This window comes from Streptomyces sp. NPDC045778 (assembly GCF_056431945.1).
Genome location: NZ_JBWKJZ010000002.1, coordinates 113,333 through 170,396, shown reverse-complemented (window position 1 = coordinate 170,396; position 57,064 = coordinate 113,333). Strand labels below are relative to the sequence as shown.

At 72.4% G+C, this 57,064-nt stretch carries 50 protein-coding genes and 1 tRNA gene (2 of these 51 cut by a window edge); 25 read left to right on the top strand and 26 right to left on the bottom strand.

The genetic code is table 11. From position 1 onward, the window contains the following. From AC07GB_RS03495 to AC07GB_RS03475, 5 genes are all read left to right on the top strand, one after another. Positions 1-116, top strand: the final stretch of a protein-coding gene (locus AC07GB_RS03495) for a cytochrome ubiquinol oxidase subunit I (protein WP_478841541.1). The gene continues 1,426 nt to the left of window position 1, outside the view; 116 of the gene's 1,542 nt are visible here — the last part of the coding sequence; its start codon lies beyond the left edge, outside the window; its stop codon occupies positions 114-116. A gap of 14 nt (positions 117-130) precedes the next feature. Beyond that, positions 131-1,150 (top strand): cytochrome d ubiquinol oxidase subunit II, encoded by a 1,020-nt coding sequence (gene cydB, locus AC07GB_RS03490; RefSeq protein ID WP_478841540.1) that lies wholly within the window; start codon positions 131-133, stop codon positions 1,148-1,150. Between the two features lie 56 nt (positions 1,151-1,206). Further along, positions 1,207-4,788 (top strand): thiol reductant ABC exporter subunit CydD, encoded by a 3,582-nt coding sequence (gene cydD / locus AC07GB_RS03485; protein ID WP_478841539.1) that lies wholly within the window; start codon positions 1,207-1,209, stop codon positions 4,786-4,788. Positions 4,789-5,121: 333 nt separating this feature from the next. Then, on the top strand, positions 5,122-6,774 hold the full coding sequence (locus AC07GB_RS03480) for a sensor histidine kinase (RefSeq protein ID WP_478841538.1): 1,653 nt from the start codon (positions 5,122-5,124) through the stop codon (positions 6,772-6,774). A gap of 380 nt (positions 6,775-7,154) precedes the next feature. Beyond that, positions 7,155-8,195, top strand: coding sequence for a M23 family metallopeptidase (locus AC07GB_RS03475; RefSeq protein WP_478841537.1), 1,041 nt, complete (start codon positions 7,155-7,157; stop codon positions 8,193-8,195). Positions 8,196-8,256: 61 nt separating this feature from the next. Here AC07GB_RS03475 and AC07GB_RS03470 read toward each other — a convergent pair whose 3' ends face one another. The 7 genes from AC07GB_RS03470 to AC07GB_RS03440 all read right to left on the bottom strand — a co-directional run bounded on the left by AC07GB_RS03470 (position 8,257) and on the right by AC07GB_RS03440 (position 16,004). Next, positions 8,257-9,135 (bottom strand): Cof-type HAD-IIB family hydrolase, encoded by an 879-nt coding sequence (locus tag AC07GB_RS03470; protein WP_478841536.1) that lies wholly within the window; start codon positions 9,133-9,135, stop codon positions 8,257-8,259. A gap of 123 nt (positions 9,136-9,258) precedes the next feature. Continuing rightward, positions 9,259-10,161 (bottom strand): LLM class flavin-dependent oxidoreductase, encoded by a 903-nt coding sequence (locus AC07GB_RS03465; protein ID WP_478841535.1) that lies wholly within the window; start codon positions 10,159-10,161, stop codon positions 9,259-9,261. Positions 10,162-10,265: 104 nt separating this feature from the next. Next, positions 10,266-10,712, bottom strand: a complete 447-nt coding sequence (locus tag AC07GB_RS03460) for a hypothetical protein (RefSeq protein ID WP_478841763.1) — start codon at positions 10,710-10,712, stop codon at positions 10,266-10,268. A 497-nt stretch (positions 10,713-11,209) separates the two neighbouring features. Then, positions 11,210-12,166, bottom strand: coding sequence for a MerR family transcriptional regulator (locus AC07GB_RS03455; RefSeq protein ID WP_478841762.1), 957 nt, complete (start codon positions 12,164-12,166; stop codon positions 11,210-11,212). A 159-nt stretch (positions 12,167-12,325) separates the two neighbouring features. After that, a complete protein-coding gene (locus AC07GB_RS03450) occupies positions 12,326-13,258 on the bottom strand; it encodes a metal-dependent hydrolase (RefSeq protein WP_478841534.1) in 933 nt (310 codons plus the stop codon). After that, positions 13,255-15,030 carry an SDR family oxidoreductase gene (locus AC07GB_RS03445; RefSeq protein WP_478841533.1) on the bottom strand — a complete coding sequence of 592 codons (1,776 nt, stop codon included), beginning with the start codon at positions 15,028-15,030 and terminating at the stop codon, positions 13,255-13,257. The genes AC07GB_RS03450 and AC07GB_RS03445 overlap by 4 nt, the downstream gene beginning before the upstream one ends. Continuing rightward, on the bottom strand, positions 15,027-16,004 hold the full coding sequence (locus AC07GB_RS03440; RefSeq protein ID WP_478841532.1) for a M24 family metallopeptidase: 978 nt from the start codon (positions 16,002-16,004) through the stop codon (positions 15,027-15,029). The genes AC07GB_RS03445 and AC07GB_RS03440 overlap by 4 nt, the downstream gene beginning before the upstream one ends. Before the next feature lie 333 nt (positions 16,005-16,337). On the opposite strand from AC07GB_RS03440, the gene AC07GB_RS03435 reads away from it, so the two are divergent. The 5 genes from AC07GB_RS03435 (at position 16,338) to AC07GB_RS03415 (ending at position 20,232) form a co-directional block, all read left to right on the top strand. Next, the gene (locus AC07GB_RS03435; protein WP_478841761.1) at positions 16,338-17,357 is read left to right on the top strand and encodes an ABC transporter ATP-binding protein; all 1,020 of its coding nucleotides are present in this window, start codon (positions 16,338-16,340) and stop codon (positions 17,355-17,357) included. Further along, positions 17,354-18,262: an ABC transporter permease subunit gene (locus AC07GB_RS03430; protein WP_478841531.1), complete on the top strand. Its 909-nt coding sequence runs from the start codon at positions 17,354-17,356 to the stop codon at positions 18,260-18,262. Before AC07GB_RS03435 ends, AC07GB_RS03430 begins: the two co-directional genes overlap by 4 nt. Beyond that, positions 18,259-19,170: an ABC transporter ATP-binding protein gene (locus tag AC07GB_RS03425; protein ID WP_478841530.1), complete on the top strand. Its 912-nt coding sequence runs from the start codon at positions 18,259-18,261 to the stop codon at positions 19,168-19,170. Before AC07GB_RS03430 ends, AC07GB_RS03425 begins: the two co-directional genes overlap by 4 nt. An 11-nt stretch (positions 19,171-19,181) precedes the next feature. Beyond that, positions 19,182-19,904 (top strand): ABC transporter permease subunit, encoded by a 723-nt coding sequence (locus AC07GB_RS03420; protein ID WP_478841529.1) that lies wholly within the window; start codon positions 19,182-19,184, stop codon positions 19,902-19,904. A gap of 88 nt (positions 19,905-19,992) precedes the next feature. Next, the gene (locus AC07GB_RS03415) at positions 19,993-20,232 is read left to right on the top strand and encodes an SGM_3592 family protein (protein ID WP_478841528.1); all 240 of its coding nucleotides are present in this window, start codon (positions 19,993-19,995) and stop codon (positions 20,230-20,232) included. Positions 20,233-20,634: 402 nt separating this feature from the next. Here the strand turns inward: AC07GB_RS03415 and AC07GB_RS03410 are convergent, their stop codons facing one another. The 9 genes from AC07GB_RS03410 to AC07GB_RS03370 all read right to left on the bottom strand — a co-directional run bounded on the left by AC07GB_RS03410 (position 20,635) and on the right by AC07GB_RS03370 (position 31,268). Further along, entirely contained in the window at positions 20,635-21,450 is an 816-nt protein-coding gene (locus tag AC07GB_RS03410; RefSeq protein WP_478841527.1) for an HAD family hydrolase, read from the bottom strand. Further along, positions 21,447-22,736 (bottom strand): serine--tRNA ligase, encoded by a 1,290-nt coding sequence (serS, locus tag AC07GB_RS03405; RefSeq protein WP_478841526.1) that lies wholly within the window; start codon positions 22,734-22,736, stop codon positions 21,447-21,449. Before serS ends, AC07GB_RS03410 begins: the two co-directional genes overlap by 4 nt. 663 nt (positions 22,737-23,399) lie before the next feature. Beyond that, on the bottom strand, positions 23,400-24,335 hold the full coding sequence (gene pheA, locus AC07GB_RS03400; protein WP_478841525.1) for a prephenate dehydratase: 936 nt from the start codon (positions 24,333-24,335) through the stop codon (positions 23,400-23,402). A gap of 64 nt (positions 24,336-24,399) precedes the next feature. After that, positions 24,400-25,653: an iron uptake transporter deferrochelatase/peroxidase subunit gene (efeB, locus tag AC07GB_RS03395; RefSeq protein WP_478841524.1), complete on the bottom strand. Its 1,254-nt coding sequence runs from the start codon at positions 25,651-25,653 to the stop codon at positions 24,400-24,402. 5 nt (positions 25,654-25,658) lie between these two features. After that, positions 25,659-27,869 carry a copper resistance CopC/CopD family protein gene (locus tag AC07GB_RS03390; RefSeq protein ID WP_478841523.1) on the bottom strand — a complete coding sequence of 737 codons (2,211 nt, stop codon included), beginning with the start codon at positions 27,867-27,869 and terminating at the stop codon, positions 25,659-25,661. Positions 27,870-27,885: 16 nt separating this feature from the next. Then, the gene (locus AC07GB_RS03385) at positions 27,886-28,581 is read right to left on the bottom strand and encodes a copper chaperone PCu(A)C (protein ID WP_478841522.1); all 696 of its coding nucleotides are present in this window, start codon (positions 28,579-28,581) and stop codon (positions 27,886-27,888) included. Next, on the bottom strand, positions 28,578-29,312 hold the full coding sequence (locus AC07GB_RS03380) for an SCO family protein (protein ID WP_478841521.1): 735 nt from the start codon (positions 29,310-29,312) through the stop codon (positions 28,578-28,580). The genes AC07GB_RS03385 and AC07GB_RS03380 overlap by 4 nt, the downstream gene beginning before the upstream one ends. Before the next feature lie 92 nt (positions 29,313-29,404). Then, positions 29,405-30,160, bottom strand: coding sequence for a YcnI family copper-binding membrane protein (locus tag AC07GB_RS03375; protein WP_478841520.1), 756 nt, complete (start codon positions 30,158-30,160; stop codon positions 29,405-29,407). Between the two features lie 274 nt (positions 30,161-30,434). Next, the gene (locus tag AC07GB_RS03370) at positions 30,435-31,268 is read right to left on the bottom strand and encodes a hypothetical protein (protein ID WP_478841519.1); all 834 of its coding nucleotides are present in this window, start codon (positions 31,266-31,268) and stop codon (positions 30,435-30,437) included. Between the two features lie 319 nt (positions 31,269-31,587). On the opposite strand from AC07GB_RS03370, the gene AC07GB_RS03365 reads away from it, so the two are divergent. Then, positions 31,588-32,169 (top strand): ATP-binding protein, encoded by a 582-nt coding sequence (locus AC07GB_RS03365; protein ID WP_478841518.1) that lies wholly within the window; start codon positions 31,588-31,590, stop codon positions 32,167-32,169. Between the two features lie 31 nt (positions 32,170-32,200). On the opposite strand, the gene AC07GB_RS03360 is transcribed toward AC07GB_RS03365, so the two are convergent. Continuing rightward, positions 32,201-33,025 (bottom strand): NAD(P)H-binding protein, encoded by an 825-nt coding sequence (locus tag AC07GB_RS03360; protein ID WP_478841517.1) that lies wholly within the window; start codon positions 33,023-33,025, stop codon positions 32,201-32,203. 118 nt (positions 33,026-33,143) lie between these two features. Here AC07GB_RS03360 and AC07GB_RS03355 point away from each other — a divergent pair, with 118 nt between their 5' ends. Together AC07GB_RS03355 and AC07GB_RS03350 are read left to right on the top strand one after the other, a co-directional pair. Continuing rightward, the gene (locus tag AC07GB_RS03355) at positions 33,144-33,629 is read left to right on the top strand and encodes a winged helix-turn-helix transcriptional regulator (RefSeq protein WP_478841516.1); all 486 of its coding nucleotides are present in this window, start codon (positions 33,144-33,146) and stop codon (positions 33,627-33,629) included. 218 nt (positions 33,630-33,847) lie between these two features. After that, the gene (locus AC07GB_RS03350) at positions 33,848-34,258 is read left to right on the top strand and encodes a cupin domain-containing protein (RefSeq protein ID WP_478841760.1); all 411 of its coding nucleotides are present in this window, start codon (positions 33,848-33,850) and stop codon (positions 34,256-34,258) included. On the opposite strand, the gene pdxR is transcribed toward AC07GB_RS03350, so the two are convergent. After that, positions 34,232-35,704 (bottom strand): MocR-like pyridoxine biosynthesis transcription factor PdxR, encoded by a 1,473-nt coding sequence (gene pdxR / locus AC07GB_RS03345; RefSeq protein WP_478841515.1) that lies wholly within the window; start codon positions 35,702-35,704, stop codon positions 34,232-34,234. The genes AC07GB_RS03350 and pdxR overlap by 27 nt on opposite strands. 41 nt (positions 35,705-35,745) lie before the next feature. On the opposite strand from pdxR, the gene AC07GB_RS03340 reads away from it, so the two are divergent. Next, entirely contained in the window at positions 35,746-36,330 is a 585-nt protein-coding gene (locus AC07GB_RS03340) for a carboxymuconolactone decarboxylase family protein (RefSeq protein ID WP_478841514.1), read from the top strand. 6 nt (positions 36,331-36,336) lie between these two features. On the opposite strand, the gene AC07GB_RS03335 is transcribed toward AC07GB_RS03340, so the two are convergent. From AC07GB_RS03335 to AC07GB_RS03325, 3 genes are all read right to left on the bottom strand, one after another. Beyond that, a complete protein-coding gene (locus AC07GB_RS03335; protein ID WP_478841513.1) occupies positions 36,337-37,611 on the bottom strand; it encodes an MFS transporter in 1,275 nt (424 codons plus the stop codon). 255 nt (positions 37,612-37,866) lie between these two features. Continuing rightward, positions 37,867-39,363, bottom strand: coding sequence for an aminopeptidase P family protein (locus AC07GB_RS03330; protein ID WP_478841512.1), 1,497 nt, complete (start codon positions 39,361-39,363; stop codon positions 37,867-37,869). A 113-nt stretch (positions 39,364-39,476) separates the two neighbouring features. Next, positions 39,477-40,895 (bottom strand): PP2C family protein-serine/threonine phosphatase, encoded by a 1,419-nt coding sequence (locus tag AC07GB_RS03325; protein WP_478841511.1) that lies wholly within the window; start codon positions 40,893-40,895, stop codon positions 39,477-39,479. Positions 40,896-41,519: 624 nt separating this feature from the next. Between AC07GB_RS03325 and AC07GB_RS03320 the strand changes: the two genes are divergently transcribed. Beyond that, a complete protein-coding gene (locus AC07GB_RS03320; protein WP_478841510.1) occupies positions 41,520-42,440 on the top strand; it encodes a bifunctional DNA primase/polymerase in 921 nt (306 codons plus the stop codon). A 54-nt stretch (positions 42,441-42,494) separates the two neighbouring features. Then, positions 42,495-43,109: a hypothetical protein gene (locus AC07GB_RS03315; protein WP_478841509.1), complete on the top strand. Its 615-nt coding sequence runs from the start codon at positions 42,495-42,497 to the stop codon at positions 43,107-43,109. 479 nt (positions 43,110-43,588) lie between these two features. Here the strand turns inward: AC07GB_RS03315 and AC07GB_RS03310 are convergent, their stop codons facing one another. From AC07GB_RS03310 to AC07GB_RS03300, 3 genes are all read right to left on the bottom strand, one after another. Continuing rightward, positions 43,589-44,554, bottom strand: coding sequence for a DUF5926 family protein (locus AC07GB_RS03310; protein WP_478841508.1), 966 nt, complete (start codon positions 44,552-44,554; stop codon positions 43,589-43,591). Between the two features lie 183 nt (positions 44,555-44,737). Then, the gene (locus AC07GB_RS03305; RefSeq protein ID WP_478841507.1) at positions 44,738-45,382 is read right to left on the bottom strand and encodes an ATP-binding protein; all 645 of its coding nucleotides are present in this window, start codon (positions 45,380-45,382) and stop codon (positions 44,738-44,740) included. A gap of 53 nt (positions 45,383-45,435) precedes the next feature. Continuing rightward, positions 45,436-46,269, bottom strand: coding sequence for a glycerophosphodiester phosphodiesterase (locus AC07GB_RS03300; RefSeq protein WP_478841506.1), 834 nt, complete (start codon positions 46,267-46,269; stop codon positions 45,436-45,438). Between the two features lie 461 nt (positions 46,270-46,730). Here AC07GB_RS03300 and AC07GB_RS03295 point away from each other — a divergent pair, with 461 nt between their 5' ends. Continuing rightward, positions 46,731-48,299, top strand: coding sequence for a S1C family serine protease (locus AC07GB_RS03295; protein WP_478841505.1), 1,569 nt, complete (start codon positions 46,731-46,733; stop codon positions 48,297-48,299). 53 nt (positions 48,300-48,352) lie between these two features. Further along, positions 48,353-48,437: transfer RNA gene (locus tag AC07GB_RS03290), tRNA-Ser, on the top strand. A 136-nt stretch (positions 48,438-48,573) separates the two neighbouring features. Here the strand turns inward: AC07GB_RS03290 and AC07GB_RS03285 are convergent. After that, positions 48,574-49,542 (bottom strand): bifunctional DNA primase/polymerase, encoded by a 969-nt coding sequence (locus tag AC07GB_RS03285; RefSeq protein ID WP_478841504.1) that lies wholly within the window; start codon positions 49,540-49,542, stop codon positions 48,574-48,576. A gap of 368 nt (positions 49,543-49,910) precedes the next feature. Between AC07GB_RS03285 and AC07GB_RS03280 the strand changes: the two genes are divergently transcribed. The 7 genes from AC07GB_RS03280 to AC07GB_RS03250 all read left to right on the top strand — a co-directional run bounded on the left by AC07GB_RS03280 (position 49,911) and on the right by AC07GB_RS03250 (position 56,889). Further along, positions 49,911-50,222 (top strand): hypothetical protein, encoded by a 312-nt coding sequence (locus AC07GB_RS03280; RefSeq protein WP_138960620.1) that lies wholly within the window; start codon positions 49,911-49,913, stop codon positions 50,220-50,222. A 313-nt stretch (positions 50,223-50,535) separates the two neighbouring features. Then, a complete protein-coding gene (locus tag AC07GB_RS03275; RefSeq protein WP_478841503.1) occupies positions 50,536-51,600 on the top strand; it encodes a bifunctional MaoC family dehydratase N-terminal/OB-fold nucleic acid binding domain-containing protein in 1,065 nt (354 codons plus the stop codon). Then, complete coding sequence (locus tag AC07GB_RS03270) at positions 51,600-52,217, top strand: MaoC/PaaZ C-terminal domain-containing protein (protein ID WP_478841502.1); 618 nt, start codon at positions 51,600-51,602, stop codon at positions 52,215-52,217. The genes AC07GB_RS03275 and AC07GB_RS03270 overlap by 1 nt, the downstream gene beginning before the upstream one ends. Next, entirely contained in the window at positions 52,214-53,380 is a 1,167-nt protein-coding gene (locus AC07GB_RS03265) for a lipid-transfer protein (protein WP_478841501.1), read from the top strand. The genes AC07GB_RS03270 and AC07GB_RS03265 overlap by 4 nt, the downstream gene beginning before the upstream one ends. Before the next feature lie 51 nt (positions 53,381-53,431). After that, positions 53,432-54,310, top strand: a complete 879-nt coding sequence (locus tag AC07GB_RS03260) for a DUF1906 domain-containing protein (RefSeq protein WP_478841500.1) — start codon at positions 53,432-53,434, stop codon at positions 54,308-54,310. A gap of 183 nt (positions 54,311-54,493) precedes the next feature. Beyond that, positions 54,494-55,057, top strand: a complete 564-nt coding sequence (locus AC07GB_RS03255; RefSeq protein WP_374120657.1) for a SigE family RNA polymerase sigma factor — start codon at positions 54,494-54,496, stop codon at positions 55,055-55,057. A 182-nt stretch (positions 55,058-55,239) separates the two neighbouring features. Then, the gene (locus AC07GB_RS03250) at positions 55,240-56,889 is read left to right on the top strand and encodes a long-chain fatty acid--CoA ligase (RefSeq protein WP_478841499.1); all 1,650 of its coding nucleotides are present in this window, start codon (positions 55,240-55,242) and stop codon (positions 56,887-56,889) included. 40 nt (positions 56,890-56,929) lie between these two features. Here the strand turns inward: AC07GB_RS03250 and AC07GB_RS03245 are convergent, their stop codons facing one another. After that, positions 56,930-57,064, bottom strand: partial view of a PAS domain-containing protein gene (locus tag AC07GB_RS03245; RefSeq protein ID WP_478841498.1) — the end only. Its footprint extends 4,215 nt past the window's final position; the window shows 135 of its 4,350 coding nt (coding positions 4,216-4,350); its start codon lies beyond the right edge, outside the window; the stop codon is at positions 56,930-56,932.

The window sequence follows — 57,064 nt, the reverse complement described above, 5'->3', positions numbered from 1 at the left end:
CCGAGCTGACCGAGGCCGACCTCAACCCGCCCACCAAGATCGGCGGCCCGCCCGGTGGCGGCACCGGCACGGATGCCGACGCCGACGCCGACCGGCCCATGGCCTTCTCGTACTAAGGAGCTGGGCGCACATGGAACTGCACGACGTCTGGTTCGTCCTGATCGCCGTCCTGTGGATCGGCTACTTCTTCCTCGAAGGCTTCGACTTCGGGGTCGGGGTCCTCACCAAGCTGCTCGCCCGTGACCGGACCGAGAAGCGGGTGCTCATCAACACCATCGGTCCCGTCTGGGACGGCAACGAGGTGTGGCTGCTCTCGGCGGGCGGCGCCACCTTCGCCGCCTTCCCCGAGTGGTACGCGACGCTCTTCTCCGGCTTCTATCTGCCGCTGCTGCTCATCCTGCTCTGCCTGATCGTGCGCGGTGTCGCCTTCGAGTACCGGGCGAAGCGCCCCGAGGAGCGCTGGCAGACCAACTGGGAGCACGCGATCTTCTGGACCTCGCTGCTCCCGGCGTTCCTGTGGGGTGTGGCCTTCGGCAACATCGTGCGCGGCGTGAAGATCGACGCGCAGAAGGAATACGTGGGCAACGTCTGGGACCTGCTCAACCCGTACGCGATCCTCGGCGGCCTGGTCACGCTGACGCTCTTCACCTTCCACGGCACGGTGTTCACGGCGCTCAAGACGGTGGGCGACATCCGGATGCGGGCCCGCAAGCTCGCGGTCGCGCTCGGGCTCGTCACGGCGGCGCTGGCGCTCGGCTTCCTCATCTGGACGCAGCTCGACAACGGTGACGGCAAGAGCCTGGGCGCGATGATCGGCGCGGTCGTGGCCCTCGCGGCCGCCATCGGAGCGATCAAGCTCGGGCGTGAGGGCTGGTCATTCGCCTTGTCCGGCGTCACGATCGTCGCCGCCGTCGCGATGCTCTTCCTGACGCTCTTCCCGAACGTCATGCCGTCGTCGCTGAACGAGGACTGGAGCCTCACGGTCACCAACGCCTCGTCGACGCCCTACACCTTGAAGATCATGACCTGGTGTGCGGGCATCGCGACGCCCGTGGTGCTGCTCTACCAGTCGTGGACGTACTGGGTGTTCCGCAAGCGCATCGGTACGCAGCACATCGCTCCCGACCTGCCGGTCGGCGGCGCCCACTAGTCCATGACCGCGTCCGCCGGGACAACTGGCCCTGCTTCCCCGGTCCCTGGGAGGGTGTGTTTCACGTGAAACCGATCGACCCGCGCCTGCTCCGGTACGCCCGTGCCACCCGCTTCTTCCTGGCCGCGGTGGTCGTCCTCGGTCTCGCCGGGGCGGGGCTCGTCGTGGCCCAGGCGATGCTCATTGCCGAGATCGTGGTGGGCTCCTTCCAGCGCGGGCTCTCGGTCGGCGCGTTGAGCACCCCGATCCTGCTGCTCACGGCGGTCGCCACGGGCCGGGGGATCGTGGCCTGGCTGACCGAACTCGCCGCGCACCGGGCCAGCGCGGCGGTCAAGTCGGAGCTGCGCGGCCGGCTCGTCGAGCGGGCCGGGGCCCTGGGGCCCGGGTGGCTGACCGGCCAGCGGACGGGCTCGCTGATCAACCTGGCCACCCGGGGTGTGGACGCGCTCGACGACTACTTCTCGCGCTATCTGCCGCAGCTGGGGCTCGCGGTGGTGGTCCCGGTGGCGGTGCTCGCCCGCGTGGTCACCGAGGACTGGGTGTCGGCGGCGATCATCATCGGCACGCTCCCGCTGATCCCGGTCTTCATGGTCCTGATCGGCTGGGCGACCCAGGCCCGGATGGACCGCCAGTGGCGGCTCCTCTCCCGTCTTTCGGGCCACTTCCTCGACGTGGTGGCGGGACTGCCGACCCTCAAGGTGTTCGGCCGTGCCAAGGCGCAGGCGGAGGCGATCCGCAAGATCACCGGGGAGTACCGGCAGGCGACCATGCGGACGCTGCGCATCGCGTTCCTGTCGTCGTTCGCCCTGGAACTGCTCGCCACCATCTCCGTGGCCCTGGTGGCCGTCACCATCGGCATGCGGCTCGTGCACGGTGACATGGCGCTGTACGACGGCCTGGTCGTCCTGATCCTCGCGCCCGAGGCGTACTTGCCGCTGCGGCAGGTCGGCGCGCGGTACCACGCGGCGGCGGAGGGGCTCGCCGCGGCGGAGGAGATCTTCGAGGTCCTGGAGACGCCGGTTCCGACCGGGGGGAGCGGGCCGGTGCCTGAGGGCCCGCTGAGCGTGGAGGGCCTGTCCGTCCGCTACCCGGGGCGGGCCGCGGACGCCGTCAGCGGGGTCTCGTTCACCGTCGGGCGCGGGGAGACCGTCGCCCTGGTCGGACCCAGCGGCTCCGGCAAGTCGACCCTGCTGAACGTGCTGCTCGGTTTCGTCGAGCCCACCGCCGGGCGGGTGCGCATCGGCGACGCGGACTTGGCGGACGTCTCCCTGGAGCGGTGGCGGGAGCGGGTGGCGTGGGTGCCGCAGCGGCCGCACCTCTTCGCGGGCTCCATCGCCGACAACGTACGGCTCGCGCGGCCGGACGCGGACGACAAGGCCGTGCGGGACGCCTTGCGCGCGGCCGGGGCGCTGGAGTTCGTGGACGCCCTGCCGCTGGGGGCGGAGACCGCCCTGGGCGAGGACGGGGCCGGGCTCTCCGCCGGGCAGCGACAGCGGGTCGCCCTCGCGCGGGCGTTCCTCGCGGACCGGCCCGTGGTGCTGCTCGACGAGCCGACCGCCGCCCTGGACGGGGCGACCGAGGCAGGCGTGGTGGAGGCGGTCCGGCGGTTGGCGGTGGGGCGGACCGTGGTGCTGGTCGTGCACCGGCCCGCGCTGCTGGCGGTCGCGGACCGGGTGGTGCGGGTGGGGGCCTCCGAAACGGCGGGTCAGCGGGAGGCGTCGTGCTCACCCACCCCCGAGCCCTCGGTTTCGCCCGAGCCGGGAGGACTCCTCCCGCCGCGCGGCACGACCGCCAACGACGGCACGCCCGGCGCCGCCGCCACGGGGCCCGGTGAGCAGCCGGACGGGTGGGAGGACTCCCGCGTGAAGGGCGTCCTCGCGCGCGTACGGGCCGTGGCGCGTCCCCGCAGGGGGCGCCTTGGCCTGGCCCTGCTGCTCGGCAGCCTCGCCCTCGGCAGTGCCGTGGGCCTCATGGCCACCTCCGGGTGGCTGATCTCGCGGGCTTCGGAGCAGCCGCCCGTGATGTACCTGATGATCGCCGTCACGGCGACCCGCGCCTTCGGCATCGGGCGCGCCTGCTTCCGCTACGCCGAGCGCCTGGTGTCGCACGACGCGGTGCTGCGGATGCTGGCCGACATGCGGGTCACCGTGTTCCGGCGCCTCGAACGCCTCGCGCCCGCGGGCCTGCGCGGGACGCGCCGTGGCGACCTCCTGTCCCGGCTCGTCGCCGACGTGGACGCCCTCCAGGACTACTGGCTGCGCTGGCTGCTGCCCGCGGGTGCCGCCGCGGTCGTGAGCGCGGGGGCGGTCGGCTTCACCGCCTGGCTGCTGCCGGAGGCGGGCGCGGTGCTCGCCGCCGGCCTGCTGGTCGCCGGGGTCGGGGTGCCGCTGGTGAGCGGTGCCGTGGCCCGCCGGGCGGAGCGGAAGCTGGCCCCCGCACGCGGGGTGCTCGCCACCCGCGTGGCCGATCTGCTCACGGGCACGGCCGAGTTGACGGTCGCGGGCGCGCTGCGGCGCCGTACCGCGCACGTCCGGGACGCCGACGCGGAGCTGACCCGGATCGCGTCACGGACGGCGGGCGCCACCGCGCTCGGCGACGGTCTCGGCGCGCTCGCGACGGGCCTCACCGTGGCCGCCGCCGCGGTCGTGGGCGTGCAGGGCGTGCACGACGGGCGGCTCAGCGGCGTCGCGCTCGCCGTGGTCGTCCTGACGCCCCTCGCCGCGTTCGAGGCCGTGACGGGGCTGCCGCTGGCCGTGCAGTACCGCCAGCGCGTCAAGAAGAGCGCCGAGCGGGTCCACGAGGTCCTGGACGCGCCCGACCCGCTGCCGGACCCCGGCCCGGCGCCCACGGGCGTCCCCGAGGGGCCCCAGGCGCCGCGCTCTCCCTTCCCGCTGCGGCTCGACGGTCTGCGGGTCCGCTACGAGGGGCAGGAGCGGGACGCGCTCGCGGGCGTGTCCCTGGCCATCGAACGCGGCCGCCGCGTCGCCGTCGTCGGCCCCTCCGGCTCCGGCAAGACCACGCTCGCCCACGTCCTGCTGCGCTTCCTCGGCGCGTACGAGGGGACGTACATCCTCGGCGGCACCGACACTTCCCGGCTCGACGGTGCCGCCGTGCGGCGCCTGGTCGGCCTGTGCGCCCAGGACGCGCACGTGTTCGACAGCTCCGTCCGCGAGAACCTGCTGCTCGCCCGCAGGGAGGCGAGCGACGACGAGCTGTACGGAGCCCTGGCGCGGGCCCGGCTCGACGGCTGGGTGCGCTCCCTGCCCGACGGTCTGGACACGCTCGTCGGCGAGCACGGGGCCCGCCTCTCCGGAGGCCAGCGACAGCGGCTCGCGCTGGCCCGCGCGCTCCTCGCGGACTTCCCAGTCCTCGTCCTCGACGAACCCGCCGAACACCTCGACCTGCCGACCGCCGACGCCCTCACCGCCGATCTGCTCGCGGCGACCGAAGGGCGGACGACACTGCTGATCACGCACCGTCTCGCCGGACTGGACAAAGTTGACGAGCTGGTCGTCCTGGAAGCCGGTGAGGTCGTGCAGCGCGGCACGTACGAGGAGCTGGTGGCCGTCGACGGGCCGCTGCGGCGGATGCGGGAGCGCGAGGAGGCGGCGGACCTGTTGACGCACGCGGGCGGCTGAGCGTGGCTGAGGGCGCTGACGGCGGCCGAGAGCGGGCGGCGGGTGTGACGGCCGTCGGCGCCGCCGCCTCGGCGTGCCACCGCAAAACGGACTAACTACGCTCAAGGCATGTCCGTCCCCCCGGCCTCCGCCGCGCCGCCGCCTCCCGAAGGCACGTCGGCCCCGGGAGAGGTGGCCGGGAGCGGGGCGGGGCCGTCCGGAGGGGCCGCTGACGCGCTCGGCCCTGTCGGCCCTCCAGGCCCCGGCGCCCCTCCAGGCCCCGCCGGCCCTGCCGCCCCGGCTGACCCTGCCGAGGCCGCCGCGCGGGCCAGCCGCAGTCTCCAGGGGCTCTCCATGGAACTCACCGCTCGCGTACCGCAGCTCCTGGAGGCCATGCGGTCCGTCGGGGCGGGCCTGGAGCTGCACACCACCCTGGACCGCATCTGCGAGACCGCGGCCGAGCTGACGAACGCCCGCTACGCCGCGATCGGCGTCGTGGCCGAGGACGGCGAGGGGCTCTCGGACTTCGTCTACTCCGGCATCGACGAGGCCACCGCCGAGCGCATCGGCCGCCTGCCCGACGGCCACCGCGGGCTCCTCGGCGCGCTCATCCACCAGCCCGAGACCCTGTGCCTCGCCGACCTCTCCACCGACCCGCGCTCCTGCGGGTTCCCGGCCCACCACCCGCCGATGCGCACCTTCCTGGGTGTGCCGATCCGCGTCCAGGGCGAGATCTTCGGGAACCTCTACCTCACGGAGAAGCGCGTCGGGGCAGCACCCGGCGAGGCCGCGGAGTTCAACGACTACGACGTGCACATGGTGCGGGTCCTCGCCACGGAGGCGGGCATCGCGATCGGCAACGCCCGCCTGTACGAGGCCGCCAAGCAGCGCGAGCGGTGGATCGACGGCTCCGTGGCGGTCACCACGGCGCTGCTCTCGGGCTCCGACGCGGAGGACGCCCTCGCGGTCGTCGCGGAGCAGGCCCGGCACCTGGCGGACTCGGCGGCCGGGATCGTGCTGCTCCCGGACGACGAGGGCGGCATGGAGATCGTCGCCGTCTCCTCGGACGAGCCCAGCGGGGCGCTCGGCGTGACCGTCCCCCCGGAGAGCCGCATCATCGCCGACCTCCTCGACGGGCAGGCGGTGTTCATCGACGACGCGGCCACCGACCCGCGCATCATGACGGACCTCGCGCGCGGGTACGGCCCCGTGATGATGCTGCCCCTCCAGAGCGACGGGCGGGTCCTGGGGACCCTCGTCACGCCACGCGCGCGTGGCGGGCGGCCGTTCACCGAGGTGGAGCGGACGCTCGCCACCCAGTTCGCCTCGCAGGCCGCGCTGGCCCTGATGATGGCCGAGGCGCAGCGCGACCGGGAGCGGCTCGCGGTGTACGAGGACCGTGACCGCATCGCCCGTGACCTGCACGACCTGGTCATCCAGCGGCTCTTCGCGACGGGGATGATGCTGGAGAGCGCCCAGCGCCGGTCCGTGGTGCCGGAGGTGGTGCGGGGCGTCGGCAAGGCCGTCGACGAACTGGACGTGACCATCCAGGAGATCCGCACCGCCATCTTCGCGCTCCAGCAGGGGCCCGCGGAGGCGCCTTCGGGGCTGCGGACCAGGGTCCTGCGCGAGATCAACATGGCGGCCGTTCCGCTCGGCTTCAAGCCCTCGCACCGCTTCCTGGGGCCCGTCGACGCGGACGTGGGCGAACTCACCGGCAAGAACCTCATCGCGGCCCTGCGCGAGGCCCTGTCGAACGCGTTCCGGCACGCGGGCGCCAGCCGCATCGACGTCGTCGTCGACGCCACCCTCGTGCTGCCCGACGGCCGCGAGGGGGTGCGCCTGACGGTGGCCGACGACGGCGTGGGCATCGCCGAGGGCGGCCGCCGCAGCGGCCTGAAGAACCTCAAGCGGCGGGCCGAGTCCCTGGGTGGTGCCAGTTGGTACGGGCCGGGCATCGGTGAGGACGGCGGCGGCACGACCGTGGTGTGGCAGGCACCGCACTGAGGCCTTGCGCCCGCCGCTGAGTCGGCGGCCTTCCTTGCCCGGGCGGCGGCCCTGCCCGCGCTCTCGCCGCGTACCCGGTGCGGACGTTGAGCGTCGTACGACCGGCCACTGATCGGCGGTACGCGGGTGCGCCGTACGGGTCACCCGGCCCTCGCGCGTACGAGTCCGCCGGGCACCACGCGCGCGTGGGGGCAACGATCCGAGTCATGTGTGCCCGCTCCAGCCGCCCGACCTGCCCGACCTGCCCGACCTGCCCGGCCCGTCCGACCCGCTCGGCCCCTCCGGCCTCTCCCGCCCGCCCCGCTGGTCCCGCCGGTCCCGCCGGCCCGAGCCGTTCGCGACGTCTTCGTGGACGCTGTCGCCCCCAGCGCCTGGTCAGCGTGCCGGTCCTGCTGTGCGCGCTCATCGCCCTGGGGACACCGCCGTCCGTGGCGGTCGACGGGAACGACGGCCCTCACGGGTCGGACGTCAGCGCCGAGGTGGTCCGTCTCTACGAGGAGGCGTCGAAGGCCACCGAGCGCTACGAGACGGAGCGTCGCGCCGCCGAGGTGCAGCGCGGCCGTGTCGAGGAGCTGGACCGGCTGCTCGCCGAGGAGCGCTACCAGGTAGCCGTGCTGCACGAGGACCTCGGCCGGCTGGCCAGCGCCCAGTACCGCACCGGCGGCGGACTGCCGCTCACCGCGCGGCTGCTGCTCGCGGACAGCCCCGACGAACTGCTGCGCGGCAGGCGCGCCCTGGGCCAGGCGGACCTCGCCGTCACCAACGCCGTCGCCAAGACCCAGCGTGCGGCCACCCGGCTCACGACCGCCAAGCAGTCGGCGGAACGGGCGCGCGGCGTCCTCGACCGGCGCACGTCCCGCCTCGCACGCCTGAAACGGGACATCGAGACGAAGCTGGAGTCCGCGCGCTGGACCCTCCAGGGCGAGGCCGACGCGTCCGTAGCGGCCGGCAAGTGCCGGGGCGCCGTCCGCCTGGAGCAGCCGGAACCGACTGCCACGCGCGCGTGGGTGGCGCCCGTGGAGACGTACGAGCTGTCCGCGGGATTCGACAGCGCGGGCGAGCGGTGGGCGCGGCGGCACACGGGGCAGGACTTCGCCGTCGACATCGGCGCCCCGGTGCGGGCGGTGGGCGAGGGGCGCGTGGTGCGGGTCGCCTGCGGCGGGGGCTTCGGCATCGAGGTCGTGGTGCGCCACCCGGACGGTTACTACACGCAGTACGCGCACCTGGCGGCCGTGACCGTCGACCAGGGGGACGCGGTCCGCGCCGGGCAGTGGGTCGGGCAGGCCGGCACGACCGGCAACTCGACCGGCCCGCACCTGCACTTCGAGGCCCGCCTCACGCCGGACCTCGGCTCGGGTGTGGACCCGGCGAAGTGGCTGGCCGAACGCGGGGTGAGCCTGGAATCGGCCTCTACGGGCTGATGGGCTTCTACGGGGGCTGATGGGCCTCTACAGGCTGCGGGTTTCTACGGGCTGATGGCCTCTACAGGCTGGAGAGGCGGTCCGCCAGGATGCGTTCGATGACGACCGCCACGCCGTCCTCGTTGTTGGCGACCGTGCGGCCCGAGGCGGCGGCGATCACGTCGAGGTGGGCGTTGCCCATCGCGTACGACGTTCCGGCCCAGGTGAGCATCTCCACGTCGTTCGGCATGTCTCCGAAGGCGACGACCTCGGCGGGGGAGATGCCGCGCTCGGCGCAGCACAGCGCGAGGGTGCCCGCCTTGGTCACGCCGGGGGCGCTGATCTCCAGGAGGGCGGTCGGGCTGGAGCGGGTGATCTCGGCCTGCTCGCCGGCGACCTCGCGCGCGAGGGCCAGGAAGTCGTCCGGCGCCATCTCGGGGTGGTGGGCGAGCAGCTTGAGGATGGGCTCGTCGGCGTAGGCGGCGTCCGTCATGAGGAGCTTCTCCGCGGGTGCCACGCTGCCCGCGGGGTCCATGCGCAGCGGCGGGTACTGCGGCTCGTGGTGCACGCCGCCCGTGCGGTCGACGGCGAAGGACGTGCCGGGGGCGGCGGCGCGGAGCAGCTCGACGACCTCGAGGGCGTTCGGCGCGGCCAGGCCCCGCACCTTGGTGAAGCGGTGCGCGCCGGGGCCGCCGTGGAGGTCGACGACCGCCGCGCCGTTCGCACAGATCGCCAGGCCGTGGCCGTGCACGTGGTCCGCGACGACGTTCATCCAGCGGGCCGGGCGCCCGGTCACGAAGAAGACCTCGATCCCGGCCGTCTCGGCGGCTCCGAGCGCGGCGACCGTGCGCTCGGACACGGACTTGTCGTCACGCAGCAGCGTGCCGTCCAGGTCCGTGGCGATCAGCCGGGGCGGGACGGAAGGGGCCGGGGTCCGGGGCCGGGCGGTAGCTGAGGTCACACAGGCGATTGTCCCGCATATGCGCGCACGGGTGTGTGGCGGGGCGCACATTTGAGTACAACGCGCCCCCGCACGCCCCGCCCGTACCCCGGGCTACCGCGGACGAGCCCCCGCCGCCGGCGGCTACAGCTGCGCCAGTGCCTCCGTCGCGATGCGCTCGAAGAGCTTCTCGTCCGCGGCGAAGTCCGTGTCCGGCAGCGGCCAGTGCAGCACGATCTCGTCGAAGCCGAGCGCGGCGTGCTTGCCCGCGAACTCCACGAACGCGTCGAAGGACTCCAGCGGCCGGTCCGGCGTGAAGCCGGTGAGCAGGATCTTGTCCAGCTCGCCGGCGTCGCGGCCGGTCTGCTCGCAGGCGGCGCCGAGGCGGTCGACCTGGCCGCGGATGGCCTCCAGGGACTCCTCGGGGGTACCGGTCGCGGAGATCTTCGGGTCGCCGGTGGTCACCCACGCCTGGCCGTACCGGGCGGCGAGCCGCAGGCCGCGCGGACCCGTCGCGGCCACCGCGAACGGCAGCCGGGGGCGCTGCACGCAGCCCGGGATGTTCCGCGCCTCGTGCGCCGCGTAGCGCTCGCCCTCGTAGGTGACCGCGTCTTCGGTGAGCAGCCGGTCGAGCAGCGGCAGGAACTCTCCGAAGTGGTCCGCGCGTTCACGGGGTGTCCAGGGCTCCTCGTCGGCGCGGCGCAGCGCGGTGGCGTCGAAGCCGTTGCCGCCCGCGCCGATGCCCAGGGTGATCCGTCCGTTCGACACGTCGTCCAGCGTGATCAGCTCCTTGGCGAGCGTGACCGGGTGCCGGAAGTTCGGCGAGGTCACGAGCGTGCCCAGGCGTATGCGCTCGGTGGCGGCCGCGGCGGCGGTCAGCGTGGGCACCGCGCCGAACCACGGCCCGTCGCGGAAGGTCCGCCAGGAGAGGTGGTCGTAGGTGTACGCGGTGTGGAAGCCCAGCTCCTCAGCGCGCTGCCAGCGCTCCTTGCCGCCCTCGTGCCAGCGGCGTACGGGCAGGATCACGGTGCTCAGACGCAGACTCATGCGATCGAGCGTACGGCGGCCCGGGACGGCCCCGGCCCGCGGCCCGGGTGCCCGCGCGGGCCCGCCCACGGCCGCTGCCAGGCACTTCGCCTCGGGCCCCGCCGTCAGCGGACCTTTCCGCTGAGCCAGGGAGTGAGCGAGATCATGGGGATCAGCTCCTTGTACGTCTCGTCCCCGGGCAGCGGCACGATCAGCCAGTAGCCGGGCGGGAAGCGCCGTCCCTTGACGTACGCGAGGCCACCGAAGACGGACCGCAGGAAGGGCGGCACGTGGTCGCGCGGCACGTCGTGGCACTCGACGCCGTCGACGTCGATCAGGGCGTCGTCGTCCGGGTAGAGCCGCACGGACACCCGTGGGGACCCGCCGAACTCCACGAACGCCTCGTGCGGCAGCGAGCCGTCCGCGTCGGTGGTCACGGCGACTCCGGCCGCCGTGCGCCGGGAGGTCATGTCGGCGCCTACGTCGTGGCCGACCTCGATCTCGAGGGCGTACTCGCGGGCTATCTCCCGCAGCGCCCTCACGGCGGCCTCGGTGCTGTGCAGATGCTCCATACCCATCGATCCTGCCCGGTCGGGGCCCGGCGTGCGGAGGCGCGGTGCCCTGTCGGCCCGGACCGCCCCGTCGCCCCGGGCGGGCGGCGCCTCCACGGTGCGCCGGTCGTCCGGGAGAGCCTTCACGTCGTGCCGTTCGTCCAGGGGCGCCTCCACGGTGCGCTGCTCGCCCGGCGGTGCCCCCACCACCCGCCGGTCATCCGAGGCTGCCTCCACAGCGCGCCGGTCGGCAGGCGTCTTCACGGCGCGCCGGTCGTCGGGAGACACCTTTGCCGTTCCTCTGCCCCCGGGGGGGCACCTTGGCCGGGGTCTGCCCGTCCAGGGGCAGTCCTCCCGGACCTTTTCGTTCTTTCATCTCATCAGCGTCGCGGCCCCGCCGTTCTCCACGCACTCGGTTTTCTGCCATCGACCTTTCACGGAGGAATTCAGCTTTCGACGTTTGATCCACAGACAAGTGTGGTTATCCACAGGCCACTTGGAAATTCTGTGGACAAATCTCAAGCAGAAGGCGGTGTTTGGTGAACTCCGCCGGGATTACCCCTATTTGTCGCCAGCGCGTCCAATGTCCTGCTGTGCAACTCGCGTTCGGACGCCGCGGTGATGAACGCCGCCACGTTCTCCTGCCCAACCAGGGCCTGGATGGCGTCCATCGTGCTGGCGGGCAGTGCCACGTACTGCGTCTCGTCGCGCCGGTCAGGCGGCTCCTCCGCCGCCAAGTGACGTCGGAGGTGCCGCGTGGCGAACAGCCGCATGGCACGGGCCAGTTCCGCGTCGACCGACTTCTGCGCCAGCGGCCTCAGCCGACGGATGAGAGAGGCCGCCTCGGCCGCGTCCGCCTCGCTCGGCGGATGGTTTCCCAGGTACCGCGCGAACACGTGCTCATTCGTGAACTCCAGGAAACGCGCCGCTATGTGCTCGACCTGCCCCCGCAACTCCCGCAAATGACCGGCGATCGCCGACAGCGGAACCCCCGCCGCGTGCAACTCGGCTGCCACCGCAAGCTCTTGCGGACTCGGCACCAGGAACTCGTCGTCCGACCCGGGCAGCGGCTCCAGTACGCCGAGCGCCACGGCGTCCGCGACCGCCGCGTCGTCCGGAGTGCCGCCGAACGCCGCTTCCAGCTCCTCCCGGGTGATCCGGTCGGCCTTCTCGTCCGTCCACGGTCCGTCGACCTCGGCGACCAGGCCGAGGACACCACCGAGGCCCCGGCCCGCGTCCCAGGCTTCGAGCAGCTCCTTGATGGAGGCCAGGGTGTAACCCCGGTCGAGCAGGTCGGTGATCTGCCGCAGCCGCGCCAGGTGGGCGTCGCCGTACACATTGGACCGCCCGCGCCGCTCGGGCCGGGGGAGCAGGCCGCGGTCCTGGTAGGCCCGGATGGTGCGCACGGTGGCTCCGCTGTGGTGCGCGAGGTCCTCTATGCGGTACTCCACCCGGGGAGCGCCCGGCGGCTCCACCCAGGGCGTGCCCGCCGACGCGGCCCCGGGCGTGCCGGCCGACGCCGCCCGGGTCGCCTCCGGCGCCGAGGCGTGTGCTTCCTCTCTGCGCTCGTCCACCGCTCCCCCGTCCTCTCCTGGTGACAACGGTGGCACCGCTGACACCGGTCGTACTCGCCGCTACGCGACGGCCGCGCGCCCGGCCGCGGCCACCGCCGACCGCGCGGCGGGCGACCAGGCCAGATAAGCGACGGCCTTGCGCAGCGAACCCTCCTGCGACGGATGGTACGACCGCCGCAGATAGCGGGGCACGGCCGCGCCGATGCGCCACCAGGGCGGAAGCAGCCCCTTCCTGACCGCCCTGTGGTGCGCGAGCAGTGAATACCGCAGCCGCCCCGCGAGCCGTGGATCGTGGCGGATGAGATACGCGGCGCCCCAGAGCCACAGGTACAGCATCACGGGGGCCGTGACCGCCATGCCCGCCGCCCGGCGGACGTACCGGGGAGCGCCGGTGCCGCCGCAGTGCTCGTACATGTCGAAGGCGACCGCGCGGTGCTCGACCTCCTCCGCTCCGTGCCAGCGCAGCAGGTCCAGCATCACCTCGTCCGCCCGCGCCCGGTCGAGTCCCTCCGCGTCCAGGACCCAGTCGCCGAGGACCGCCGTGAACTGCTCGATGGCCGCGACGATCGCGAGGCGGAAGCGCAGCCACTCCTGCGTGGGCACGGGCGCGCCCAGCGGCGGCCGCTCGCCGAGGAGCTTCTCGAACAGGAAGTCCACGTACCGCGTGAACCCGGTGGTGTCCAGGCGCTGCGCGGCCAGGTGATCGAGCACGTGCGCGTGCTGGACGCTGTGCGTGGCCTCCTGCCCCATGAAACCCTTGACGTCCGCGCGCAGCACCGGATCGGTGATCAGCGGCAGGCCCTCCTTGAAGACCTTCACGAACCACCGCTCGCCTGCCGGGAGCAGCAGATGCAGGACGTTGATGACATGGGTGGCCGTGGGCTCGCCGGGGATCCAGTGCAGCGGGGTGGCGTCCCAGTCGAAGGAGACCCGGCGCGGAGCGATCGCGTAGTGCTCCTCCGGGGGCGGCGTGGTGCCGTGCTCCGTGCTCACAGTGGTGGCTCCAATCGGGCCACCGCCCGCAGGGCCCTGGGCGTGAAGCGGGACATGAGGTGCGCGCCACGCGCCTCCGGGGTGACCGGCACCACGGCCTGATTGCGGACCACGGCACGCAGCACGGCGTCGGCGACCTTCTCCGGCGGGTAATTGCGCAGGCTGTAGAGCCGGGCGGACTTCTTCTGGCGGCGGGCCTCCTCGTCGGCCGAGACACCGGCGAAGCGGGCGGTCGCCGTGATGTTCGTGTTCACGAGGCCCGGGCAGATGGCGGAGACGCCGATGCCCTGGCCCGCCAACTCGGCGCGCAGACACTCGCTGAGCATCAGGACGGCCGCCTTCGACGTGCTGTACGCGGGCAGGGCGCGCGAGGGCTGGTAGGCCGCCGCCGACGCGGTGTTCACGATGTGGCCGCCCTGGCCGCGGTCGGCCATCTGCTTGCCGAAGAGGCGGCAGCCGTGGATGACGCCCCACAGATTGACGTCGAGGACCTTCTTCCAGTCCTCGGCGCTGGTGTCGAGGAAGGAGCCGGAGAGGCCGATGCCCGCGTTGTTCACCAGGACGTCGACCACGCCGTACTCCGTGGCGACCTTCTCGGCGAGCTTCTCCATGGCCTGCTCGTCGCTGACGTCGACCGTCTCGGCCCAGGCCGCGGGGGCGCCGATGAGCCGGGACATCTCGGCGGTGCGGGCCGCGCTCTCGGAGTCCCGGTCGACGGCCACCACGCGCGCGCCCGCCTCGGCGAACGCGAACGCCGTGGCCCGCCCGATGCCGCTGCCCGCGCCCGTGACGAGCACGAGCTGGCCGGAGAACCGGTCGGCGTACTTGCCGGGGGCCGAGACCGCGCTCGCCACCGGTGGCACCCCGTCCTCATGGGTGGTGACGAACTCCGTGATCCAGGCGGACAGTTGGTCCGGGCGGGTGCGCGGCACCCAGTGCTTGGCGGGCAGCGTGCGCCGGGTCAGCTCCGGTGCCCACCGGTCCAGGTCGTCGTACAGCCTCTGGGAGAGGAAGGCGTCGCCCGACGGCGTGATGAGCTGCACCGGCACGTGCGCGTACGCGTCGGCGCGGGGGCGGCGCAGGCGTGCGCGGACGTTGTCGCGGTAGAGCCAGGCGCCGTGCGCGGCGTCCGTCGGCAGGGAGGGGGTGGGGTAGCCGTCCGCCGGCACCTTCTCCACCCGCTGGAGGATCTTCGGCCAGCGCCGGCCGAGCGGGCCGCGCCAGGCCAGCTCGGGGAGGACCGGGGTGTGCAGCATGTACACGTACCAGGACTTGGCGCCCTGATTGATGAGCTGCGCGGCGCGGCGCGGGGTCGGCCGGGACAGGCGCCTCTTGATCCAGTGACCGAAGTGGTCGAGGGACGGGCCGGACATCGACGTGAAGGACGCGATCCGCCCCTGCGTGCGCTGGACCGTCACGAACTCCCAGGCCTGCACCGAACCCCAGTCATGGCCCACCAGGTGCACCGGCCTGTCCGGGCTGACCGCGTCGGCGACAGCGAGGAAGTCGTCGGTCAGCTTCTCCAGCGTGAAGCCGCCGCGCAGCGGCTTCGGGGCGCTCGACCTGCCGTGCCCGCGCACGTCGTACAGCACCACGTGGAAGCGCTCGGCGAGGCGTGTGGCGACCTCGGACCACACCTCCTTGGAGTCCGGATAGCCGTGCACGAGCAGCACCGTGGGCCGGTCGGCCTCACCCAGCTCGGCGACGCACAGCTCCACGCCACCGGTGCGCACCCAGCGCTCCCGCGCGCCCTTCAGATCCACGGTCGTCATGCGGTCGCCCTCTCAGTGCCTTCCACGGATTCCACGGATTCCACGGATTCCACGGACTCGACGGACTCGACGGACTCGACGGACTCGACGGATCCGGTGGGTTCGGTGGATTCCACGGGCTTCACCGATTCGACGGATTCCATGGACCAGCGCCGCACATGCGGCAGATCGTCGTCCAGCCAGAACGCGCTCTCCTGAGGGTCCTTGGAGTCGGTGACGACCAGGATCTCCTCGAACTTCGCCCCCGTGCCGCGGAATCCGAGGTGCGGCTCGACCGCCCACAGGCCCGGCCGCGGCGGGTGGTCGGAGAACTTGTACGGCGACCACAGGGGCGACCAGCCGTCCCGGTGGCCGTGCAGCGCGTCGCTCGCGAGGCCCTTCAGGGCCTGGGTGCCGAAGCCGAACACATGCGGCGAGAAGCGGCGCTCCTTGACCCGGCCGACCTTGTGCGCGATGACGCCGAAGGGATACGCGCGATGGCGGTTGGCATAGCCCTGGCGGACCATGAGGTGGTCCACGTGCTCGTAGATCTCGCGGAGCGGGCGGCGCTCGCGCACCTCGCGCAGGATCAGCTCGCGGTGCGCCTCCAGGTCGGCGAGGAGCTTGTCGTGCACCGAGTTGAGGCCGAGGCAGCCCGAGTAGCCGATGTCGGCCGTATAACCCTCGTACACCGGAGCCATGTCGAGGATGAAGGGCATCCCCGGCTCGAGCCTGCGGTTGCTGGGGAAGAACTGCAACGGCACGCGGAAGTTCACGAACGCGGTGCGGTCGCCGAACCAGGCGAAGGGCAGGTGGAACCAGTCCCGCACGCCCCGCTCGCGCAGCCACACCCGCTGCATCCGCGCCGCCTCGCGCTCCGTCACCCCCGGCTTGAGCTGGGCGGCGACCGCTTCCGCGCATTCGTACGCGAGGGCCTGCACGCGGCGGAACCCCCGCAGCTCCGCGGAGAGTTCACCCTTCACTGCTGAGGTCATGCCACCGTCCGTCCCGTGTCCGCCGCGCGTGTCACCGCGCCGTCTCCGTACGTACCCGCCCGTCGCCCGGCCGCCGCCCCCACAGGAGCCCGCCGCGCGGACGCCGGTTCATTGACACTGATGAATGTGACAATGCCTGGCGGCTGCGTCAATAGGCCTGCGTGAGCCTTCGGGACCTGTCCGGAAGAACCCTGAGGGGGCCACCGGGAGAACCCCCAGGGGTTCGACCTCCGGACGACCCCTACGGGTCCGTAATACTCCAGAGTGAGGGCGGATACAGACCGTGGAGTGACGCCCGGTGTGGCCCGCGCCACTACCGTCGAACACGTGACTGTGATCGCGACCGAAAGCCTGAGCAAGCGGTTCCCGAGGGTGACCGCGCTCGACCGGCTGACCTTGGACATCGGGCCCGGTGTGACCGGCCTCGTCGGCGCCAACGGCGCCGGCAAGTCAACGATGATCAAGATTCTGCTCGGTCTGTCCCCCGCCACCGAAGGCACCGCGTCCGTGCTCGGACTCGACGTCGCCACCAGCGGCGGCGAGATCCGCGAGCGCGTCGGCTACATGCCCGAGCACGACTGCCTGCCACCCGACGTCTCGGCCACCGAGTTCGTCGTGCACATGGCGCGCATGTCCGGCCTGCCGCCCGCCGCGGCCCGCGAGCGCACCGCGGACACCCTGCGCCACGTGGGCCTCTACGAGGAGCGCTACCGACCCATCGGCGGCTATTCGACCGGCATGAAGCAGCGCGTGAAGCTCGCCCAGGCGCTCGTGCATGACCCCCAACTGGTCTTCCTCGACGAGCCGACCAACGGCCTCGACCCGGTCGGCCGGGACGAGATGCTGGACCTGATCCGGCGCGTGCACACCGACTTCGGCATCTCCGTCCTGGTCACGTCACATCTCCTCGGCGAGCTGGAGCGCACCTGCGACCACGTCGTCGTCATCGACGGCGGCAAGCTCCTGCGCTCCAGCTCCACCACGGACTTCACACAGAGCACCACGACCCTGGCCATCGAGGTCACCGACAGCGACGAGCACCCCGACGGCACCGCCGTGCTGCGTGCCGCCCTGCGCACCCACGGCGTGACCACGCACGACGACGGCGGCGGGCTGCCCGGAGCGGGCCACATCTTCCTGCTCGACGCCACGGACGAGGCGACGTACGACCTCGTCCGGGACACCGTCGCCGACCTCGGCCTCGGACTCGTCCGGATGGAACAGCGCAGGCACCACATCGCGGAGGTCTTCCGCTCCCAGGACGAGCAGCGGCCGGAGCAGGACTCCGGAAACGCGGCCGCCCGGGTAGTGACCGAGACCGTCGCCGAGCAGACGGGAGGCGGCAAGCGATGACCGCCGAGTCGACACGGGCGCGTGCCGCCGACTCCACCCAGATCCACAACATCGGGTACCGCAACTACGACGGCCCCCGCCTCGGCCGCGCCTACGCCACCCGCTCGCTGTACTCGCAGAGCCTGCGCGGCGCCTACGGCCTCGGCCGCTCGGCCAAGTCCAAGGTGCTCCCGATGATCCTCTTCGGGGTCATGTGCGCCCCCGCCCTGATCCTGGTCGCGGTCGCCGTCACCACCAAGGCCAACGACCTGCCCGTGGACTACACGCGCTACGCGGTGCTCCTCCAGGCCGTCATCGGCCTCTACTTGGCGGCCCAGGCCCCGCAGACCGTCTCCAGGGACCTGCGGTTCAAGACCGTGCCGCTGTACTTCTCCCGTCCCATCGAACGCGTCGACTACGTACGCGCGAAGTTCGCGTCCATGGCGTCGGCCCTGTTCATCCTCACCGCGACACCGCTGATCGTGCTCTACGTAGGGGCGCTTTTGGCGAAGCTGGACTTCGCGGAGCAGACCAAGGGGTTCGCCCAGGGGCTCGTTTCCGTCGCCCTGTTGTCGCTGCTCTTCTCCGGGATCGCGCTCGTCATCTCCGCCGTGACGCCCCGCCGCGGCTTCGGCATCGCCGCCGTCATCGCCGTGCTGACCATTTCCTACGGAGCGGTGTCCACCGTCCAGGCCATCGCGCACGAACAAGGGGGCAACGAGACGGCCATCCAGTGGCTCGGCCTGTTCTCCCCGATCACCCTCATCGACGGCGTACAGACCGCCTTCCTCGGCGCGACCTCCTCGTTCCCCGGGAACGAAGGCCCCTCGGCGGGCGTGGGAGTCGTCTACCTCCTCCTCGTACTCGCCCTCGTCGCGGGCAGCTACGCCGCTCTGATGCGCCGCTACCGGAAGGCCGGACTATGACCACGATCAGCATCGACCACGTCTCACGCTGGTTCGGCAACGTGGTGGCCGTCAACGACGTCACGATGACCATCAGCCCCGGAGTCACCGGCCTGCTCGGCCCCAACGGCGCCGGAAAGTCCACCCTCATCAGCATGATGGGCGGCTTCCTCGCCCCCTCCACCGGCTGCGTCACCCTCGACGGGAAGCCCACCTGGCGCAACGAGGAGATCTACAAGCACCTCGGCATCGTGCCTGAACGGGAGGGCATGTACGACTTCCTCACCGGCCTCGAATTCGTCGTCGCCAACGCCGAGTTGCATGGCCTGGGCAAGAAGGCCGCCCACCGTGCCCTCGCCACCGTCGAGATGGAGTACGCGCAGGACCGCAAGATCTCCACGTACTCCAAGGGCATGCGGCAGCGTGTGAAGATGGCGTCCGCCCTCGTCCACGAGCCGTCCGTGCTGCTGCTGGACGAGCCTTTCAACGGCATGGATCCGCGCCAGCGCATGCAGCTCATGGACCTGCTGCGGAAGATGGGAGACGAGGGCCGCACCGTCCTGTTCTCCTCCCACATCCTCGAAGAGGTCGAACAACTCGCCTCGCACATCGAGGTGATCGTCGCCGGCCGGCACGCCGCGAGCGGCGACTTCCGGAAGATCCGCCGCCTCATGACGGACCGGCCGCACCGCTACCTGGTGCGCTCCAGCGACGACCGCGCGCTCGCGGCCGCGCTGATCGCCGACCCGTCCACCGCGGGCATCGAGGTCGACCTCAAGGAGGGCGCGCTGCGCATCCAGGCCGTCGACTTCGGCCGGTTCACGAGCCTGCTGCCCCGCGTCGCACGCGAACACGACATCCGGCTGCTCACGGTCTCGCCCTCGGACGAGTCCCTCGAGTCGGTCTTCTCCTACCTCGTCGCGGCCTGAAGGGAGCCACCGTGTACGACCCCACTGTCGCCCGGCTCACCTACCGGGCCCTGCTCGGCCGCCGCCGGGCACTGATCCTCTTCGCCCTGCCCCTGCTGCTCATCGCGATCGCGGCAGCGGTGCGCGGCTTCAGCGGAGCCGACGACCAGGTCGCCTCCGACCTGCTCGGCGGCTTCGCGCTCGCCACCATGGTGCCGATCATCGGCGTCATCGCGGGCACCGGGGCCATCGGCCCCGAGATCGACGACGGCTCCGTGATGTACCTGCTGTCCAAGCCGGTCAAGCGCCCCACGATCATCGTCACCAAGCTCACCGTCGCCGTCGCCGTCACCATGGCGTTCTCGGCGGTCCCGACGTTCGTCGCGGGCCTGATCCTCAACGGCAACAGCCAGCAGATCGCCGTCGCCTACACCATCGCAGCCCTGGTCTCCTCGATCGCGTACGCGGCGATCTTCCTGCTGCTCGGCACGATCACGCGGCACGCCGTGGTCTTCGGACTTGTCTACGCGCTGGTCTGGGAGGCCCTCTTCGGCTCCCTGGTCTCCGGGGCCCGCACGCTGAGCGTCCAGCAGTGGTCGCTCGCCGTGGCCCGCAAGGCCACCGACGGCGGCGAGCTGGTGACTTCCGACGTGGGCCTGCCCGCCGCGGTGATCCTGCTGGTCGTGGTCACGGCCGGCGCCACCTGGTACGCGGGCCAGAAGCTGCGGACCCTGACGGTCGCCGGGGAGGAGTAGCCCCGGCGAGCCGCCTTGACGGTGCCTTCACCCTCCTGCCGGGACACTGGTGGGAGGGGGATGCGCAGGAAGGTCTGGGAGGTGCCTGATGGCATCGGACGAGGGACGGGGCGAAGGCCCCGGGAGCGACGCCTGGGACGAGGTGGTCCTCGACGACGACTTCATACGGTCCGCCGGGGCCGCCGAGCCCTCCGCGCGGGCCCGGATGCTCACCGCCCGCTGGCGGGAGCAGGCCCCCGAGCCGCAGCCGTGGCGGTCCGACGAGCCGCCCGCCGGATGGTTCTTCAGCCGGGCCCGCAAGCGCAGACGCAAGCGGCGCGAGGGCTGAGGCCAGGCGCGGGGCTGGGCGCGGGCCCGGTGGGTCGGTGGGCCGGTGGGCAAACGCGTGCCCGCCCCGGCCGGTGCGAAATTGAGTGGCGGGCAACCACCGGGCCCGGCACAGTAGTTGTGTCACCACGCGCCGGAAGCCACCACTCCGGCGTTCTCCTACCGGGAGTGGAGCCGACGGTCCGCAAGGGGCGTCGCGCTTCCGGCAGGGCGGTCCGCGGCAGGCTCCGGAGTCATCACCCGCTCCGTGGAGCCCCGTCACGGGGGAGACCGCCCGGGGGCGGCCGCTTCGAGCGCGCAGCACTGCGCGGGCCGCCCCTCCCGGAGGGGGTGGGCCGGGCCGGAGCCCGGCGCCCCGCCGCGTCGAACGGCCGACCGCAGCCCCGCTAGGACCGCGGCCCCGCTACGGCAGCAGCCGCTCCAGGACCACCGCGATGCCGTCCGCCTCGTTCGACGTCGTCACCTCGTTCGCCACCGCCTTGAGTTCCTCGTGGGCGTTGGCCATGGCCACACCGTGCGCGGACCAGGCGAACATGGGAATGTCGTTCGGCATGTCGCCGAAGGCGATCGTGTCCACGGCCTTCGCGCCGAGCCGGCGGGCCGCCAGGGACAGGCCCGTGGCCTTGGTCAGACCGAGCGGCAGTATCTCCACGATGCCCTCGCCCGCCATCGTGACGCCCACGAGGTCCCCCGCGACGTCCCGCGCCACGGCCGTGAGCGCGTCGTCGTCGAGGCCCGGATGCTGGACGTACAGCTTGTTCAGCGGAGCCGACCACAGGTCGGCCGGGTCGGAGAGCGGGACGGCCGGGAGCGGGCCGTCCTGGACCACGTATCCGGGGCCCACGAGGACCTCGCCGTCGATGCCGTCACGGCTCGCGGCGAGGGCCAGCGGGCCGACCTCCGCCTCTATCTTCGCCAGGGCGAGGCCTGCCAGCTGCCGGTCGAGGGTGACCGAGGTGAGCAGGCGGCGCTCGCCCGCGTGGTAGACCTGCGCGCCCTGGCCGCACACCGCGATGCCCTCGTAACCGAGGTCCTCCAGGACGTGCCGGGTCCAGGGCACGGAGCGGCCGGTGACGATGATGTGGGCCGCGCCCGCCGCGGTGGCCGCGGTGAGCGCGTCACGAGTGCGCGCCGAGACCGAGTCGTCGGGACGCAGGAGCGTCCCGTCGAGATCGGTGGCGACGAGCTTGTACGGAAAGGCGGGACCGGCGGAGCTCACTTGGCGAGGGGCTCCAGGATCTCGCGGCCGCCCAGGTACGGACGGAGGACCTCGGGGACGCGCACGGAGCCGTCCGCGAGCTGGTGGTTCTCCAGGAGCGCCACGATGGTGCGCGGCACGGCGCACAGCGTGCCGTTCAGGGTGGCGAGCGGCTGGACGTTCTTCTTGCCGCCCTGCTCCTCGCGCATGCGCACGGAGAGCCGGCGGGCCTGGAAGCTGTCGCAGTTCGACGCGGAGGTCAGCTCGCGGTACTTGCCCTGGGTGGGGATCCACGCCTCGCAGTCGAACTTGCGCGAGGCGGACGCGCCCAGGTCACCCGTGGCCACGTCGATCACCTGGAAGGGCAGCTCAAGGCTGTTCAGCCACTGCTTCTCCCAGTCGAGGAGGCGCTGGTGCTCGGCCGCGGCGTCCTCCGGGGCGACGTACGAGAACATCTCGACCTTGTCGAACTGGTGCACCCGGAAGATGCCGCGGGTGTCCTTGCCGTACGTGCCCGCCTCGCGGCGGAAGCAGGGCGAGAAGCCCGCGTACCGCAGGGGGAGCTTGTCGGCCTCGATGATCTCGTCCATGTGGTACGCCGCGAGCGGGACCTCGGACGTGCCGACCAGGTAGAAGTCGTCCTTCTCCAGGTGGTACACGTTCTCCGCGGCCTGGCCGAGGAAGCCCGTGCCCTCCATGGCGTGCGGCCGGACGAGCGCGGGGGTGAGCATCGGGATGAACCCGGCCTCGGTGGCCTGCGCGATGGCCGCGTTGACCAGTGCCAGCTCCAGGAGCGCGCCGACGCCCGTCAGGTAGTAGAAGCGCGAGCCGGAGACCTTGGCGGCGCGCTCGACGTCGATGGCGCCGAGCGCCTGGCCCAGCTCCAGGTGGTCCTTCGGCTCGAAGCCCTCGGCGGCGAAGTCGCGGACCGTGCCGTGTGTCTCCAGGACGACGAAGTCCTCCTCGCCGCCGACCGGGACGTCCGGGTGCACGAGGTTGCCGAGGCGGAGCAGGAGGCGCTTGGTCTCCTCGTCGGCCTCGTCCTGCTCGGCGTTCGCGGCCTTGACCGCGGCGGCCAGCTCGCCCGCCTTCTTCAGGAGCGCGGCCTTCTCGTCGCCGGAGGCCTTGGGAATGAGCTTGCCGAGCGCCTTCTGCTCGGACCGCAGCTCGTCGAAGCGGACCCCGGACGACCTGCGCCGCTCGTCGGCCGAGAGCAGGGAGTCGACGAGGCCGACGTCCTCTCCACGGGCGCGCTGCGAAGCGCGAACACGGTCGGGGTCCTCACGGAGCAGGCGAAGGTCAATCACCCCCCCAGGCTACCTTCGCGTGCTTCCGGCCCACGACTTGATTTTCCCCTGCGCTCCGTTATGACCGAAATGCCGGAATGTGAATTTCTCGCCCATCGTCTCGGCTTTCGGGAGCGGCGAGCCGCGTCCGTCAGACGTCCGGCGCGACCGTGGCGGCTGGTCCGGCGGGGTCAATAAAACGGGCGTCATTCCCCGAAACGGGGCAGACGGGCCTTGTCGCCTTGACCGGATTCCCTTGTGGGAAACGGGACTTGGGGAGCCGGTTGTCCACAGGAATGGGGCTGTCCGGAAAGTTATCCACAGGCTGTGCGAAAGATCTGTGGACGCCGGATGGGGGTCCTTTCCATGGTTCCGCACGTCGGGGGATTCCCTTCCCAAACCTGCTCAGCGCCAACTTTCGAGTGGAATTGGTTAACTCCAAAGTGTCACCGCATGGAAAAGGGTGGACGAGAGGGTGACGAGAGTGGCTGTGGGCGGACTTGGGCGCTGGGTACCGATTTGTCGATGATGTCGCGCTGCCTTGTCGACTTGTCCCCAGGTCGAGAAGGGAACCTGTGGATAACTTCTGTGGACAACATAAATCTGCAGGTAGGACTACAGATCCAGGCCTGTGCACGGGCAGGCGGAAGCGCCGGGAAGACCCGGGGGCGGAGCGTTAAACGCTCAGAATCGGCCGTCCTGGCAGCGCGCGAGCCAGTCCGAAGCCGAGGTGAACTCGTCGTCGGACGTGCCGGGCCGCAGCGGCCGTACGTTCTCCGGTGTCACACCGGCACGCGGATACGAGCCGAGGAAGCGCACCTTCGGGCAGATCCTCTTCAGGCCCATCAGCGCCTCGCCCACGCGGCGGTCGGCGATGTGCCCCTCGGCGTCCACGGAGAAGCAGTAGTTGCCGATGCCGCGGCCCGTCGGGCGGGACTCGATGCGCATCAGGTTGACGCCGCGCACCGCGAACTCCTGGAGCAGTTCGAGCAGCGCGCCGGGGTGGTCGTCGCCGAGCCAGATCACCAGCGACGTCTTGTCCGCGCCGGTGGGCGCCGCGGGGCGGGCCGGGCGGCCCACGAGGACGAATCGCGTCGCTGCGTTCGCCGCGTCGTGGATCTCGGTGAACAGCGGTTCGAGCCCGTACGTCGCCGCGGCGAACTCGCCCGCGAACGCCGCGTCGAACCGGCCCTCCTGTACGAGGCGGGCGCCGTCCGCGTTCGACGCCGCCGACTCCCACACGGCGTCCGGCAGCCGGGCGGCCAGCCAGTTACGCACCTGCGGCTGGGCCACCGGGTGCCCGGTCACCGTCTTGATGTCCTTCAGCTCGGTGCCCGGACGCACCAGGAGCGCGAAGGCGATCGGCAGGACGACCTCGCGGTAGATCATCAACGGCTCGCCCTTGGCCAGCTCGTCCACGGTCGTCGTGACGCCGCCTTCCACCGAGTTCTCGATCGGCACCAGTGCCGCCGCGGCCTCGCCCGCGCGCACGGCGTCGAGGGTGGCGGGCACCGAGACCATCGGCACCAGCTCGCGGGCCGCGGCCTCCGGCAGGGTGCGCAGGGCGGCTTCGGTGAAGGTGCCTTCAGGGCCGAGGTAGGTGTAGCGCGTCGCCGACATGCCGTCACCCTAATGCGGCAGGTGGGGCGGGCGACACGCGTTGGCCCACGCGAAAGCCTTCCGGTCAGCCCTCCAGCAACGCCTGGCCCACATATCCACCGGTTTCCGCCCCGCCGGGCACCGCGTACACCCCGCTCGCCTCGTGCCGGATGAACTTCGACAGGGCGTCGCCCCGGTCGAGCTTCCGCTGCACGGGGACGAACCCGCGCAGCGGGTCGGCCTGCCAGCAGATGAAGAGCAGGCCGGCGTCCGGCTCGCCCTTGCCGGTGAAGCCGTCGTGGTACGAGAACGGGCGGCGCAGCATCGCGGCGCCCCCGTTCTGGTCGGGGCGGCTGATGCGGGCGTGCGCGTTGAGCGGGACCACGAGGTCGCCGCCCGGCGTCGTCTTCTCCAGCTCCATCTCGGTGGTCTCCGTGCCGCCCGTCAGCGGCGCGCCGTCGGCCTTGCGGCGGCCGATGACGTCCTCCTGGCCCTTGGTGGAGAGCCCCTCCCAGTCGTCCAGGAGCATCCGGATGCGGCGTACGACGGCGTACGAGCCGCCCGCCATCCAGGCGGGGTCGGCGTCGGCGGTCTTGTCGGGCACGAAGACGCGCTTGTTGAAGTCGTCGTCGGACGGCTTCGGGTTGTTCGTCCCGTCGACCTGGCCCATGAGGTTGCGCGTCGTCATGGGGCGGGCGGTGGCGCCGGGCGAACGGTTGAAGCCGTTCATCTGCCAGCGGAGCCTCGCCGCCGCGCCCGTCTCCTTCTGCAGGGCTCGCAGCGCGTGGAAGGCGACCAGGGAGTCGTTGGCGCCGATCTGCACCCACAGGTCGCCGTTGCTGCGGGCCTTGTCGAGGCGGTCGGAGGAGAACTCCGGCAGCGGGTCGAGCGCGGCCGGGCGCTGCTTCTCCAGACCGGTGCGGCCGAAGAAGCCGTGCCCGAAGCCGAAGGTGACGGTCAGCGAGGACGGCCCCGCGTCGCGCGCGATGCCGGTGTCCCGGCCCTCCACCGGCTTGCCCGCCATCAGCCGCGCGGCAACCGCCGACCAGCGCCGCAGCAGGGCGGCCGCCTCCTTGCGCCCGGATCCCGGGGCGAGGTCGAAGGCGACCAGATGGCCGTGGGCCTGCACGGGCGTGGTGATGCCGGGCTGATGTTTCCCGTGAAACATCACCTCATCGGCCCCGAGCGACGTCAGCGGCGTGCCCGTCGTACCCGAGTTGCCGGACGAGCCCGAGGACGCCGCCGCGTATCCGGCGGCGCCGCCTGCCGCGCCGAGGGCGAGGCCGGTGGCGCCCGCCGTACCGAGCAGGCGCCGTCGGGAAATGGTGTGGTCCGCCATGTGGTTCAGCCGATCTGCACGGTCTTGTCGAGGGTGACCTGGTCGATGTCGGAGGTGCGGACGGTCACCGCGACCTTCCAGTCGCCGGCCATGGGAATCTGCACTCCGCTCGCGCTCCAGTGTCCGGTGGCGATGCGGTCGGGGGCGACGGGCAGGGGGCCGACGTCCTTGGCCTTGAGGGTGAAGGCGATCTTCACCTCGGGGATGTCGAAGGCGCTGCCGTTGGGCCGGGTCGCGTACACGTGCAGGTCGTTGCTGCCGGTGCGGCCGGGGTCGAGTTCGAGGCGCACGGTGCCCTTGCCGTCCTGGCCGCCGGTGTCGAACGGAATCTTGATCTTGACGGGCCCGGCGGTCTGCTGGGCGGACGAGGCGGCGTTCTTCGTCTCCTCCTCGGTACGTCCCGGCTCGGTGCTGGTCAGGATCGTGGTGACGGCGAGCAGCACCACGGCCACGCCGGCCTCGGCAAGCACCGAGCGGCGCAGGCCGGAGCGGTGCGGGTCGGCGTCGCGCACCCGCTTCTCCCGGGCGGCGTCCACCGCGGCCCGCTGCCGGGCGAGCTGGGCGGCGCGCTTGGGGTCACCACCGGCCGGGTCCCCGGACTCGGCCCGGCCAGAGGGCTTGCCTCCACCGGCCTTGCTTTCACCGGACTTGCTTTCACCGGACTTGCCTCCACCGGCCTTGCCTGCGCCGGACTTGCCTCCGCCGGGCTCGTCGCCGGACGCGGTGCTCGCCTTGCCGCTGTTCGGGCCACCGGCCTTTTCGTCGGTGTCCACCGACGCCGTCACTCCGGTCTTGGAGCTGTGCGCGACGGCGACGGGCTTCTTCTTCTTGGTGGTGGCGCCCTTGGCGGTCGAGTTCTTGGCGGAGGCACCCGTGGTGCCCGCGGCGCTCTTGGCCGGGGTGGGCCGCCTGCGCTGCTCGACGACCGCCGCGGCCGCCGCCTCGGGTGCCAGGCCGCCCGCCTCGGCGATGACGCGCCCGGTCCAGCGGCGGGACACGGAGGCGATGCCGACGAGGACGACGACGAGCCCGATCTTGATCAGGAGCAGCTGCCCGTAGTCGGTCTCCACGAGCGCGGTCCAGGAACCGACCTGCCGCCACGACTGGTAGAGCCCGGTCGCGGTCAGCGCGACGACGCTGCCGAAGGCCAGCCTGGAGAAGCGGCGTACGGCACTCGCGTCGATCAGCGGCGCCCGGTACAGACACAGCAGCAGGGCCACGACCCCGCCGAGCCAGACGGCGACGGCGAGCAGGTGCAGCACGTCGACGGGCATGGCGAGCCCGGCCTGGATGCCGGTCGAGGCGTGCTCGGCGAGCGCCCAGGTCGCGGCGATGCCGATGGCGACGACCCCGCCGCCGATGGCCAGGCCGAAGGCGAGGTCCCGCTTCTCCTTGGGGTCCTCGCGCTTGTCGTACGCGCCGAACAGCACGGCGACGAACAGGGCCGCCGCCGCGAGCAGCAGCAGCCGGGAGACGAGCGCGGCGCCCGTCTTGGTCTGGAGGACGTCACCCAGCTTCGCGAGGTCGAAGGCGTCGGCGAGCTTTCCGGAGCCCGTGTAGGGCGCGCGCAGCAGGAGCGTCGCGAGGGTGGCGCCGGTCAGGGTGAGCCAGCCGGCGACGACGAGGCGCTGGAGCGGCCGGACGCCCGCGCCGCGCGGCCAGCAGGCGAGGACGAAGGCGGCGCCGCCGACCACGACGACGAACCCGGCGTACGCGAAGTAGCGCGCCGTGTCGTAGAGCGTGCCGACGAGACCGCCGCCGACCTCCTGGTCGGGCAGCACGACCTTGGTGTCGGAGGGCGCGCCGATGGAGAAGGTGAAGGCCCCGGCGATGGGGTGGCTGTCGGCGGAGACGACCTGATAGGCGACGGTGAAGGTGCCGTCGGGCAGACCGGGCTTCAGCTTCACGCCGTACGTGGTGGAGCCGAGGTCGGTGGTCTTGCCGGTGTCGGCGCGCTTGCCGGCGGGGTCGAGGACCCGTACCGAGCCGTCGGACATGGCGACCTTCTCGGAGAAGGTCAGGGACACCTGGTCGGGTGCCTTGGCGACCACCGCCCCGCGCTCGGGGTCGCTGCCGGTCAGCGCGGCGTGCGCGTCGGCGGGCGCCGCGGTGGCGAGGACGGCGCCGAGCACGGCCGAGACCAGGGCCGCGGCGACGAGCAACAGGCGCCCGAGCCCGGCGAGGTCCGGCCCCGTGCGGGGAGCGGTGGTCCGCATCAACTCTTCAGTCCCCTCAGTGCGACGAGTGCGAGGCGTGCGACGAGTGCGAGGCGTGCTGTTCGGCCGCGGAACCCTCGGTTTCGGAACCGTCGGCCGTGGCGTGCTTGCCGTGCTCGGAGTGCGACGTCGGGTTGCCGGAGCCACCGGAGGCGCCGGAGCCGTCGGCGCCGGAGTGGGTCTTCGGGTCCCCGGAGTGCGTCTTCGGGTTGTACGTCGCCGCCTTCACCGGCATCTCGACCGTGATCGGGTCCGACTTCTCGAAGCGGAGCGTGACCTGCACCTTGTCACCCTGCTTGGGCTTGTGCTTCAGCTTCTCGAGCATGATGTGGTTGCCGCCGCGCGCGAAGACGAGGTCGCCGTTCGCGGGCACGTCGAAGGACTTCTGCTCCTTCATCGTGCTGCCCTTGGTGGCGTGCAGGGTCACGCTGCCCGCGAGCGGGCTGGACGCCGAGGTGAGCTTGTCGGCGGCGCCCTTGTTGGTGAGTGTGAAGAAGCCGCCCGCCATGTCGTCCATGGCGGGGACCGGGATGTAGGCGCCGCTGACCTTCAGCTCGGGCTTGCCGGCCGAGGCCTGGGAACTCTTGTCCGCCTTGGCGCTCTTGTCGGCCTTATCGGCCTTGTCGTCGTTGCAGCCGGTCAGGGCGAGGCCCGCGGTCAGTGCTATGGCGCAGCCGGTGAGGAGGCGGCGCCGGGTGGTGCGGTGGTTCACGGGTTCTGTCCCTTGATGATCTTGGGGAGGTCCTGCGCGTACTCCTCGGCGCGGGTGTCCTGGCCGTTGTAGACGACGTATCCGGCGTCGGTCTTCGGGGAGAAGGCGATGACCTGGGTGCCGTGCATCGACTCGATCTTGCCGTTCTTGAGCTTCTTGGACGGCTCGATGCTGATGCCGACCGTGCGGGCGCTGCCCTGGATGGTCGGGAAGTCACCGGTGAGGCCGATGAACTCGGGGTCCTGGGCCTTCAGCCACTTGCCGAGTTCCTTGGGCTTGTCCCGCTCGGGGTCGGTGGTCACGAAGACGACCTGGAGCTTGTCCAGCTCGGCCTTGGTGACGACCTTCTTGCGCAGCATGTCCTTCTTGGCGACGGCGATGTTGCTCATCGTCAGCGGGCAGACGTCCGGGCAGTTGGTGTAGCCGTAGTACAGCAGCACCGGCTTGCCCTTGGTCCGCTCGCGCAGGTCGTACTTCTCGCCGTGGGTGTCGGTGAGGACCAGGTCCGGCTTCTTGAACGGCCTGTCGAGGACGGTCGCGGCCTGCTGCGACTCCGCCTCCATGGAGACGTCGGCGACCGGCCTGTCCTTCTTGTCGCCGTCGCCGCCGCTGTCGCCGCCGCAGGCGGTCAGCGTCAGGCCCGCGGCGGCGAGCAGGGCCGCACCGGCGAGCACGCGCCGCTTCGAGGTCTTCGGGCCGGGCGTGGTGGTCTGGTTGCTCAACTTGCGCATACGAAAATGTCCCAGATGTGAGGGGGCCGGGACGCGCCGGGGCCGGGTGTCCGGCGGCGGCGCGTCCCGAGGGCGGCCGAGGCGGCGACGCCTCAGCTGGTGGCGCGGCGGCGCTGGGCGACGACGCCGAAGGCCACACCCGCGATGCCGACGACGATGCCGACGATGCCGAGGGTGCGGGCGGTGGTGTCACTGCTGTCGCCGTCCGACGCGGTCTCCTGCTTGGCGTCGCCGGACTTGGCGTCGGCCTTGTCGTCCTTGGCCGCGGAGGCGCCGTGGTGGTCGTCGGACGCGGCGGTCAGCGCGAGCGTCGGAGCCGGGTACTCCGGCTCCTCGTCACCCTTCTGCGGCTCGATCCAGCGGACGACTTCCTTGTTGTCGTACGTCTGGAGGGCCTTGAAGACCAGCTGGTCGGCGTCCTCGGGGAGCTGCCCGATGGACAGCGGGAACTTCTGGAAGTAGCCGGGCTCGACGCCCTTGCCGTCGGCGGTCCAGGTGACCTTGGAGACGGCCTCGTTGATCTTCTCGCCGTGGATCTCGATCGGCTTCTCGAGCTTGGTCTTGGTGACCTTCGCCTTCCAGCCGGGCACGGGCTGCGGCATCACGGACGCGAGCGGGTGGTCGGCGGGGAAGGTGACTTCCAGCTTGGTCGTCGAGGCGTCGTCGCGCTCGTTCGGGACCTTGAAGTTCACGGTCGCGTAGCCGCCCTTGGCGGCCTGGCCCTCGGGGCTGACGCTGACGTGCGCGAAGGCGGGCACGGACAGCAGGAGGACGGCGGAGGCGGCGACGCCGCCCACGACGGAGGCGCGGGTGAGGGCGGCGGACTTCGGGGACTTCTGGGTCGTCATGGCGGAATGCTCCAGTCTCGGCAGGAGTGCGCGGCGGCCGGACCGTCAGGGCGGGACCCGTGGGGCCCCTGGTGAGCGGAGGTACGGCCGTGCGTACGTGAGGTATGCGGAAGGGGACGCGGTGCGGCGGCTCGACTGACCACGCGCACGTGCGGACGCGCCACGCGGCACCCCTCCCACACCGGTGCGTCGGTACGGCAGTACGTCGGCACCTCACTCTGTACGGCGGTACGTGAACTGCGTACGCGTACGGCGGAGCGTGGAGCGGCCCGCGTCAGGCGGCGAGCGAGAACGCGGCGGCCGCGGGTGGGCCGCGCCGGATCACCGTGTGCTGGAGCGCGGACGTCCGGAGTTTCCGCGGCAGGTGGGTGCGGGCCGCGCGCGCCGGGCCGCGGGTCTGCTCGGCCGCACCGGGGAGCCCGGCGCGCAGCGCGCGGACCAGAGCGAGGGCGGCGCGCAGGGAACGCATGAGCGCCCCTTGGGCGACCCCCTGCGCTCCCTGGGCGGAGAGCCTGACGAGCCGCATGAGCGCCACGTCGCCCCGGCGCAGCAGCCAGCCCGCGGCCACCGCCGCGAGCACGTGCGCGAGCAGCATCGGCAGCGACGGCAGGACGGACATCGCCGAACCCGGGACCATCGCGGTCTGCGTGGCCGCCGCCTCGCCGGAGGCGTGGGCGTGCGCGCCGTGCCCGGACGGGCCGAGGCCCGCGGTCTCCAGGATCTGCCGGGCCTGCACGGGGGTGATGGTCGCCCCGCCCGCCCCGCACACGATGCGGGCCGCGCGCTCGACGAGCGAGCCGCCGCCCGAGCCGTCCGCAGTCATGGCCGTGCCGTGCTGACCGAGCCCGAACAGCGCGTGCAGCCCCAGCTGCCCGACCGCGAGCGCCCCGGCGATGCCCGGCAGCGAGCGCTCCCGTCCGGCGAGGGGCACCGCGAGCACGAGCACGGCGAGGAACCCGGCGCCGAGCGTCCACAGCGGGACGGTGGCGCAGGAAGCGAGCACATGGCCCCCGGCGGACAGCACGAGGCAGACCGCGGCGAACATCGCGGCCCGCAGCAGCCGGAGATCGGCTCCGGCGCGCGCCTGGCGCTGGTGGGGGGCAGTCATGGCCGGGCCATCATCGCACTGGGCCACCCGGCCCCGTACGGCAGGTCCGCAAGCTCCCGTCCATGCCGCAAGGCGCCAAAATCACCCGAAATGATCTATGGGGGCTAGGAAAGCCCTGATAGGAACGATTCTTGGAATTCCTGGCTGCCATGCCGGGTAGGCGGTGGCTATGTCCTGCTACACCGGACACCGCCCTCGCCGCGTCCGCCGTATGGGCGGCGTCACGTCAACCGGGCGCTTATCCCGGGGCACTGGCGGCAATACGTATCGGTATGTCGAGCCGCGGCCAGAGGCCTGGAGCATGCCAGGAGGCTGAAGCATGAGCATCTGGTGGTCCCTCCATTTGCGGCGCGAAGCCGCGAGCGTCCCGCTCGCGCGGCGCCTGCTCATCGGCACGATGGAGACGGCAGGGGTGGATCCCGACGTCTCGTACGATCTGTCGCTCGCGCTCACCGAGGCCTGTGCGAACGCTGTGGAGCACGGTGGCACGGCGGGCGCCGCGGCGGGTGCGTACCGCGTCACCGCCTATCTCGACGGCGAGAAGTGCCGCATCGAGGTCGCCGACTCCGGCCCCGGCCTGCCGCCGGGCCGGGTCTTCATGAGCGCCGCCAACACTCCCGCCACGCGGGTCAAGGGCAGGAGAGGCACCGGCCGTGGCCGCCGCACGCGCCGCGGCCGCACGCAGCCCGCCCAGGCCCAGCACCAGGCCCGGAGCCAGGGTCTGTCCTCGGCACCCGCGCCGCCCCCCGAGTCCGCCGAGAGCGGTCGCGGCCTGTGTCTCATCCGGGAGCTGGCCGACGACGTGCACTTCGGCAACAGGCCGGGGCGCGACGGCGGTGCGGTGATCAGCTTCGACAAGATCCTCAAGTGGCGGGAAGGCGCCCCGCTGGCGGCGGTCTGAGCCGCTCGGGGCGGTCCGCGCCGCCCGGGGATCAGCCCCGGACCGCCGCCACATACGCGTCGAGGGCGGAGCGGGGGGCGCGGCCGAGGAGCGTGCGCAGCGCGTTGTCCGCTATGGAGGTGCCGTCGACGAAGCCGCTCGCTATCGACGAGTACGTGCTGAGCAGCATCGGCACCTGGAAGGGCAGGGCCTGACCGGCCGCTGTGATCGCGGCGCGGGTGGCCTCGAGGTCACCTGGCTCGTACGAACCGCCGGTCGCCGCGGCCAAGTCGGCGCCGCCGAGGGGCTCTTCGCCGACCAGCTCGTACGTACGCCCCGCGTGGGCGGCGGGGGCCGTGGCCACGCGGACGGCGACCTCGGCCAGGTCCTCGCGGGCGACCGCGGCGAGCCGTCCGTCGCCGAGCGGCGCGGCTATCGTCCCGTCCGGGCCGGGCGCGGCGACGGCGGCGAGGAACTCCGCGTACAGGCCGTTGCGCAACACCGTCCAGTTCAGGGAGGAGCGGTGGAGTCTGCGCTCGGTCCAGCGGTGCGCGAGCGCGTACGTCAAGTGGTCGCCGTCGCCGCTCAGGCTGGTGTAGACGAGGTGGCCGACGCCGGTCTTCTCGGCGGCGGTGATGACGGCCTCGTGCCGGGCGATGACGACGTCGTCCTCGGCGGCGCCCGCGGAGATCATCAGGAGCGTGTCCACCCCGGTGAAGTCCAGGGACTCCGGGTCGTCGAAGTCGACGCGGCGCTGGCCGGGCGCGGGGTCGCGGGTGCCGATGACGACGTGGCCCCCGGCGTGGTCCTCGTGGTCCGCGAGCTTGGTGGTGATGAGCCGGCCGAGTGCGCCGGTGGCGCCGGTGACGAGCAGCATGGGAACGATCCCCCGAGACGATCAGTTGAAGTGGATGGCGACCGGTGCGGGATGTGCTGTGCACTCGGTACGTGACCATCGTGAGCGATGGTGGGGGATCACGTAAGGAGGCACTTTGATGTCAGCGGGGCACACGGCTGTAACCACCTCCGAGGCCACGACGGCCGCGGAACGCGAAGGGGAGACGCCTGCCGCGGCGCTCAAGGCCATGGTCGGCCAGCCCGTGATCGCGTGCGAGACCCCGCAGGACGAGTGCGGTGTCAGAGACGTCCTGGACCGGCTCGGCGACAAGTGGTCGGTGTACGTCGTGGTCGAACTGGCCGGTGGCGTCCTGCGGTTCAAGGAACTCCAGCGCCGCATCCACGGCGGCATCTCGCAACGCATGCTCACGCTGACGGTGCGCCGCCTGGAGCGGGACGGCCTGGTGAAGCGGACGGTGCACCCGACGATCCCGCCCCAGGTCGAGTACGAGCTGACGGAGATGGGCCACAGCCTGACCCACCTCATCAAGTCCCTGGCCGACTGGTCGATAGCCCACCGCCCTGCGATAGCGGCGGCACGGGAGGCGTACGACGAAGCGCAGGACGCCCCCGCCTCCCGCTAGGGAAGCCCGCGGGGTCTCCCGCTGGGGAAGCCCACGGGCAACTTGCCGTTACGGCAACAACAGTTGCCACGTCCGACGCGGCGATCGCAGTCTGGTGCCAGTCCAGAAGGCGCTCGAAACCGCAAGGAGGCCACCCGGTGTCCACACAGAACCCGTCCCAGAACCCGTCCCAGAACACACTCCTAAGCACACCCCAGGCCACGTCTCAGAACCCGCCCCTGAACAACCGCGTCCACCACGTCCGCGCCGGAGAGCTGGACGGCCCCACCGCCCTCAGCGGCAGCACGGTCGGCTCCCGGAAGCTGTGGATGGGGCTCGTCGAGCACGAGCCGATGAGCGCGACCGACAACCACCACCACGGCGCGTCGGAAGCGGGCATCTACGTAGTCAGCGGTCACCCCGTGTTCGTCTTCCACGACGGCGAGCAGGAGGTCAGGATCGAGGCGGGCCCCGGGGACTTCCTGCTCGTGCCCCCGTTCGTCCCGCACCGGGAGGAGCACCCCGACCCGGACGAGCCGGTCGTCGTGGTGATCGCGCGCACCACCCAGGAGCCGATCAAGGTCTCCGTGCCGGAGCTGTACCAACTCACGGAGGCGGACGCCTCATCCGCCGTCAACGGCCGTCACTAGGGCGTCATCCGTGTCGGGCGCGGGCGGCAGCGCACGGCACAGCGCCTCGATCGCCGCCGTGTACGCGTGCTCGGCGGGCGTGGCGTAGCCGACGACGAGCCCGTCGGGGGCCGGTTCCGACGCGTCCGGGTGCCGGTACCCGGCAAGGCCCTCCAGGCCCACACCGTGCCATGCGGCGGCCTTCGTGGCGGACGCCTCGGTGCCGGGCGGGAGTTGGAGCACGGCGTGCAGCCCCGCCGCGATGCCGGTGACGGTGATGTGCGGGGCGCGTGCGGCGAGCGCGGCGACGAGCTGGTCGCGGCGGCGCCGGTAGTGCTGACGCATGCGGCGGACGTGGCGGTCGTACTGCCCGGACTCGATGAGGTCGGCGAGCGTGAGCTGGTCGAGGACACTGGCCCACGCCTCCCGCTGGCCCTTGGCGGTGACGACGGCGTCCACGAGGTGTTCGGGCAGGACCATCCAGCCGAGCCGCACCGCGGGGGAGAGGCTCTTGCTCACCGAGCCGATGTAGACGACCCGTTCGGGATCGAGCCCCTGGAGGGCGCCGACGGGCTCCCGGTCGTAGCGGAACTCCCCGTCGTAGTCGTCCTCCAGGATCATCCCCGCGCGCGTGCGGGCCCAGTCGACGACGGCGGTGCGGCGTGCGGGGTGCAGCGGCCCGCCGGTCGGGAACTGGTGGGCCGGCGTGAGCAGCACCGCACGGACCGCACTGGGACCGCTCGGCAACTCGTCGACACGGGCGCCGTGTTCGTCGAGGGACAGCGGGACCGTCCGCACCTTGGCCGTGGCGAGCAGAGAGCGGTGGAATCCGAGTCCGTACGCCTCCACGGCGAGCGGACCGCGCAGCACCCCACCGGAGCCCGTGCCGAAGAGGAGCCGCAGCGCGTGCGCGAAGCCGGAGCACACCACGATCCGCTCCGGGTCGGTCCGCACCCCGCGCGAGCGCGCCAGATAGCCGGCGAGCGCGCGCCGCAGCTCGATCCGGCCGCGCGGGTCGCCGGGTCCGAACGCCTCGTTGGGCGCGGCGGTCAGCGCCCGCCGGGCGGCGGCGAGCCAGGCCGTGCGCGGGAAGGAACCGGCGTCCGGCTGGCCCTGGACCAGGTTGTGCGCGGGGGGCGCGTCGGCGGTGGGGGCGCGCTTGGGGACCCGTACGCGCGGGGGTGGTGCGACGCGCTCGGCGACCCGCGTCCCCGAGCCCTGGCGAGCGGTCAGCCAGCCCTCGGCGACCAGCTCCGCGTACGCGTCGGCGACGGTGTTGCGGGCGAGCCCGAGGTCGGCGGCGAGGGAGCGGTACGGCGGGAGGCGGGTGCCCGGGGCGAGCCGCCCGGAGCGCACCGCCTCGCGCAGGGCACTGATCAGGGCGGCGCGGCGGCTGCCCCCGCCGGAGAGGTCCAGATGCAGGTCAGCGCCGATGCGCCCCGCCGAATTGACCCATGATTCCGCCATGGAAGTGCACCCTACCCAAGGTCTTTGAGGCTCGTAGATTCATGGTCATGACGAACAACACCGCAGTCGCCAAGCCCGCAGACACGACGCCCGCAGCCACGGCACCCGCCGCAGCCACGACGCCCGCCGTCGCCACACCCGCGGCCCCCGAGCCCGCCCCCACCACCGCCCAGCCCCCCCGCCTCAACTTCGCCAAGGTCGCCCCGAAGGTCTTCAAGGCCGTCATCGGCCTGGACGCCGCCGCCCGCGACGGCCTCGACCCGGCCCTGGTCGAGCTGATCCAGATCCGTGCCTCGCACCTCAACGGCTGCGCGTACTGCCTGCACATGCACACCAACGACGCGCGCAAGGCGGGCGAGAGCGAGGACCGGCTGCACATGGTGGCCGTGTGGCGCGAGGCCAGGAACTTCTTCACGGCCAAGGAGCAGGCGGCGCTCGCGCTGACCGACGCGGTGTCCCGCCTCGACGGGCCGGGGGTGCCCGACGCCGTGTACGCGGAGGCCGCCGCCCACTTCGGCGAGAGCGAGCTGGCCCAGGTCCTGGCCCTGATCTTCACGATCAACACGTGGAACCGGATCGCCCTGAGCACCGGGAAGGTGGCCGGCACGGACGAGCGAGAGGGCTGAGCCCCTTCATCGGCCCGCGGGTACGTTGTGGCTGGTCGCGCAGTTCCCCGCGCCCCTTCGAGGAGCTGTCGCACCGGACCGCCCCGGGGAGCGCTCGGCCCACCGCGCCGCCGGCCCCATCGCGAACGACGCCCCCAGGATCACCCCACCCAGGACCAGCCACCCCGGCATCCCCCACTCCACGAGCAGCGCGGTGAGCACCATCGGGCCCAGGGTGCGGGCCACGGTGACGCCGGTGCCGAAGAAGCCCTGGTACTCGCCGATCCGCCCGGCGGGTGCCAGGTCGAAGCCGAGCTGCCAGGACCCGGCGGACTGGAGCATCTCGGCGGCGAGCAGCACCAGGGACCCGGCGAAGAGCACCCCGGCGGCCGCCCACGGCCCGGCGTCCACGGCCGACAGGGCGAACACCGCGCAGGTCACCAGCATCAGCACGCCCGACCTGCGCACGGCCCGTACCGCCGTCGGGATCCCGGACACCGACCGGGCGGTGCGCACCTGGAAGGCCATCACGCCCACGGTGTTGAGCACGAAGAGGGCCGAGACGAGCCAGGCGGGTGCCTGGGTGCGTTCGGTGAGCCACAGCGGAATGCCCAGGCTGAGCAGCGGCATCCGCAGCAACAGCACGGTGTTGAGCGCGGTCACGACCACGTACGGGCGGTCACGGAGCACGGCGAGCCGGTCGCCCGCGACGGCGGGGGCGGGGGCGACGGCGGGCAGCCGCCCCAGGACGTACGCGCACGCCACGAAGCTCAGCGCGTCGAACGCGAACACCGACAGGTAGGCGGCCTCGCTGCCGTAGTGCAGCGCGACTCCGCCGAGTGCCGCGCCCAGCGCGAGACCCGCGTTGAGCGTCGACTGGAGGTGGGCGAGCGCGCCGGTCCGCTCCCCCTTGGTGACGAGCCCGGCGAGCAGCGCCTGCCGGGCGGCGGCGAGCCCCGACTGGGCGATGGCATAGCCGAGCGCGGACACCACGAACGGCACGAAGCCGCGTACCACCAGGAAGGACGCGACGGCCGCCGCGGTGGCGAGCGCGAGGAGCACGGCGGTGCCGCGCGGCCCGCGCCGGTCGGCGAGCCGCCCCAGGGGCACGCCCACGGCCGAGCCGACCGCCCAGGCCACCGTGAGCCCGAGGCCGATCTTCGCCGGGGCGAGGCCGACGACGTGCGTGAAGTACAGCGCCGAGGTGACGTAGTAGGCGCCGTCGCCCACGGAGTTGCTGAGCTGGGCGAGGGCCAGGAGCCGGAGCGGTCCGCGGGCGGGAAGGAGCCGGGGTGTCGTCATGTCCCGAACACTAGGAACGCGGTGGCACCCTCAAGTGGTCCATTTCCCGCGCCCTTTCATGGGCCACTTGCCCAAGCGCCCGCGGCAGCGACAAGCGCCCGCGGCAGCGAAAAGCGCCCGCGGCAGCGAAAAGCGCTCGCAGCAGCGAAAAGCGCTCGCAGCAGCGACAAGCGCTCGCAGCAGCGAAAAGCGCCGGACAGGTTGGCGGAACCAACCCGTCCGGCGCTCCGGGACACGCGCGTGGCGCAGCCGTCATCAGCCCTTGAGCTGGGCCATCCAGGCCTCGACCTCGTCCGAGCGGCGCGGCAGCGCGGCCGACAGGTTCCGGTTGCCGTCCTCCGTGACGAGGATGTCGTCCTCGATGCGCACGCCGATGCCGCGGTACTCCGCCGGCACGGTCAGGTCGTCCGCCTGGAAGTACAGACCGGGCTCGACGGTCAGGCACATGCCGGGCTCGAGGGTGCCGTCCACGTACGTCTCGGTGCGCGCGGCGGCGCAGTCGTGGACGTCCATGCCGAGCATGTGGCCGGTGCCGTGCAGCGTCCAGCGGCGCTGGAGTCCGAGTTCCAGGACGCGCTCGACCGGGCCCTCGACGAGGCCCCACTCGACCAGCTTCTCGGTGAGCACGCGCTGCGCGGCGTCGTGGAAGTCGCGGTACTTGGCGCCCGGCTTCACGGCCGCGATGCCCGCCTCCTGGGCCTCGTACACGGCGTCGTAGATCTTCTTCTGCAGCTCGCTGAACCGGCCGTTGACCGGCAGCGTGCGTGTGATGTCCGCCGTGTAGTACGTGTGCGTCTCCACGCCCGCGTCGAGCAGGAGTAGGTCGCCGGAGCGGACCGGTCCGTCGTTGCGCACCCAGTGCAGGGTGGTGGCGTGCGGACCCGCGGCGCAGATGGAGCCGTAGCCGATGTCGTTGCCCTCGACGCGGGCGCGCAGGAAGAACGTGCCTTCGATGTAGCGCTCGCTCGTCGCCTCGGCCTTGTCGAGGACCTTCACGACGTCCTCGAAGCCGCGCACCGTGGAGTCCACGGCCTTCTGTAGCTCGCCGACCTCGAACGCGTCCTTGACCAGGCGCTGCTCGGAGAGGAAGACCCGCAGCTCCTCGTCGCGCTCGGCGGTGACCTTGTCGGTCAGGGCCGCCTCGATGCCGGCGTCGTAGCCGCGCACGACGCGGACGGGGCCCGTGGCCTCGCTCAGCTTGCCCGCCAGCTCACGCACGTCCGACGCGGGGACGCCGTACAGCTGCTCGGCCTCGGTCAGCGAGTTCCGCCGGCCGACCCACAACTCGCCCTGGCCGTCGAGCCAGAACTCGCCGTTCTCGCGGTTGGAGCGCGGCAGCAGGTAGATCGTCGCCTCGTGGCCCTCGCGCGTGGGCTCCAGGACGAGGACGCCGTCCTCCGTCTGGTTGCCGGTGAGGTACGCGTACTCGACGGAGGAGCGGAAGGCGTACTCCGTGTCGTTCGAGCGGGTCTTCAGGTTGCCCGCGGGGATCACCAGGCGCTCGCCGGGGAAGCGCGCGGACAGCGCGGCACGGCGGGCGGCCGTGTGCCCGGCCTGGGCGACCGGCTCCAGGTCGCGCAGCTCGGTGTCGGCCCAGCCGGACTTCATGTTCTCGGCCAGCTCGTCGGAGACACCCGGGTACAGGCCGTTCTTCCGCTGCTTGATCGGCTCTTCGTCCTCAGCTTCCGGGGTCTCCGGGTTGAGAGCGTCCGACACGGTCTGCCTCCTATGTACGACAACGGGCCATCTCATCGTACGGCGGTCAGGAAGGGGTTCCAGAGGCAGAAGGACCCTTACACAGCGCGGTCAGGAGGTCACGCGGAGCCCGGGGCGCGCGCCGGTCGCCGGTTTCCGTCCGCGGCGGACTAGTCGAACCGGGCCGCGAGCAGCACCACGTCGTCGTCGCTCCCGGCGCCGCCGGGCCGGTCGCCTCCTTCGCCGTTCCCTCCGTCCAGCCCTTCGGGCAACACGGCCCGCAGGACGTGGTCGGCGATCGCCCCCGGGTCGTCCCGCGCGGCCTTCGGCACGCTCGCCGCCGCCGCGTGCAGCCGCGCGAACGCCCGGTCCATCGCGTCGCCGGTGCGGTGCAGCAGGCCGTCGGTGTAGAGCAGCAGGGTCTCCCCGGGCTCCGGACGGATCTCCACGCTCGGCGCCTCCCAGCAGGCCAGCATGCCGAGCGGCGCGGACAGGGAGGTCTCGACGAACTCCGTGCGCCGCTCCCCGACCAGCAGCGGCGGGCTGTGCCCGGCCCCGGCGACGACGACCTTGCGCTGCGCGGGCTCGCAGTACGCGAACAGGGCCGTCGCCGACCGCGCGGGCTCCGTCAGGCGCAGCAGCAGCTCCAGGTCGGACAGGACGGCCACCGGATCCTCGCCCTCCATCACCGCGTACGCCCGCAGGCTCGCGCGCAGGCGGCCCATCGCGGCGACCGCGCTCGGCCCTGAGCCGGTGACCGATCCCACCGCGAGGCCGAGCGCCGCGTCGGGCAGCGGCAGCGCGTCGTACCAGTCGCCGCCGCCGCGCGCCCCCGCGCGGTGCCGCGCGGCCAGTTGTACGCCCGCGACCCGTGAGAGGCGTGAGGGCAGCAGTTCCTCGCGCAGGGTCGCCACGGTGGTGCGGGCGCGGGTCAGTTCCACGAGGCGGGCCAGGTGCTCGGCGGCGTAGCGGACGTAGAGGCCGGTCAGGTGGCGTCGGCGCGGCGTCGGTTCGGCGGGCTCGTCGTACAGCCAGACGGCCGCGCCGACGCCACCGGTCGCCTCGGTGGCCAGCGGCAGCGCGTAGCTCGCGGCGTAGCCGAGGCGGCGGGCGACCTCGCGGTGGCGCGGGTCGAGGGCCTCGTCGGCGAACAGGTCGGGCTGCGCGGCCTCCGCGGGACAGGCCCCCGCGGCGCTCGCTTCGAGGAGCCTGCCGTACGAGGTGGCGGCGCGGGGCACCGTCTCCAGATACCCGAGGTCGGCGCGGGCGAAGCCGAGGCCGACGGTGGTGTCGGGGCCGAGGCCGTCGGCGGGCTCCATGACGGCGAGGCCGCGGCGCGCTCCGACCAGGGCGGCGCCGGCGCGCAGCACTTCGGTCAGGGCGTCGTCCAGGGTGGCGGTGCGGGACAGGCGCTCGGTGAGTTCGTGCAGCGTGGTGAGGTCGGAGACCCAGCCGGCCAGGCGGTCCTGGATCAGTGCGCCCGGGGCGCCAGGTGCCTGCGGGGCGGGCGCGACAGGCGGGGCAGTGTGCGCCGGTGAGGGAACAGTGGAATCGATTCCGGCCACTTTCGGCAGGTGCGGGGCGTTCATGGCTGACCGCTTTCCGGCCAGTGCGTATTGCTCAATAGCATCGCAAACCCCCTGTCATTCTGCGCCGCTAGCAATGGCTCCACATCTACACGCACTGGAGAGGGGATGTCCAGCATTGTCCTGCGGGGATTCCTGGTGTCCAGTGTGCCGCGTGAGAATTCTGTGAACTGGAAATGATCTTGATAACTTGGCTCAAAAGTGTTGCAGGGAACGGCATATTGCGGTCGACTGACATTGTTCGAAGGAGCGTCACAGCGGCCGTGCTGGGTACGGATTCAAGTGGTGGCTCGGGGCGGGACAGGGGCAGTTGCACGACGCCCGGAACCTGCCGCCGGACCCGGACGTCTTAACCCACGGCGACCGCGCCCCATCCTCCCGTGGCACCGGGGGCAAGAAAGACGCGGGACGGCAAACGCCAGGCGCCGCCACCCCACGCCACGTTAACGCTCGGCCCATAGGGGTTCCCCATGCCGCAGGCTGGGGTGTGACGCGCCAGCTTGTACGCACCTCGCATGCACCTTGTGCACCTTGTACGCGCACCTCGTACGCAGCGATAGAGATCCACACATGGTGTGATGTGGCCCGAAGTGTCCCTCTGCGTGTAACGGAAAGGAACGAGCGCTCATGCGCGAGATCCCTGGAAGGCGACGCAGGCTCCTGTCCTGGCGAATCGGTAGGAAGTCTGACCAGAGTCCCTCTCTGATCGGTGCGGCCCTGACCTTCGCGACAGCATGGGGCTGGCCCGTGCTGCCCGGTGTCGGTATCGAAGGGCAGAGCAGGCAGCTCCTCGACGGCATCGCCGGACTGGACGGCATCGCCGGACTCACCGGGTCCGGTGAGCGGCGGAGCGACACGCGCGGCGGGAGCGGCAGAAGGAACGGCAAGCGGGGCGGGAAGCGGGGGCCACGCCCGGCTGAGCGGGGAGCGAAGGACGAGCGGGCGGAGGTGCCGCTCGCACAGCGTGACGCGGGCCGCGGCGGACAGGCGCGGTGCGCCTGTCCGGACCCGGAGTGCGTCGTTCCCGGCGCCCACCCGCTCGACCCGGGGCTCCTCGCCGCCACCACCGACGAGCGCATGGTCCGCTGGTGGTGGACCAACCGGCCGGGCGCGCCCATCCTCCTCGCCACCGGCGGACGCGCCCCGTGCGCCGTGAGCCTCCCCGCGGCCGCCGGCGCGCGCGCCCTCGCCGCGCTCGAACTCGCGGGCATCCGCCTCGGCCCCGTCGTGGCCACTCCTGCCCGCTACTTCGTCCTCGTCGCGCCGTACTCCATGGAGCGGTTGGGCGAGCTTCTGTACGCCAAGGACCGGGTGCCCGGCTCGCTGCGCTTCCACGGGAGCGGGGGGTACATCCCGCTGCCCCCGTCCGAGACCGGCCAGGGCCAGGCCCGCTGGGAGCGGGCCCCTTCCCCCAGCTCTCCACTTCGTACGAGCCGGGGATGCCCCGTCCCCGGCTCGGCCGCCCCCTGGCTGCCCGACGTGGAGGCCGTCGTGGACGCGGTGGTCGACGCGCTCACTCATACGGGTGTGAGCGCGCCCGAGTTCTAAGGGAATCGGGCGCGCGGCGTGGGGCCGGGCGCCCGGGGTCGTTATCTTCGGCGCATGCACCCGCGCCCGGCCGTGAACCCCCGCCTGCTCGCGCTCCTGGGCATCGTGGCCGTCGCCGCGCTGCTGCCCCTCGCCGGGGCGGCCGCCGGGCCGGTGTTCGAGGAAGCCAAGGCGCCCGCCGATCCGGGGCGCGCGGGGGCGCGGCCCCCGGAGGGTGACCTCGAACCGCAGGCCGGGGCCCGTCCGGCTTCCCGGCCCGAGCGGCAGGCCGGGGCGCGGCAGGGCGAGGGCGAGGGCGCGCACTCCGCCGACGCGCCCCTGCCCGACACCTTTTCCCGCTGCGGTCCGGAACTCTCCTCACCCGACGGCGTCGAGGCCCAGACCTGCGTCCTGACCCAGGGCAAGGACACCTGGGCGCGCACCTACTACCGCAATGTGACCGGTGAGGCCCTGGAGGCCGTGCTGAGCGTGATGGGGCCCCAGGGGCGCACCGTGCAGATGCACTGCGCGGTGGGCGCGGGAGACGAACCGGGGGCGTGCGACACCCCCAGGGAGCGCGCGTCCGGGTCCGCGGCGCACTACACGGCGGTCGCGGAGTTCGCGAGTGAGAGCGGCGGCGCCCTGCTGCTGCGCTCGGGCAGCAACTCCGCCGGGCCGCACGGCAGTTGAGCGCGTAACTTCTGCCCGGGCATGGAAACGCCCGGTTGCTGGCGACGGGGGATGCACCAGCAACCGGGCTACCTGAACGGTAACAAGAGATCCGCGCTTGGCAAATTCGATCTCAGTTATCCGGACAGGGATTCACCTGCGCCCATGGGGAGTTGTGACAGGAGTCACGTATTCGATCCGACTGACCGGTGGGTCAGTGAGGCAGAGGTGAGGCGCCTGTGTGGCCTCCGCCCGGCCGCCGGGCACACCCGCCCGGTTAAGAACGCGTGACGGGACGACGGCCGGTGGCCGCTCCCGGCTGCTCGCCACCACCCGCCCGTGCGGAATCCGGCGCGAGACCTCAGCCGAATGTCATCCGTGGGCGAGCCGCGGGGGCGCTCCGGCGCGTGGGGGTGCTCCCGCGCGCGAGGAGGGGCCCCCGCGCGCGGTGCTGTGGCCCCGGGGCCGGGTGCCCGTGTGCCTGCCGGGCCCCCGCGGGGTCAGCTGAGCGTGACCTGGCGGTTGGTGAGGCCGCCGCGGGCGCGGCGCTCGTCCGCGGTCAGCGGCTCCGTGGCCGCGAGCGCCGCCGTGAGCCGCTCGGCGAACTCGGCCGCGGGCTTCTCGACGTCCTGCGCCCCCATGCCGCTGGGCAGGTCCCACACCGGCACGGTCAGGCCGTGCGCGCGGAAGGAGCCGACGAGGCGCGTGCCCTCGCCGAGGCTCGACGTACCGGCGGCGTGCAGGCGCGCGAGGGCGTCGAGCAGCTCCTCCTCGGCGTGCGGCATGACCCACCGCAGGTGGTTCTTCTCCGGCGTCTCGCACCAGTACGCGGAGTCGACGCCGGCCAGCTTGACGGTCGGGATGGCGGCGGCGTTCGCCCGCTCCAGGGAGGCGGAGACCTCCGCGGAGGCGTTCTCCGCGTCCGGCACCCAGAACTCGAAGCCGGAGTGCACGACCGGCTCGAAGGGCGCCTCGCCGTCGAGGACGTCCTGGAGGCGCGGCCCGTCGGCGGGTGCCCTGCGGCCGGCCACCGGCTGGCCGGGCTCGGTGGTGAGCGCGCGTGCCAGCGTGTCGGCGAGGTCGCGGCTGAGGTCGCCGGACGAGGTGTCGTTCTGCAGGCCGAGGAGGACCGAGCCGTCCTCGCGGCGCAGGGCGGGCCAGGCCATCGGCAGGACCGTCGCGAGGGTCACGGAGGGCACGCCGTCGGGCAGGCCGTCCTTCAGGGTCAGCTCGACCGTGGCGGCGGGCACCAGCTCGCGCAACGCCACCCAGTCGCACTCGCCGGACAGCCCCTCGAAGGGGCGCTGCACCAGCTCGGTCACCGCGTGCGCGGCGGCCCGGCCGTGGCAGGCCTTGTACCGGCGGCCCGAACCGCAGGGGCAGGGCTCCCTGGCGCCGACCACCGGGACCTCGTGGTCCTTGAGCTGCGGCTGCTTGCCCTTCGTCTGCGGGCGCTTCTTGGCCATCGTGGGTGTCTCCCGGTTACGGCTCGCTTGCGTACGGGCGCGAGCCTAGCCGTTCGACCGGCGACCGACTCGGCGCGTCGGCACGCGGCCTTCGGGGGCGGGGCCGGGGCGGTCCGCGGGCCTCGGTCCGAGGCGGCGTACGACGGGGTCAGTCCCCGTCAGCGTCAGTCCCCGTCGTCAGGGTCAGTCCCCGTCGTCGAACGAGTCCGTGAAGCCCAGCTCGGCTATCGCGGAGGCCGAAGGGGCGGCGACGCGCGTAGCGAAGTCCTCGGCGCGGTGTCCGGCGTGCACGAGGGCCCAGACCGTGACCTCGCCGCGGGCGTCGTCGCGGACGCCCCAGGCCTCGGCGAGGGCGGTGATGATGTTCAGCCCGCGGCCGCCGTGGGCGGTGACCGACGGAGTGGCCGGAACCGGGCGGGTCGGGCCGCCGCCGTCCGTCACCTCGACCGTCAGGCGTCCCGCCTTGTCGACCCGCCAGGCGGCACGCACGTCTCCGTCGCCGCTGCCGTCGCTGTCCTTCGGGCTGTCGTGCAGCCCACTGCCCAGTGGTCTGCCGTGTCGGCAGGCGTTGCTGAGCAGTTCGGAAAGGATCAGTACGGCGTCGTCGATGACCGACTCCGACACCCCGTTGACGCGAAGCTGATCGCGCATCCGGTGTCTGGCTTCTCCCACGCCCGCAGGACCATGGGGTACGGCCATGCTCGACGACGTGGGCACCTCCCGTGCCACCACAAACGCCACCCCCGAGACCTCCTTTGCCCCACGCCACGGAGTGGATGCCCCAATGGACTGGACCGGAAACCGGCCAACACCGGGATGGTGACGCACTCGTCACGATCGAATACGGACCGAACGCGCCGGTGCACTCCCCGTAACGAAAGTTAGGCGCGGCCCAGTTGGGACAGAACCTGCTTCGGGCGGTTGGTGATGATGGCGTCGACGCCCAGACGGGCGCAGAGGTCGACGTCCTGGGGCTCGTTCACGGTCCACACGTGGACCTGGTGGCCCGCGCGCTTGAGCTTGGCGACGTATCCGGGGTGGCTGCGGATGATCCGCATGCTCGGGCCGGCGACGCGCACCCCCTGGGGCAGCCGCCCGTCGCGGTGGCGCGGCGAGACGAACTGCATCAGGTAGACGGTCGGCAGCGTCGGCGACGCGGCGCGCACGCGATGCAGCGAACGCGCCGAGAAACTCATCACGCGCACCGGGGACGGCCCCTCCGGAGACGGCGCGTCCAGACCGAAGCGCTTCAGGAGGTGCAGCAGTCGCTCCTCGACCTGGCCCGCCCAGCGCGTGGGGTGCTTGGTCTCGATGGCGAGCTGGACGTGCCGCCCGGAGGCGTTGTTTTCGGCCACCAGCTCCAGGAGGCGCTCCAGGGTGAGGACCGAGGTGTCCTCGGGGGCCGGGCCCTCCTCCCAGTCGGGGGCCTCGGCGTACGGGCCCTGCTCGCGGTTCTTCCAGGAGCCGAAGTCGAGCGTGGCCAGGTCGGCCAGCTCCAGGGCGGAGACGGCGCCGCGGCCGTTCGACGTGCGGTTGACGCGGCGGTCGTGGACGCAGACGAGGTGCCCGTCCGCGGTGAGCCGGACATCGCATTCGAGGGCGTCCGCGCCGTCCTCGACGGCCTTCTTGTAGGCGGCCAGCGTGTGCTCCGGGGCGTCCTCGGAGGCCCCTCGGTGAGCGACGACCTGGATGAGGTGCTGTCGTGCGTGGGTCACCGCGTCATGGTGCCACCGTCCGGGGGTGCGGGCCCGCGGGGCCGTCGTCATCGGGGGCGCGCACGGGGCCAGGGCATGCTCGGGGCCGCGCGGGCCGGGCCCGCGCGGGCGGGGCAATGAGGTAGGGGCACAGCCTTTCTCAGCTTCCTCTCACGCTGCCTTCAGCTGGCTCTGTGACTCGGCTGTGAACCTTCGGATGAGCTTCCCGGAGCGTCGGGGGGCTTCCGGAGGGCGCCGGACGCCCTCCGGGGGCCTTCCGGAGCTTTCCGAATGTGGCGGTTTCGCCCGCCGTGAACGCACAGCGTCGGCTTATGGTGGCCTGACAGCCCATGGGAAAAGCTGACTGGGACAACTGAACGGTTGACTGTTGACCGGGCATCCGACCTGTGCCGCCCCGGGCCGATCTCTGGCCGTGACCGAGTACGACAGCTACGACAGCGTGGACCGAGGAGAAGAAAGCTGTGAGCACCGAGAACGAGGGCACTGCGGTCCCCCCGGCCCCGTCCGCACCTCCTGTGCCGGTGGACACTCCCGCTGCTCCCGCCCCCGCCGCACCGTCCGGCTCTCCCGGAGCGGAGGCGTCCGCGAGCCCGGAGCCCGCCTCCGGGCCCGCCCCTGAGGCCGCCGCCGCGCCCGAGCACGCGCCGCGGGACGCGGCTCCGGAGCCGGCCCGGCCCGAGGCGCCCGCCGCACCCCAGGCGCCCCACGTCCCGGATCCGTACGCGCACACGACGACCGCGCACCCCACCGCCACGCACGCCCAGGCCCCCGCCCCGGTGGCCGCCTCCGGCGGTGCCTGGCCGCCGCCCCCGCCGCCCGCCGTGCCGTCGTACGGGCAGGGGGGAGGCTCCGGGTGGGGTTCCTCCTGGACGGCCGAGCAGCCGTCCGCGCCCAAGCCGGGCGGCCGCCGTCGCGGCGGCCTGGTCGCGGCCGTGCTCGCGGCGGCCCTCGTCGCGGGCGGCGTGGGCGGCGGCATCGGCTACTGGGCGGCGGACCGCAACGACGACAGCGGTACGGACTCCACGACGGTCTCCGCGTCGGACGCCCCCGCCGACCTCAAGCGCGAGCCGGGCTCGGTCTCCGGAATCGCGAACAAGGCACTGCCGAGCGTGGTCACCCTGGAGGCCCAGAGCGGCAGCGGCGAGGGCGGCACGGGCACCGGCTTCGTGTACGACAAGGAAGGCCACATCCTCACGAACAACCACGTGGTGGCGTCGGCCGCCGAGGGCGGCAAGCTGTCGGCCACGTTCTCGAACGGCAAGAAGTACGACGCCGAGGTGATCGGCCGCGCGCAGGGGTACGACGTAGCGGTCATCAAGCTCAAGAACAAGCCGGCGAACCTGCGCCCGCTCCCGCTCGCCGACTCCGACAAGGTCGCCGTCGGCGACTCCACCATCGCGATCGGCGCCCCCTTCGGCCTGTCCAACACGGTCACGACGGGCATCGTCAGCGCCAAGAACCGCCCCGTCACCTCCAGCGACGGGGCCAGCAGCAAGAGCTCGTACATGAGCGCCCTCCAGACCGACGCTTCCATCAACCCGGGCAACTCCGGCGGCCCCCTCCTGGACGCGCGCGGCGCCGTCATCGGCATCAACTCCGCCATCAAGCCCGCCGACAGCGGGGGCGGCCTCGGCGGCGGCCAGTCCGGTTCCATCGGCCTCGGCTTCGCGATCCCGGTGAACCAGGCGAAGAACGTGGCGCAGCAGCTGATCAGGACCGGCCAGGCCACGTACCCGATGATCGGCGCCTCGGTCTCCCTGGCCGACGCCTCGGGCGGCGCGGTGATCTCCGACCGCGGCGCCACCGGCTCGGGCCCCGCGGTCGAGCCGAACGGCCCGGCGGCCAAGGCGGGCCTGAAGTCCGGCGACGTCATCACGAAGCTCGACGACACGGTCATCGACAGCGGCCCGACCCTGATCGGCCAGATCTGGACCCACAAGCCGGGTGACACGGTCAAGATCACTTACGAGCGCGACGGCAAGGAGCACACGGTCGACGTGACCTTGGGCGAGCGCAAGGGCGACAGCTGACCCGCTACTCTTGACCCCGCGCAAGCCCGCCGGATCACAGGGCGGCAGCGCGGGGTGGGTTGCCCGAGCGGCCTAAGGGAACGGTCTTGAAAACCGTCGTGGCGCGAGCCACCGTGGGTTCAAATCCCACACCCACCGCGGTTGTCGGCCGAGGGCCGACCGCTGAAGGGGCGTCCGGAGAGATCCGGGCGCCCCTTCTCGTTGCGCGGGCAGGGCCTGCCCAGGGCCGCCCGGCGGGGCTCGCCCTCCGTTCGTACGGCACGCGTGCGTGGGGTCAGGTGTGGCCGGTCAGGCGGGCCGCCGAGGCGATCGTGGAGCGGGCCTCCCGGAGGGTGAGGCCGACGCGCAGGGCCGCTTCGGTGAGGGGGACGGCGAGGGCTTCGCCGATGCCGTTCTCGTAGGCGCGGCAAGCGGCCCAGAACAGACGGGTGTTGCGCTGGCCCTCGTGCGCGGCGAGGACGAACTGGATCAGGCCCTGGCCCTGTTGGGCTCCCGGTGGGGCGTCCGCGCGCGGGGCCGCCGTCGGGCGGCGGTGCGGCGGGGGCACCAGCAGCCGCAGGAGGGCCTCGGGGCACGGGGCCGGGGGCAGGTGGGCGGTGCCCGGCACGGTGCTGTACACGCCCCGCTCGGTGCGCGAGCCGGGGCCGACCAGATAGCCGCCCGCGCCCCGGATGTCGATGCCGGGGGCCAGGCGGCCCGCCGAGTTGGGCACGACGACGTCCGGTGGCCCGGACAGCCAGACGTGGCGTCCGCCGCTGGGGGTGGTGACGACCACGGTCTCCGGGATGGTGAACAGGTGCCGCAGGGCCAGCTCGCGCAGCGCGGCGGGGGCGTCGGCGCCGGACTTGGTGTCCAGGTCGATGCCGATCAGGTGGTACGGCGGCAGTCCGCAGGCGATGCCGTAACCCGAGGCCCAGGGCGCGGCGGCGAACAGCTCGCGGATGCGTACCGGGTCGGTGGACGCGTCGTACACGCCGTGTCCCATGCGCCCGCACTCGCCGTGGCACGGCGGCGGGTGCGGGTCGTCGTGGTGCGGTGAGCGCAGGGCCGGGAGCTTGCCGCGGGACAGGGGGATGACGGCGAGGCCGCGTTCGGCGGCGGACAGGGCGTGGGCCAGCGCGAGGGTGGCGGTGTGGCGCTCGGCCGCGTGGCGCGCCTGCGCGCGGGGGGCCTGGTCGCCGGTCGGTTCGTGGGGGCCGTCGTGGGTGGGGCGGTCTTCGGCATGGCGGTCGCTGGGGGCCATGATTTTATTTTCGTACTGACGTTCGATGAAGGGAAGGGGGCGAGACCGGGATGGCCGCCGAATGAGGGCAGCGCCCCCTTTTGCCGGGGTTTTGGCGGAACGCTTCAGCCCGTGCGGCGTCTGGGATCGGCTGGGGAAAGAGTGCTGAGCTGGGGCTTTGGTGGAGCGAAGCGGGTTTATCGACTTGTCCTCACGCTTGCGGGGGAATCGTGGCGTCCGGGGTGGTTCGGCGGGGATTCGGTGGGCAACTCTGGACTCGCGACGTCGTGCAGATGTCCAAGGCGGTCGGCCAACTGCCTTGGAACAAGCCGTATTTGAGGTGGGCCCGGCCGGGCCGGTGCCCACCCCCCGTTCTGGAGGAAATAGACATGGCAAGCATCCGTACCGCCCGCGCCCTCGCCGCCGTCGCCGCCCTGCCGCTGGCCGCCGCCCTCTTCTCGGGCGTCGCGATGGCCGACAATGGCTCGTTCGCGGACAACGGATCGAACGCGGGTGTTGCGGTCGTCAACGGCAGCGGTGTCGGCGATGACAACAACGGCAACTCCTCGACCACCCAGCAGCAGGCGGTCGGCAACGGCGCCTCCAACCAGAGCAACACGGCTCAGGTGAACGGCTCCGCGTTCACGGACATCGACCAGTCGAACGCCAACGTCGCCGTCAACTTCAGCGAACTGTGGTGAGCCCGGGCCTCGTTGGGGAGTGATCCTCGGGGCCTGCTCTGTGGGGTGATGTGACGGCTTGTGCGGCGGTGCCTCGGGCTCCGCCGCGCAGCTGTGTCCGGGGCCGGTCCGGGCGCGCCGCCGCCAGGCCATGCGGCTGCTCCGGTGGCGGACCTCGGCTCCCCGCCTTGACACCCGCGGCTGAGCTGACGGACAGTCAGAAACTGGCGCAGTGGCGGCGGGACATCGGTGGGAACCGATGCGGCGGCTGCGGTGTACCGAATATGTCAGGAGTTCGCGGGGGCGGTTGATCAGGGCGGCGGAGGGGACGACGGTGACGGGCAGCACGCGGAGCAGGACGGAGCCGGGGCCGGACGGCCCCGACCGGTTGCACGGAAGGCTGAAGGCGTACGAGGGCCGTCCCGCGGCCCGGTCCGGCCACGGCAGGGACCCGGTCAACGCGCCGATGATCCGGCACTGGTGCGAGGCCCTCGGCGACACCCATCCGGCGTATGAGGGACCCGGCGCGATCGCCCCGCCGACGATGCTCCAGGCCTGGACGATGGGCGGCCTCTCGGGCCACCCGGCCCGCTCCGGCGCGTATGAGGAGCTGCTCGCGCTGCTCGACGCCGCCGGGTGCACCTCGGTGGTCGCCACCGACTGCGAGCAGGAGTATCTGCTCCCGCTGCGGCCCGGCGACGAGATCACGTTCGACGCGGTGATCGAGTCGGTGTCGGACCGCAAGACGACCAAGCTCGGCGCGGGATATTTCGTGACGACGCGGATGGACGTCCGCGCGGGCGGCCGGCTCGCGGGCACGCACCGCTTCCGGATCCTCAAGTACCGCCCCGCGAAGCGGAGACCCCCGGCCCCTGCCCCTGCCCCTGCCCCGGCCCTGGCCCCCGACCAGCGGCACGGAGCAGGCTCGGCCACCCGCCCGCGCCCGGTGGTCAACAGGGACAACGCCGGGTTCTGGGAAGGCGTAGCCCGGCACCAGCTGCTCATCCAGCGCTGCGGGGGCTGCGGCACGCTCCGCTTCCCCTGGCTTCCGGGGTGCCACGCCTGCGGCTCCCCCGAGTGGGACACGGTCGAGGCGAGCGGCGAGGGCACGGTCTATTCGTATGTGGTGATGCACCACCCCCCGTTCCCCGCCTTCACCGCGCCGGACGGGGCCGCCGCCGGGCCCACCGGCGGGGCGAGTCCGTACGCGGTGGTGCTCGTCGAGCTGGCGGAAGGCGTGCGGATCATCAGCAATGTGGTGGGGGTGCCGCCCCGGGCCGTGCGGATCGGGATGCCGGTGCGGCTGGAGTTCCAGCGGGTGGACGAGGATCTGGAGCTGCCGGTGTTCCGGGTCATGGAGGGGGCGTCCGTGGGCGCGCCGGTGGGGGGTGAGGGCTGATGGGTCGCGCGGGCGAGGGTCGTGGGGAGAAGGGGCATCCGTCGAGGGGGCTGACCGCGCTGAGGCCCGGTGACACGCTGCCGCCCCTGGAGATCCCCATCACGCGCACACTGATCGTCGCGGGAGCCATCGCCTCCAGGGACTACCAGGACGTGCACCACGACGCGGAGCTGGCCAAGGAGAAGGGCTCCCCCGACATCTTCATGAACATCCTCACCACCAACGGCCTGGTGGGGCGTTACATCACCGACCACTTCGGAGCGAGCGCCGTCCTCCGCAAGGTGCGGATAAGGCTGGGCGCGCCCAACTATCCGGGGGACACGATGGTGTTGACGGGCACCATCGAGGAGATGACCTGGTCCGCGGAGGGCGCCACGGCGGTGGTCGGGGTCGTGGGGTCCAATGGCGTGGGCAGGCATGTCACTGGGGCGGTGACAGTCACGGTGCGGGGCGCGGCGGCGCGAGCGGGCGAGTCGAGTGGGGTGGATGGCGCGGCCCCGGTCAGCCTGGCCCCAGGCAGCCCAGGCAGCCCAGGCAGCCCAGGCAGCCCAGGCGCCCCAGGCACTCCAGCCACCCCAGGCGGCTCGGCCCGGCTGTCGGCAGGAGGCCCCGCATGAGCACGCGGATGCGGGACCGGCTCGGGGGCAGGGCCGCGGTCGTCGGGGTCGGGGCCACCGAGTTCTCGAAGGACTCCGGGCGCAGTGAGCTGGCGCTGGCCGCGGAGGCGGTGCGGGCGGCGCTGGCCGACGCGGGCCTCGCGCCCGGCGACGTCGACGGCCTGGTCACCTTCACGATGGACACGAGCCCCGAGATCACGGTCGCCCAGGCGGTGGGCATCGGCGAGCTGTCCTTCTTCTCCCGCGTGCACTACGGCGGCGGCGCGGCCTGCGCGACCGTGCAGCAGGCGGCGCTCGCGATAGCAGCGGGGGTGGCCGAAGTGGTGGTCTGTTATCGCGCGTTCAACGAGCGGTCGGGCCGTCGCTTCGGCGCCGGGGTGAGCCGTCGCGAGCCCTCGGCGGAGGGCGTGGCGCTCGGCTGGGCGCTGCCGTTCGGGCTGCTCACGCCCGCGTCGTGGGTGGCGATGGCCGCGCGGCGGTATCTGTACACCCATGGGCTGCCACCGGAGGTCTTCGGCCACGTAGCGGTCACCGACCGGAAGCACGCGGCGACGAACCCCGCGGCGTATTTCCACGGCAGACCCATCACGCTGGAGGAGCACGCCGCCTCCCGGTGGATCGTCGAGCCTCTCCGCCTCCTGGACTGCTGCCAGGAGACGGACGGCGGGCAGGCCCTCGTCGTCACCAGCGTGGAGCGGGCCAGGGACCTGCCGAATCCCCCCGCGGTGATCACCGCGGCGGCGCAGGGCGCGAGCCGCGCCCAGGAGCAGATGACCAGTTACTACCGCGACGACCTCACCGGCCTGCCCGAAATGGGCGTCGTGGCGCGGCAGTTGTGGCGCACCTCGGGGCTCGGCCCGGGCGATGTGGACGTCGGCATCCTCTACGACCACTTCACGCCGTTCGTGCTGATGCAGCTGGAGGAGTTCGGGTTCTGCGCGCCGGGCGAGGCCGCGGAGTTCGTCGCCGAGGAGCGGTTGCCGCTGAACACCCACGGGGGGCAGCTCGGGGAGGCCTATCTCCACGGGATGAACGGCATAGCGGAGGCCGTGCGCCAGCTCCGCGGCACCGCGGTGAACCAGATACCCGGCGCCGGGCACGCCCTCGTCACGGCGGGCACCGGCGTCCCCACATCGGGGCTGATATTGACGGCGGACGGCTGAACGCGCGCGTGTCCCGTGCCGGGCGCCCGCCCCGGCCCGTTCACTCGCCGTATGCGCCACCGGAAGACGATCACCGGCCTTGTCCTTGCCCTCGCCCTGGCGACACTGGCCCTGGACACCTCGGGTCCGCCCGAGGCTCCAGGAGCCGCGCGCCGGGCAGCCGCCGCCCACCCGACGGGCCAAGGCCCGGGCCGACCCGGAGCGGCGGCGGAGCCCGTCGTCTTCGAGGGCCGGGCCTTCGACACCTGTCTGACGCCGTCGGCCGACACCATGCGGCGCTGGCTCGACTCGCCGTACCGCGCGGTGGGGGTCTACTACGCCGGGCGCGGCCGGGCCTGCCAGGACCAGCCGCAGCTGAGCCGCGCCTGGCTGACGGCGGTCGACGAGCAGGGCTGGGGAGTGCTGCCGGTGTACGTCGGCTCGCAGTCCCCCTGCGTACGGGCCAAGAACAAGCAGCACGTCCGCATCGGCGGCGAGCCCGGGCCCCAGGGTGCCCGGGAGGGACACGACGCGGTGCTCAGGGCGGAGGAGCTGGGCATGCGGACGGACAGCCCGCTCTACCTCGACATGGAGGCGTATGCGTACCGGAACGAGAAATGCGCCGCGGCCACGCTCAGCTTCGTACGGGCATGGAGCCGCGAAGTGCGCAGCCACGGCTACGTACCCGGCTTCTACAGCAGTGCCGACTCCGGCGTAACGCACCTGGAGGCGGCGCGCCGGGAGGGGGTCGACGACCTGCCGTCGATCATGTGGTTCGCCCGTTGGAACAACCGCCCGGACCTGTACGGGGAGCAGGTGCTGCCCTGGTACGCCTGGCATCCGGAGCGCCGGATCCATCAGTACGCGGGCAACGTGACGGAGCGGTACGGCGGGCGGACCCTCCAGATCGACCGCAACCTCGTGCACGCGCCAGTGGCCCGGCTCGGCTGAGTGGTGACCTGAGCCGGGTGGGCAAGCGGTTTCCCGCACCTCAGGGTAGAACCCTCAGGAGTGTGCTCCCCCTCCTCCACCTTCAGGAGGTGGGGTTACCTCCCCTCGTACAACCTGAGGCGGAGGCGGCTTCGGGACCTGCGGCCGATCCGCTGATGTAGGGGGCGCTTCTAGCGTGGAGCCATGACCGCATCCATGGTGTCCGTGTGCACCAGCGCATCGAAGGCCGCGACGCGGGGCGCGGGTCCTTCCGCCTACCCGTCGTTCGCCTCGTACGTCCGGGCCCGCCAGCCCGTGCTGCTGCGCACCGCCCGCTCGCTGACGGCGAACCCGAGCGACGCCGAGGACCTGCTCCAGACCGCCCTGACCAAGACGTACGTGGCCTGGGACCGGATCGAGGACCACCGGGCGCTCGACGGGTACGTGCGCCGGGCCCTGTTGAACACGCGCACGTCGCAGTGGCGCAAGCGCAAGGTCGACGAGTTCGCCTGCGACGAGCTGCCCGAGCCGGAGACCGTGCCGGCCGGTGACCCCGCCGAGCAGCAGGCGCTGCACGACGCGATGTGGCGCGCGATCATGAAGCTGCCGGCGCGGCAGCGGGCCATGGTCGTCCTGCGGTACTACGAGGACCTGAGCGAGGCCCAGACGGCCGAGGTGCTCGGGGTGTCCATCGGCACGGTCAAGAGCGCGGTGTCGCGCGCGCTCGGCAAGCTCCGCGAGGACCCGGAGCTGACGCCGGTCCGCTGAGCGTGCCGGGGCGCGCCGTACGGCACGGGCGCGCACGCGGGTGGACGGCGTAGCTGATTTTGCGGTCTTGTGCGCCCGCGGTAGTGACATACCGCTCGGTATGCGGCGAGAATCTGGGCCTACCGCCAGGTAGCGCGCCCGGGAGGCCCGGTCGCCTGCCGCCCGCCGACCGGGAGGACGCCGTGCTGAGCACCATGCAGGACGTACCGCTGACTGTGACCCGCATCCTGAACCACGGCACGACCGTGCACGGCACATCGCAGGTCACCACCTGGACCGGCGACGGCGCGCCGCAGCGCCGCAGCTTCCGGGAGATCGGCGCCCGCGTCGCCCAGCTCGCCCACGCCCTGCGCGATGACCTCGGGGTCAGCGACGACGAACGCGTCGCGACCTTCATGTGGAACAACGCCGAGCACGTCGAGGCCTACTTCGCCGTGCCCTGCATGGGTGCCGTCCTGCACACCCTCAATCTGCGGCTGCCCGCCGAGCAGCTCACCTGGATCGTCGGCCACGCGGCGGACCGGGTCATCCTCGTCAACGGCTCCCTGCTCGGCCTGCTCGCGCCGCTCCTCGACCGGATGCCGACCGTCGAGCACGTCGTCGTCTCCGGCCCCGGCGACCGGTCCCTCCTCGCCGGGGCCCGCGCCCACGTCCACGAGTACGAGGAGCTGATCGCGGGCAGGCCGACCCGCTACGACTGGCCCGACCTGGACGAACGCCGTGCCGCCGCCATGTGCTACACCTCCGGCACCACCGGCGAGCCCAAGGGCGTCGTCTACTCCCACCGCTCCATCTACCTGCACTCCATGCAGGTCAACATGTCCCAGTCCATGGGCCTCACGGACGCCGACACCAGCCTCGTCGTCGTACCGCAGTTCCACGTCAACGCCTGGGGGCTGCCGCACGCGACGTTCATGACGGGTGTCGGCATGCTGATGCCCGACCGTTTCCTCCAGCCCGAACCGCTCGCCGAGATGATCGCGACCGAGCGCCCCACGCACGCCGCGGCCGTGCCCACCATCTGGCAGGGGCTGCTCGCCGAACTCACCGCGAAACCCCGTGACGTCAGCTGTATGCAGCAGGTGACCATCGGCGGCGCGGCGTGTCCGCCGTCCCTGATGGAGGCCTTCGACCGGCTCGGGGTCCGCGTCTGCCACGCCTGGGGCATGACGGAGACCTCCCCGCTCGGCACGGTCTCGCGGCCGCCCGCGCACGCCGTCGGCACCGACGAGGAGTTCGCCTACCGCCTCACCCAGGGCCGCTTCCCGGCCGGCGTCGAGGGCCGCCTCGTCGGCCCCGACGGCAGCCATCTCCCCTGGGACGGCGAGTCGGCCGGTGAACTGGAGGTCCGCGGCCCCTGGATCGCGGGCTCCTACTACGGCGGCGCGGGCGGGGAGGTCATCCGGCCCGAAGACAAGTTCAGCGCCGACGGCTGGCTCAAGACCGGGGACGTGGGCGTCATCTCCACCGACGGCTTCCTGACCCTCACCGACCGGGCGAAGGACGTCATCAAGTCCGGCGGGGAGTGGATCTCCTCCGTCGACCTGGAGAACGCCCTGATGTCCCACCCCGACGTCGCCGAGGCGGCCGTCGTCGCCGTCCCCGACGAGAAGTGGGGCGAGCGCCCCCTCGCCACCGTCGTCCTCAAGGAGGACGCCACCGCCGACTACGCCGCCCTGCGCGACTTCCTCGCGGGCCGCGTCGCCAAGTGGCAGCTCCCCGAGCGCTGGGCCCTGGTCGCCGCCGTCCCCAAGACCAGCGTCGGCAAGTTCGACAAGAAGGTGCTGCGCAGGCAGTACGCGGACGGGGACCTGGACGTGACGCGGATCTGAGGGTCCGCGTGAGGGCCCGTCCCGCGCCCGCGCACGCCGGTCAGTTCGTACCGATCTTCGCCAGCAGGTCCACGATCCGCGTCTGCACCTCGCTGCTCGTGGACCGCTCGGCCAGGAAGAGCACCGTCTCGCCCGCCGCGAGCTTCGGCAGGTCGGTCTCGTCGACGGCTGCTGT

Coding starts and splice junctions, on each gene's coding strand:
- cydB (WP_478841540.1), top strand. CDS start 131: ATGGAACTGCACGACGTCTGGTTCGTCCTGATCGCCGTCCTGTGGATC.
- AC07GB_RS03480 (WP_478841538.1), top strand. CDS start 5,122: ATGGAACTCACCGCTCGCGTACCGCAGCTCCTGGAGGCCATGCGGTCC.
- AC07GB_RS03465 (WP_478841535.1), bottom strand. CDS start 10,161: ATGAGTCTGCGTCTGAGCACCGTGATCCTGCCCGTACGCCGCTGGCAC.
- AC07GB_RS03460 (WP_478841763.1), bottom strand. CDS start 10,712: ATGGAGCATCTGCACAGCACCGAGGCCGCCGTGAGGGCGCTGCGGGAG.
- AC07GB_RS03445 (WP_478841533.1), bottom strand. CDS start 15,030: ATGACGACCGTGGATCTGAAGGGCGCGCGGGAGCGCTGGGTGCGCACC.
- AC07GB_RS03440 (WP_478841532.1), bottom strand. CDS start 16,004: ATGACCTCAGCAGTGAAGGGTGAACTCTCCGCGGAGCTGCGGGGGTTC.
- AC07GB_RS03430 (WP_478841531.1), top strand. CDS start 17,354: ATGACCGCCGAGTCGACACGGGCGCGTGCCGCCGACTCCACCCAGATC.
- AC07GB_RS03425 (WP_478841530.1), top strand. CDS start 18,259: ATGACCACGATCAGCATCGACCACGTCTCACGCTGGTTCGGCAACGTG.
- AC07GB_RS03415 (WP_478841528.1), top strand. CDS start 19,993: ATGGCATCGGACGAGGGACGGGGCGAAGGCCCCGGGAGCGACGCCTGG.
- pheA (WP_478841525.1), bottom strand. CDS start 24,335: ATGTCGGCGACGCGCTACACCTACCTCGGCCCTGAAGGCACCTTCACC.
- efeB (WP_478841524.1), bottom strand. CDS start 25,653: ATGGCGGACCACACCATTTCCCGACGGCGCCTGCTCGGTACGGCGGGC.
- AC07GB_RS03390 (WP_478841523.1), bottom strand. CDS start 27,869: ATGCGGACCACCGCTCCCCGCACGGGGCCGGACCTCGCCGGGCTCGGG.
- AC07GB_RS03380 (WP_478841521.1), bottom strand. CDS start 29,312: ATGCGCAAGTTGAGCAACCAGACCACCACGCCCGGCCCGAAGACCTCG.
- AC07GB_RS03375 (WP_478841520.1), bottom strand. CDS start 30,160: ATGACGACCCAGAAGTCCCCGAAGTCCGCCGCCCTCACCCGCGCCTCC.
- AC07GB_RS03370 (WP_478841519.1), bottom strand. CDS start 31,268: ATGACTGCCCCCCACCAGCGCCAGGCGCGCGCCGGAGCCGATCTCCGG.
- AC07GB_RS03365 (WP_478841518.1), top strand. CDS start 31,588: ATGAGCATCTGGTGGTCCCTCCATTTGCGGCGCGAAGCCGCGAGCGTC.
- AC07GB_RS03360 (WP_478841517.1), bottom strand. CDS start 33,025: ATGCTGCTCGTCACCGGCGCCACCGGCGCACTCGGCCGGCTCATCACC.
- AC07GB_RS03355 (WP_478841516.1), top strand. CDS start 33,144: ATGTCAGCGGGGCACACGGCTGTAACCACCTCCGAGGCCACGACGGCC.
- pdxR (WP_478841515.1), bottom strand. CDS start 35,704: ATGGCGGAATCATGGGTCAATTCGGCGGGGCGCATCGGCGCTGACCTG.
- AC07GB_RS03340 (WP_478841514.1), top strand. CDS start 35,746: ATGGTCATGACGAACAACACCGCAGTCGCCAAGCCCGCAGACACGACG.
- AC07GB_RS03335 (WP_478841513.1), bottom strand. CDS start 37,611: ATGACGACACCCCGGCTCCTTCCCGCCCGCGGACCGCTCCGGCTCCTG.
- AC07GB_RS03330 (WP_478841512.1), bottom strand. CDS start 39,363: ATGAGATGGCCCGTTGTCGTACATAGGAGGCAGACCGTGTCGGACGCT.
- AC07GB_RS03325 (WP_478841511.1), bottom strand. CDS start 40,895: ATGAACGCCCCGCACCTGCCGAAAGTGGCCGGAATCGATTCCACTGTT.
- AC07GB_RS03320 (WP_478841510.1), top strand. CDS start 41,520: ATGCGCGAGATCCCTGGAAGGCGACGCAGGCTCCTGTCCTGGCGAATC.
- AC07GB_RS03315 (WP_478841509.1), top strand. CDS start 42,495: ATGCACCCGCGCCCGGCCGTGAACCCCCGCCTGCTCGCGCTCCTGGGC.
- AC07GB_RS03310 (WP_478841508.1), bottom strand. CDS start 44,554: ATGGCCAAGAAGCGCCCGCAGACGAAGGGCAAGCAGCCGCAGCTCAAG.
- AC07GB_RS03285 (WP_478841504.1), bottom strand. CDS start 49,542: ATGGCCCCCAGCGACCGCCATGCCGAAGACCGCCCCACCCACGACGGC.
- AC07GB_RS03280 (WP_138960620.1), top strand. CDS start 49,911: ATGGCAAGCATCCGTACCGCCCGCGCCCTCGCCGCCGTCGCCGCCCTG.
- AC07GB_RS03270 (WP_478841502.1), top strand. CDS start 51,600: ATGGGTCGCGCGGGCGAGGGTCGTGGGGAGAAGGGGCATCCGTCGAGG.
- AC07GB_RS03265 (WP_478841501.1), top strand. CDS start 52,214: ATGAGCACGCGGATGCGGGACCGGCTCGGGGGCAGGGCCGCGGTCGTC.
- AC07GB_RS03260 (WP_478841500.1), top strand. CDS start 53,432: ATGCGCCACCGGAAGACGATCACCGGCCTTGTCCTTGCCCTCGCCCTG.
- AC07GB_RS03255 (WP_374120657.1), top strand. CDS start 54,494: ATGACCGCATCCATGGTGTCCGTGTGCACCAGCGCATCGAAGGCCGCG.